Below are 55,777 nucleotides of genomic sequence, written 5' to 3' on the forward strand. Positions count from 1 at the left end.
ACCGCGAAGCAACGCAAGACGGCCTACGTGGTCATGTGCCGGGAGGCGAAGGAGGCCGGGCGTCCGTGCGAGTGGATCGCGCCGGAGAAGGGCACGGCGGAACCGGCGAAGATGATCATCGACCTCGACGCGATCGCGCGCACGCTGCTCACCCGCATCCGGATTCCGAGTCCGGCACCTCAGGTGGGGCCCGACCCGTCCACGAACGAGTGGAAGATGGCGGCTGTGGGATACCCGTTGTGGCTGTGGAACACCGGCCCGACGTCCGTCGTCGACCGGGTCCGTGCCTACGGGGTAACCTTCACCCTCCGCGCACAGTGGACCTCGTCCCGCTTCAGCATGGGCGACGGCCAGAGCGTGACCTGCACCAGCACCCGGGCCTGGTCCCGCGGCGTGAGTCCGGGCGCCTCCTCACCCGTGTGCGGCTACACGTACCAGACCTCGTCGCTGCCCCACGGGCGGTACACCGTCACCTCGACCACCTCCTGGCGGATCTCCTGGAGTGCATTGGGGTTGTCCGGCTCGTTCCCGGCGAGCTTCACCGGGAACCGGTCGCTGGCCGTCGGCGAGCTGGACGCGCTGGTGGTGAAGTGACGGCGACCCGCTGACGCTCGTCCCTCAGAGACCGTTGCGGGGCTCAGGTCTCAAGTGGGGCTCTAGGTGTTTTCTCAGGTGTCACGCGTAGCCGAGGTGGTCCAACTCGTCGTCGTCGATGCCGAAGAAGTGAGCGATCTCGTGCCACACCGTGATCCGCACTTCCTCGACCAGCTCCGCCTCGCTGGAGACCAGTCGCAGCAACGGTCCGCGGAAGATCAGGATCCGGTCGGGCAGCACTCCCGAGTACTGCGAAGTTCGCTCTGACAAGGGAGTTCCGTCATAGAAGCCGAGGACGTCGCCCATCTCCGGCTCGGGCTCCTCCGCCACGATCAGCGCACAGTTCTCGACCAGGTCGAACAGCTGGTCGGGGATCTCCGACAGCGCCTCGTCGACCAATTCATCGAACCGCTCCTGGGTGACCTGCAGCGCCATGCTCCCACCCTAGCCACACCCTCAACACGGGAATCACACCCATGTAGTTATTCAGCATCCCCTCCCGAAAGACGGCACGCATCAATACAGTCCTGTTTCGCCTGAGGCGGCTGGGGCGGGTGTGACGAGGGTCACGGGGAAGGCCCGTCCACCGCCCGGACGAGACACGACATCGGAAAGGGGCCACGGACCCGTGAAGAGAGCGCTGGTCGCCACTCGCGCCACCCTGGCGTGGGTCGTGCTGACCGCGTCCCTGCTCACCACCGGCCTCGTCGCCGCCACACCGACCGACGCGGCGACCACCGCCACGACCTACACCGCCAACACCTCCGTGAACGTCCGCACCGGCGCGAGCACCACCAAGACCATCCTCTTCCAGCTCCAGAAGGGGCAGTCGGTCGTCGCCGCGGGCAAGGTCTCCGGCGACTGGCTGCCGATCACGTACAACAACACCACCGCCTACGCCTGGGCCGAGTACCTGGACGCGGACAAGACCGCCGCCAGCCTCGTCCTCACCGGGCCGGCCGGACGCAGGAGCGCCCTCACCAACGTCAACGTCCGCGCCACCGCCAGCCTGGACGCCGACATCACGGCGATCCTGGACGCGGGCACCGCCATCACCGTGACCGGCTACTCCTCGGGTGTCTTCGCCCAGGTCACCGTCAACGGCGCCACCGGCTGGATCCACTCCCAGTTCCTGTCCACCGCCACCGACACGACGCCGGCGACGGTCGCCACCTACACCACCACCCTGAAAATGGCGCTGCGCTCCTCCGCCTCCCTGGCTGCCACCAACCAGGCCACGCTCCCGGTCGGCACCACCGTCGCGAGCACCGGCACCCACAGCGGCAGCTACACCCAGGTGGTGACCTCCGGGAAGGTCGGCTGGGTGATCACCGGCTACCTCGCCGCCGTCGACGGCACCGACGACGACGACATCCTCCCCACCGCCGCCGGGCTGCGCTACGTGACGCCCGCCACGCTCGCCGTGCTGGCCACGGCCAGCGCGAGCGCCACCACACTCGCCACCCTCACCTCCGGAATGAAGATCGCCATCACCGGCACCACCAAGAGCACCTACTCCCAGATGATCTGGAACGGCGCTCTCGCCTGGGTGTCCACCGCATCCCTCAGCGCTACGAAGCCGGTGACCGACCTCGGTTCCAGCAGCCTCAACAAGCTCGAGCCGTACGGCAAAGCCGCCGTCCTCGAGGTGCGCGCCAACTTCCCGAAGATCACCACCATCTACGGGTGGCGCGCCTCCAGCGCATACTCCTCCGACCACCCCAACGGCCGCGCGATCGACATCATGATCCCCAGCTACAAGTCCAACAAGGCCCTCGGGGACTCGATCGCCCAGTACTTCATCGACAACGGAAAGCGCCTGCACGTCACCTACATCCTGTGGCGCCAGCGCAGCTACACCCTCAGCCGCGGATCCTGGAAGGCCATGGAGGATCGCGGCAGTGACACCGAGAACCACATGAACCACGTGCACGTGTCGTTCGAACCCAGTTGACGTCCCCCTCCGACCCCCCGGGCGAACGGCCCTCGCCATGCCACCGGCGGGGGCCGTTCGTCGTTCGCCGGGCCCGCCCCGGCGTTTTGAGCGGCCCAGCGCGGTGGCCGTATAGTGGCGCGTCAGGTCCCCATCGTCTAGCGGCCTAGGACACCGCCCTTTCAAGGCGGCAGCGCGGGTTCGAATCCCGTTGGGGATGCCAATGCGGCGGCCTTCCTCCCACCCGGAAACCCTCGCCGTCACCTGCCGGCCGACGCTTCGCCCCTTCCGCCTGCCGGCGGGGACGCCGAGTGGTGGAGTCGTCGGGGCTGCGGTGGCACCATGAGTCATGGCGATCCTGACTCCCCGGCAGTTCGAGCAGGCCGGCGGCACCGGCGACTGGAGGGCCCTGAACGCGGGGGCGGACACGTGGTTCGAGACCGGCTCACACCTCGCGGGCGCCCGGTTCGTCCGGCGGGTGGCCGACCTCGCCGAGACCGCCGGACACCACCCTGACGTCGACCTGCGCTCCACCGGCGTCCACCTGCGGCTGTTCAGCCACGACGTGAACCAGCTCACCGAGCGCGACGTCGCGCTCGCCCGGCAGGTCTCGAACGCCGCCGCCGACCTCGGCCTGCCCGCGGACCCGTCGGCCGTGCAGCGCATGCAGCTCGCCGTCGACGCCATCGACGCCGCGACCCTGGTGCCGTTCTGGCAGACCGCGCTCCGCTACGACCGCGTCGCGGACGACCGGCTGGCCGACCCGCTCGGCCGCCAGCCGCGCCTCTGGTTCCAGGAGATGGACGGGCCCCGCCCACTGCGCAACCGGATCCACATCGACGCGGGCACGCCATGGGAGCTGGTTGCCGACACCACCGCCGCCCTGAAGGCCGCCGGCGGCCGGATCAGCTACGAGAACGCGTGGTGGCGCACCATCGCGGACGCAGAGGGCAACGAGGCCGACGTGTTCCCGCTGGCCGCGGAGAACGGGACCTTCGGCGACCCGGCCGCCGGCGACTGGCGGACGATGCTGACCGCGGCCGTGCACTACCCGACCGGCTCGTTCGGACAGGGCGTGGACCTGGTGGAGGCGGTCGCGGCCGCCGCCGACGAGGCGGGGCTGCCCCTGATGATCGACCTGCGCTACCCCGGCGTGACCGTGGACGGCGGCAAGGACCAGCACGAGGCCGAAGGGTTCGTGGAGCTGGCCGGCGCCGTCCAGTCGGCCGCCCGCGACCTCGGCCTGGTCGCCGACCCGACCGGTGTGCGCGACCTCCAGGTCGGCATCGACGCCCTCGACATCGCAGCGGTCGAGGCGTTCTGGCGGGCGGCACTGGGCTACGTCGCCGACCCGCGGCCCGGCCTGCACGACCTCTACGACCCGCGCAGGCTGAACCCACCGGTGTTCTTCCAGCAGCTGGACGAACCCCGGGAACAGCGCAACCGCCTGCACGTCGACCTCTTCGTGCCCGCCGACCAGGCGGACGCCCGGGTGGCCGCGGCGGTCGCGGCCGGTGGCCGGATCGTCTTCGACGCCGAGGCGCCGGACTGGTGGACGCTGGCCGACCCCGAGGGCAACGAACTCGACATCGCCGTCACCGTCGGCAGGGCGGAGCGGGCCGGGCGGGCCTGAGCCCCGGAACGCCGTTCAGGGCGTCAACAGCCGCTCCCCCGGCGCAAGGACGTCCAGGGTCCGCTCGTCGCGGTGGTCGAGCAGCCAGCGCCCGGTCGAGGCCAGGTCGAAGTTCTCCGGCTGCCAGCGCAGCGCGTTCAGTCGCGTCCCCACCAGCTGCACCGAGCGCGACCACTCACGGACGCCGAGCACCTCCAGTTCGGCCTCGGTGACCAGCGCCACCGACTCCCCCGTCTCGGGGGCACGCAGCGTGCGCAGCCGCCGGTCGCCCTCCGCGTCCAGGGCCGCCACCCCGTCCTCCACCGACTGCATCATCGAGCGCTGGGCGTCCCTGCTGATCCACAGCGGCTCCGGCCCGCACGCCAGCGAGGTCGTCGCGACACGATGGCCGGCGTCCGGGCGACCCACCTGGCGCGCCGCAGCGGCCATCCGCTGCAGCCGCGAGGAGTCGGCCAGCAGCTGGTCGATCTTGTACCCCACGGTGGTCGCATAGTTGCAGCGGACGGCGGCGCCGGACTCCAGCAGGTAGTCGGCGTTGCGCACCTCCTGGCCCGGGATCGGGTTCACGAGCACCATCGGCAGGCCCGCCGCCATGCACTCCGAGGACGACAGCCCGCCCGGCTTGCCGACGAACAGGCTCGAGACCCGCATCAGGTCGGCCATCCGGTCGGTGAACCCGAGCACGACGATGTCGTCCTCGCGCCCCGCCGCGGCCACCAGCAGCTCGATCTCGGCCTTCAGCTCCGCGTTGCGGCCGCACACGATCACGGCCTGGAAGGGGTGGGACATCCGCAACGCCTGGCGCACCACCTGTGTCGTGTACGACCCGCCCGCCGCGCCGGCGGAGATCAGCACGACCGGCACACCGGGGCGCAGCCCGAACTCCGCGCGGACCGCCGCCTCATCCACCGGATCGGCCAGGCCGCTGCGGACCGGGATGCCGGGCGCGCTCACCCGGTCCTCCGGGATTCCGATGCTCGCCAGGTACCGACCGGTCTCCTCGCGGGCGGCGAAGAAGTGGTGGAACGGCGAGGTGAGCCACAATCCCTGGAAGTCGTAGTCGGTCGTGACCACGGTCAGCGTCGCCCGCAGTTGCTTGCGCGCGATCATCAGCGACACCAGCCGCGCGGGCAGGAAGTGCGTGCAGATCACCACGTCGGGGTTGTAGTCGCGCAGTTCGCGGACGAACGTGACGGTGTTGAGCTGCTCCAGCCACTTCAGGGGGGACGCGGCCAGCTTGAACGGCGGATCGGCGTTGTCGTAGCCCCACCCGACCAGCCACGGCACCTGCGCCACCAGCTGGAAGTAGGCGTCGTCGTAGAGCCGGTTGAACAGTTCGTTCGTCGTCTCGAGGATGTCCAGCCGGCGCACCTCGTCGTCGGGCGCGAGCCCGTCCAGCCCCGCCTGCACCGCGCTCGCAGCCATGTTGTGGCCCGAACCCACCCCGGCGGCGAGGATCATCACCCGGCGTCCCATGTCGCAAAGGGTATCCACTCGGCACCGATTTTCCCCCGCGCGACGGGGTACGTTATAGTTTCCGGGCTGGCCGGGGAACACCGGTCGGCGAGGCCCACGAGGCCCCGTAGCGCAGTTGGTTAGCGCGCCGCCCTGTCACGGCGGAGGTCGCGGGTTCGAGTCCCGTCGGGGTCGCTGGAAGCGCAAACGCTTTCTCGGCCAGGTAGCTCAGATGGTAGTAGCGTTCGCCTGAAAAGTGAAAGGTCGCCGGTTCGATCCCGGCCCTGGCCACACGCGCGCGATGGAATCCGATTCCATCGCATTTTCTCTTTCGGCGAATGCCGCCTGCTCCCCTGCCGCCGTCCCCCGCGAAGCCCGGCGTGTCCGTCCACAGCGGACGGCAAGAGGGGCCGGGCGTTTCGGCCCGACCCCTCCGTGCTGCCCTGATCAGCTCACTTCGTGAAGCCGACGTTCTCCCACTTCGGGGTCCGGGCCATGCCCATGGCTCCGATGTTGGCCAGCTTGTCCCGGACGCCGATCAGCATCGGGCGCTGGTACAGCGGAAGGGTGTGCACGGCCTCCCAGATCGCCTGCGCGGCCTGGTTGCCGAGCTCGGCGCGCTTGGTCGCGTCCATCTCGGTGTCGATCTGCGGGATCAGCTCGTTCACCTTCGGGATGTCGAGCTGGGCGTAGTTCGCCTCGTTCGGCTTGAAGCTGTCACCGGTGCCGGTGCCACCGTAGATCTGGCCGATGTTGCGCAGCGGGTACGGCGTGCCGATCCACGAGAACGCGATGATGTCGAAGTCGTGCTTGGTGAGCACGCCCGGCCAGTCCTTGTTGGTGTCGACCGTCTTCAGCTTCAGGTTGACGCCGATCTCCTTCAGGCTCTTCTGGGCCTGCAGCGCCTCGTTCTCCGAGGCGGCCACGCCGCCCAGAACGGCGAAGGTCAGATCGAGTTCCTTGCCGTCCTTCTCCCGGTAGCCGGTCGAGTCGTTCATCGTCCAGCCGGCCGCGTCGAGCGTCGACTTGGCCTTGTCCGGGTTGTAGTCGATGCCGGTGGCCTTGGCCTGGTCGACGTAGCCGGGCTGGTTCGACACGTACAGGTTGTTGTTCAGCGGCACCTTGTCGCCCGGCAGGCCGGCGAGGTCGGACTGCGCGATGACGGTCCGGTCGATGCCCATCACGATCGCCTGACGAACGCTCTGGTCGGAGAGGATCGGCGACTTGGAGTTGAAGGTGAAGTGCCGGAAGTTTGGCCCGGCCGCAACCCGCACCACCGAATCGGGAGCGTTCTTCGCCTGCGCGTAGCCGTCAGCGTCCGCGCCGATGTCGTAGTAGTCCAGCTCCTTGTTCGCGAAGGCGGAGGCCAGCGCGTCCGCGGTGATGTTCTTCCAGGTCAGCTTGGTCAGCAGCGGCTTGTTGCCCCACCACTTCGGATTCGGCTCCATCGTCACCGTGCCGCTGGTCTTGTCCCAGTTGGTCACCCTGAACGGACCGGAGAACCAGGCATCCTTGTACTCGGGCCAGCCGTCGTTGAACAGCTTCGGGGTCGCGACGCTCTCGGCGCGCAGCGGACCGTCGCCCACGATCGCGATCCAGTCGGGATAGGTGGACTTGAACGTGATCACGACCTGCTGGGGGCCCGTGCCGGCAGCCACCGAGGTGACCTGGTTCCAGCCGTCGGTCGACGCGGCGGCGAAGTCCTTGTTGGAGCCGTTCTGCGCCTTCCAGGTGGCGACCCAGTCGTCGGCGCTGATCACGGTGCCGTCGTTCCAGGTGGCCTTCGGGTTCAGGTCCAGCGTGATCACCAGGTGGCCGTCGGTGACGGTCTCGTTCGCCGCGGTGAGGTAGTCCGGGTTGATCACCGGGGTGCCGTCACCCTGGTAGTCGTAGTAGGTCGGCCGGATCGGCGCCTCCAGGAACTGCAGTTCCGCGTCGTTGCCGGTCACGTTGAACTGGTTCCAGGTGGTGATCTGGCTGCTCATCGAGCCAATGAACTCACCACCCTCGGCAAGCTGGTCACGCGGTGTCTCGTTGATGTCCCACCCGCTTGCGGCGGGGGTCGCCGCCGTCCCTGCGGTCGAGCCCGGCGTCGCGGTCTGCGACGGCCCACCGCAGGCGGCCATGGTCAGGGCCAGGCCTCCGGCGAGGATGGGCATCAGGATTCTTGAAGCCTTCACATTTCCTCCATGTGCGTGATGGCGGGCCCACGACATGGTGGCGGCGGGGGCCAAGGCCATACGGATAGCTCCTGACCATACCCTTTGGTGCGCCGTCACCCACAATGAGCCGTGTAACGACCTGCTAACGAAACCGCGAGAGGCCGCCCCGGGGCGGTGTTGTCGGGGCGGGATCAGGACCGGAGCGGGGCGACGAGTTCCTTCTCGCCCGGTACCTCCGCGGGGAAGTGGCACGCCGCGTCGTGGTCGGCCCCGTGCGCAGCCAGCAGCGGGACCACCTCGCGGCAGCGGACGCGGTCAGCCTCGCCCAGCGCGGCGTAGCGGAAGCAGCGGGTCCGGAACTTGCACCCCGACGGCGGGTCGGCGGGGCTGGGCAGGTCGCCGGACAACACGATGCGCTGGCGCGTCCGCTCGGTCTGCGGGTCGGGAATCGGGATCGCCGACAACAACGCCTGCGTGTAGGGATGGACGGGGTTGGTGTACACCTCGTCGACCTGGCCGATCTCGACGATCGAACCGAGGTACATCACCGCCACCCGGTTCGCGATGTGCCGGATCACGGCCAGGTCGTGCGCGACGAACAGGTACGACAGGCCCAGCTTGCCCTGCAGGTCCTCGAGCAGATTGATCACTCCGGCCTGGATCGACACGTCCAGCGCCGACACCGGCTCGTCGAGGACCATCACCTTCGGCTCCAGCGACAGGGCCCTGGCGATGCCGATCCGCTGCCGCTGCCCCCCGGAGAAGTGCTGCGGGTACCGGTCGGCGTGGGCCGGCTCCAGGCCGACCAGCCGCAGCAGGTCGTGGACGCGGGTCTCGATCTCGGCCCTGGGGTAGCCGAACACGCCCATCGGCTCGGCGATGATGTCGAAGATCGGCATCCGCGGGTCGAGCGAGGCCATCGGGTCCTGGAACACCACCTGCAGGTTGCGGCGCAACTGCTTGCGCGACCGCCGGTTCAGCGTGGAGGTGTCGTTACCGAGCACGTTCACCGTCCCGGCGGTGGGCGTGCCCATGTTGAGGATCTCCAGCAGCGTGGTGGTCTTGCCGCACCCTGACTCCCCCACCAGCCCGAGCGTCTCGCCCGAGCGGATGTCGAGGTCGATCCCGTCCACCGCGTGCACCGTGCCGATCCGACGCCGGTAGATCGCACCCTTCATCAGCGGGTAGTGCCGCTTCAGCCCGGCGAGTTGCAGCACGACGTCGCGTTCCTCGCGCGGGGTGCCGGCCAGCTCCGAGGTGGTCAGCTCCGGCGCGGGGTACAGCATGTCGTGGCTCGCGCCCTCCAGCTCGTCGAGCCGGTGGCAGGCCGCCAGGTGGTCCATCGAGTCGGTCGGCTCCAGCTCGGGCTCGACCTGCGAGCACTTCGCCACCGCCATCGGGCACCGCGGCACGAACGGGCAACCCGGCGGCAGGTCCACCACCGAGGGCGGGTTCCCCTCCAGCACCGGCAGGGCGCCGCTCGCCGTCTGGTCCAGACGCGGCACCGTGCCCAGCAGACCGATCGTGTACGGCATCCGCGGGGCGTAGAAGATGTCGTCGACGCCGCCCTGCTCGACCGGACGCCCCGCGTACATCACCACCACCCGCTCGGCGGTGCCGGCGACGATCCCCAGGTCGTGGGTGATCATGATGATGGCCGCACCGGTCTCCCGCTGGGCGGTCTTCAGCACCTCCAGCACCTGCGCCTGGATCGTGACGTCCAGCGCGGTGGTCGGCTCGTCGGCGATGATCACGTCGGGGTCGTTGGCGATCGCCATCGCGATCATCACGCGCTGCCGCATGCCGCCGGAGAACTCGAACGGGAACGACTTCACCCGGACCCTGGGGTTCGGGATCCCGACCAGGTCGAGCAGTTCGATCGCCCGCTCCCACGCCTTGGCCCTGGACAGGTCGTAGTGGGCCTGGATCGCCTCGACGATCTGGTCGCCCACCGTGTACACCGGCGTGAGCGCCGACAGCGGGTCCTGGAAGACCATGGCGATGTCGCGTCCGCGGATCTTGCTGAGTGCGTCGTCGCTCTGGCCGAGCAGCTCCTCGCCGTGCAGCGTGATCGAGCCGGTGATGCGGGTGGTCGGCGGGTGCAGGCCCATCACGGCCAGCGAGGTCACCGACTTGCCCGAGCCGGACTCGCCCACGATCGCCATGGTCTCGCCGGCAGCGAGGTCGAAGCTCAGTCCGCGGACGGCCCGGACCGGGCCCGCCTCGCTGGGAAAGGTGACGTGCAGGTCCCGCACGCTGAGGACGGTGTCGCCGGCCTTGGTGCGGCGGTCCTTCACCTGGGTGGTGATGCTCACTGCAGTGCCTCCGTGGGGTGCTCACCGCGGGCTCCCCGCGACCTTGTTCGCGGGCGCGCAGCGGAGGAGAAGAACGTGATCGGGCGGGTCATGCCTGGCCTCCGGACGCCGAGCTGGGGTCGAGGGCGTCGCGCAGGCCGTCACCGACAGCGTTCACGCACATGACCAGGAAGACCAGCAGGAACGCCGGCCCGAGGAACACCCACGGGTAGGTGGTCGCCATCCGCGCACCCTCGCCGATCAGGGTGCCGAGCGACGTGTCGGGCGCCTGGACGCCGAACCCGAAGTACGACAGCCCGGTCTCGGACAGGATCGCGTAGCCGACGTTGAGGGTGGCGTCGATGATCAGCAGCGAGGACGCGTTCGGCAGGATGTGCCGCACGATGATCCGGAAGGCCGACAGACCCATGAACTTCGCGGCCAGCACGTACTCGCGCTCCTTGATCGACAAGGTGAGCGAGCGGACGACCCGCGCCGACAGCGGCCACGCGAAGGCGGCCAGCAGCACGACCAGCAGCATCCAGGCCGCGTCCCCCGACGGTGCGCCCCGCGACGCGACGGCGATCAGGAAGAAGCTCGGCACGACCAGCAGCAGGTCGATCACCCACAGCGCGGCCTTCTCGTACCAGCCGCCGAGGTAGGCGGCGGACGCACCGACCAGCGCGGCGATCGACGTGGACAGGATCGCGACCAGGAAGCCGATCAGCAGCGACTTGCCGAGCCCCCGCACGGTCAGCGCGAGGACGTCGCGTCCGGCCTGGGTGGTGCCGAGGATGTGCGCGGAGTCGGGCGGGTTGAGGAACGCGTTGGTGTCGATGTCGTCGAACTTCCAGTACAGGAAGAAAGAGCCGAAGACCGCGAGGAAGACCAGGAAGAGGATCCCGAACGCCCCGATCACGGCCGCCTTGTTGCGCAGGAAGCGACGGAAGACCAGTTGGCCGCGGGACAGCCGCCTGGCCGGCTTCGCTGCCGCGATCTCGATCACGACGGGGTCGGTGGCGGCGCTCATCGCGGCGTCCTCGCGGAGCTGGCCCGGGAAGCGCGGCGGGGGAAGCGAAGAACGCTGTCGACTTTCTTCATGCCAGCCTCACTCGGGGGTCGAGGATCGCGACCATGATGTCGGAGAGCACCGCGCCGGCGAGGACGCAGACGCCGGCGAACGCCGTCACCGCGACCACGCCGTTCACGTCCCGGTTGGTGATGGTGTCCACGCCGTACTGGCCGATGCCGGGGAAGTTGAAGATGCGCTCGGTGTAGGTGGCGCCCACGAACATCGTGGCGACGCTGAACGCGACGTAGGTGCCGGTCGGGATGAGGGCCGTGCGCAAGGCGTGCTTCATCACCGCCCTGCGCTGGGGCAGGCCCTTCGCGCGGGCCGTGCGGACGTAGTCGGCACCCAGCGAGTCGAGCATCAGGTTGCGCTGGATCCGGCTCATCGAGGCGGCCCCGATCACGATCAGCACCAGCGTGGGCAGGAACAGGTGCTGCAACCTGTCGACGAGGTCGGCGCCCGGGTAGTCGCCGACCGTCCCGGTCTCCCCGATGAACTCGAAGATCCGCGTCCCCGTGACGTTGTTGAACCAGGTCGCGCTGATCTGGGTGACGTGACCGATCACGAACGCGGGCGTGGAGATGATCAGCAGCGACAGCGCGGTGACCGTCCGGTCGCTCACCTTGTACTGGCGCGTGGCCGTCCACGCCCCGGCGGCGACGCCGATCACGATGCCGGCGATCGTGCCGATCAGCAGCAGGCGCAGGCTCACCCACATGCGGGTACTGATCTGCTCGGCGACGTTCACGCCCGTCGGCGAGTATCCCCAGTCGCCGCGCAGCACCCCGCTCAGCCAGACCCAGTAGCGCTCCAGCAGCGGCACCTGGTCGCTGAGGTTGTACTGACGCAACTGCGCCTCGACGATTGCTGGGTCCACCGGCGGCTGGCGAACGGCCCACAGGGCCTTCGGGTTCAGCTGGGTGGCAGCCAGCAGGAAGGTGAGCGACACTGCGACGTACAGCAGCACGACGTAGTTCAGCAGCCGCTTCCCGATGTAGCGAACCATGCAGGGAACGTAGCGCAGGGACCGGACTTCCCCAAACGCCTCAGCGCGACCTCGCCCTGCGATTGACCACCACTGTGCCCAGGACCAGGTCGTTGAGCGCCCTGCGTTCCGCCCCGATCACCACGGTCGGCAGGACCAGGCAGATCATCGCCGCACGGGCCAGCGCGCGCAGCCAGCCGAGGCGCTCCCCGTCCAGCCGGGCGATGCCGATGCCGGCGATCAGCTGTCCGAAACTGCCGCCGGCGAGGGCCCCCAGCACGGCGCTCTCGACGAAGAAGACCGTCAGCACCATCCAGGCCCGCCAGCCGCCACCGGTGAGGACGCCCGTCCCGAACAGGAACACCGCCACGACCATGCACACCCCCCAGTCCAGGATGAGGGCCGCGATCCGGGAGAACCAGGACGCCAGCGACCCCGCCCCGGCCTCGGGCAGGCCGATGCTCGAGCCCGGGTACTCCTCGGTCTGCGCACTCGCCACGAACCGAGCTTAGGGGACGAGCGGTGGACGGATCCCGGGCTCGGGCGCGCCGCTGGCATGCTCGTGCCACGACACCGGACGTAGCCCGTGACAGCACCCTGCTCAGCGCGTTACGCCGCTGAAACATGGACGCAACTCCATGGTTACGGCTGGTGCCTAGCGTGTGCTTCGTTCGATTCCCTTACGTGTGGAGGACCCAATGTTCCAAGGCGCCGACGACCTGTTGGCCTACATCAAGGACGAAGGCGTCGAGACCGTCGACGTCCGGTTCTGCGATCTCCCGGGCGTGATGCAGCACTTCACCGTGCCCGCCCAGTTCTTCGGTCCCGAGGTGTTCGAGGACGGCCTGTCCTTCGACGGCTCCTCGATCCGCGGGTTCCAGAAGATCCACGAGTCCGACATGACCCTCATGCCCGACCCGTCCACCGCGTTCGTGGACCCCTTCCGCCGGTCGAAGACCCTGGCGGTGAGCTTCTTCGTGCACGACCCGCTGACCAAGGAGCCCTACAGCCGCGACCCGCGCAACATCGCGCGCAAGGCCGAGAACTACCTCGCCTCCACCGGTATCGGCGACACCGCGTTCATGGGCCCGGAGGCCGAGTTCTACGTCTTCGACTCGGTCCGCTTCGAGACGAAGTCGAACGCCAGCTTCTACTACATCGACTCCGAGGCCGGCGCCTGGAACACCGGTGCCGAGTCCGACACCGACGGGCGCGGCAACCGCGGCTACAAGGTGAAGTACAAGGGCGGCTACTTCCCCGTCCCGCCGGTCGACCACTTCGCCGACCTGCGCGACGACATGGTGCGCAACCTGATCGACGTCGGCCTGACCATCGAGCGGGCGCACCACGAGGTGGGCACCGCCGGCCAGGGCGAGATCGCGACCAAGTTCGACACCATGCTGACCGCGGCCGACAACCTGATGAAGTACAAGTACATCGTCAAGAACACGGCGTGGGCCGCGGGCAAGACCGCCACCTTCATGCCGAAGCCGATCTTCGGCGACAACGGCTCGGGTATGCACGTGCACCAGTCGATCTGGAAGGGCGGCGAGCCGCTGTTCTACGACGAGGCCGGCTACGCGAACCTGTCCGACCTGGCCCGCTGGTACATCGGCGGCCTGCTCAAGCACGCCCCGGCCGTGCTGGCCTTCACCAACCCGACGGTGAACAGCTACCACCGCCTGGTCCCCGGCTTCGAGGCCCCGGTCAACCTCGTCTACAGCAGCCGCAACCGCTCGGCGTCCATCCGGATCCCGATCACGGGCTCCAACCCGAAGGCCAAGCGCCTCGAGTTCCGCTGCCCCGACCCGTCGTCCAACCCGTTCCTGGCGTTCCCCGCCATGCTGCTGGCCGGCCTCGACGGCATCCAGAACAAGATCGAGCCGCCGGCTCCGGTCGACAAGGACCTCTACGAGCTGCCTCCTGAGGAGCACGCACAGGTCGCCACCGTTCCCGACTCGCTCGGCGCGGTGCTGGACGCGCTGGAGGCCGACCACGACTTCCTGCTCGCCGGCGACGTGTTCACCCCGGACCTGATCGAGACCTGGGTAGACATGAAGCGCTCGGACATCGACGCGATCCGGCTCCGTCCGCACCCGCACGAGTTCGAGATGTACTACGACATGTGATCGTTCCGCGATCGCGTGCGCTGTCCGCGACCAGTGGCCCGGGGTTCCGCCCCGGGCCACTGGCCTCTTCCGGGGAGTCGGCGGTACGCCGTCAGGGCCGCCTCACCCGTGCCTCGGCCGCGACGGCCGTCCTCACCGAACCCACAGGAACGGCCTGAGGTCAGCACAGCCCGCGGGAGTTGAGTAGTGGTCACGAACGAACCACCGAACTCCTGGAGGCAGATGACGAGAGCCAACCTGATTTCCCCTTCATGTGTCACGGCCCCGTCGATCCCTCGGCGGGGCCGTGGGCCGTCCGGGCACGGGTGGCGCCGACGCGTCCGGGATGGCCATAGCCTTGGGGCATGCCGACCAGGGACGCCGTCTGATGGAGGTGCTGCTGCTGGGCACCGGCGCCGCCGACGGGATCCCCAACCTGTTCTGCCGGTGCGCGACCTGCACGGACTACCGCCGGCGGGGCGAACTCCGGACGCCGACATCGGTGCTGGTCGACGGACGGCTGCTGGTCGACCCGGGCCCGGAGGCGCCGCGGCAGGTCGCGAGGCTGGGCCGCGACCTGGTCGGGCTGGCGGCGATCCTCGCCGGACACGCGCACGACGACCACCTCGACCCCGCCGTCCTGCTGCACCGGTCCTGGGTGAGCCAGGCTCCGCTCGACGTCGTCGGACCCGCGCCGGTGATCGAGTCGTCGCGTCCATGGCTCGACCCGGAGCAGGCCGCGGTCACCTTCACCACGGTCGCCGCGGGCCAGGAGTTCGAGGTCGCCGGCTATCGCGTGACAGCACTTCCGGCCAACCACGAAGCCTTCGGCGAGGCGCTGTGCTACCTGATCGACGACGGCGCGTCCACACTGCTGTACGCGAGCGACACCGGACTCCTGCCCGAGGCGGCCTGGGCACTCCTTGAGGGCCGTCGGGCGGACCTTGTGCTGCTCGAGGAGACCTTCGGTGACCGCACCGAGAAGGGAGATCACCACCTCCACCTGAAGACGTTCGCCGCCACGGTCGAGCGGCTGCGGTCACAGGGGGTGGTGGACGCGACGACCCGTGTGGTCGCCGTCCACCTCGCTCACGACAATCCTCCGCTCGCCGCGCTGCGGGCCGACCTGGCCCGGTGCGGCGCGGAGGCGCTGCCCGATGGGACCGTCATCCGGCTGTGAGGCGGGCTCCCCCGTTCCCGCTCAGGAACCATTCCGGGCGCGGGCGGGGGGACGGGTTCGCCGCCGGTTCGGCTTCTCTCGGGTCAGGAACCGTCCCGCCCGGTCAGGTCGTGGCCAGGTGCCGCGCGGGGGTGCGTTCGAGCCGAGCGGCGAGACGGAGCTGGATCTCTGCCGTCCGTCGGAGCACGCGGGCGGCCACCGAACGCGTGCGGGGCGTCGGAACCCCGGCCTCCGGCAGGGCCGGCCCGGCCAGGGCGTTGTCGCGGGCCGTGCGCTCGATGATCGGGGCAAGGCTCAGGTATCCGGACATGAGTGTTCCTCTTCTCAGGGTTGTGGCCGCGATCAGGCCACGGGAGTGGTGCTGCTCCGCACGACCAACTCGTGGGGCAGGATGATCCGGCGTTCGCTGCGTTCCGGATCGAGCAGGAGTTCTGCGGCGAGCCGGCCCTTCTCGCGGATCGGCTGGCGGATCGTGGTCAGGCCGGCGGCCGCCGACTCGGGCAGGTCGTCGAAACCCACCACGGAGACGTCCCGACCGGGCTGCACGCCACGCTGGCGGCAGGAGTCCATGAACCCCAGCGCGAGCACGTCGCTGACGGCCACCACCGCGGTCGGCCGGTTCAGGCGGTCCAGGACGAGTGCCCCCGCTTCACGGCCCGAGGCACGGGAGTTGACGCCGGTGACCACCACGGACACCGTCGCGTCGCCGAGACCGTCGATGACCCCACGGATCCGGTGGAAGGTGTCGAAGTAGCCGACTCCGGCGTAGTCGTCCACCAGGCGGCTGAGCTCCGCCGGCTGGTGCTCGGTGAGCGCGGGCTGGCCCGGATGCGCGGTTTCGATCAGCAGGCTGACCCTGGTGTGGCCGAGCCGCGCGATGTACCGGCCCGCCTCGAGCGCAGCGGCGTAGTCGTCGATGGCGACGTAGTCTCCGGCCAGGGGTGCCGCCCCGACGGGCTGGCCCATCGTGCAGTAGACCGTCGGGAGTCCCCGCTCCCGCGCCCGGGCCATTGCCGGCTGGTCACCGCAGAGCCCTGCGATGCCGTCGATCGCCGCGTCCTGGACGGCCGCGAGGGCCTCCGCGTCGCGGGCGGGAACGCTGAGGAGCATGATCCCTGCCCGCCGACGTTCCATCACCTCGCTGAAGGCCGTCAGCCATGCGACGGAGAAGGGATCGGAGAAGGCGTAGGACAGCCGCTCCTCGAAGACCACGGCGAAGGTGTTCGTGCGGCCGGAGCGCAGCTGCCGCGCGACCGCGTCGGGGCCGGTGTACCCCATCTTGGCCGCCCGCTCGAGCACCCGCCGCCGGAGGTCGGCGGAGAGTTGGTCCGGGTGGTTGAAGGCGTTCGACACCGTCATCACCGACACCCCCATCACCGTGGCGATGTCCTGCTGGGTCACCTTGACCATGCCCACCTCCTTCCTGCGATGTGTTGCCTCCATGGTGATCTTTATCGTTAAAGTTATCAAGGAGTCGAGCGTCTGTATCGTTAAAGAACCGGTGCCGCGCCGATCGGCCGGCCCGTCGGCCGGACCGGCGTCCTTCTGGCCCGGCTCCGCAGGGCATGGGAGGATCGGGCATGACCAGCCGGATCTCGCACACCACGATCGACTGCTCGGAGCCGTACCAGCTCTCGCTGTGGTGGGAGCAGGTGATCGACTACCACGCGGATCCCGCCGACCCGAACGAGCCCGACCACGAGGAGTGCCTGCTCCTGCCGGCCGGCGGCGGCCAGGGGGTGTTGTTCATCAAGGTCCCCGAGCCGAAGTCGGTGAAGAACCGGCTGCACTTCGACCTGCGTCCGACCGACCGCACCCGCGACGAGGAAGTCGAGCGCGTGCTCGGCCTCGGCGCCACCTTCATCGCCGATCACCGCGGTATCCACGGCCCGGGCAGCGGCTGGGTCGTCCTGGCCGATCCGGAGGGCAACGAGTTCTGCATCCTGCGTTCTGACGCCGAACTGACCGCCTGACCCGCTGAACGGCAAAGGGGACAGACCTGCGAACGGGAAAGGAACCGTCCCCGATCTCGTTCGGGGGACGGTTCCTTTCCCGTTCGATGGTCTGTCCCCGATCTCGTTCGTCGTTCGGGGGACGGTTCCTTTCCCGTTCAGCGGTCCGTCCCCGATCTCGTTCGGGGGACGGTTCCTTTCCCGTTCGATGGTCCGTCCCCGATCCCGTTCGGGGGACGGTTCCTTTCCCGTTCGATGGTCCGTCCCCGATCTCGTTCGGGGGACGGTTCCTTTCCCGTTCAGCGGCTACTCGGCGTTCCACAGGCGGGTGTAGAAGTCCTGCCTGACCGGATCGGGGCCGATGCCGTAGCCGGCCAGGAACGCTGGCTCCCAGCCCGCCCCGAAGTTCCAGCCGAGGCTGAGCAGGGCAGGCGCCAGGTCGGCCCAGCGGTCGCCGACGCCGAGCCGGCCCAGGTCGACGTAGCCGACGCAGCGCCCGTCCGTATCCAGCAGGAAGTTGGGGTTGCAGGCGTCGCCGTGGCACACCACCGGATCGAGGTCGGGCCAGGGCCCGAGCGCACCGGCGCGCAGCCCGCGGTACGCCAGCCGGCCGGTGATCGACCAGCCCCAGCGGCAGGCGTCCACCGGCACCGTGTCGTGAAAACGGCGCAGCGCGCGACCCAGTTCGGGCACCACCCGTTCGGGGTGCGACCGCCACCCCCCGAGGACGGCGGAGGTCGCCGGGATGCCCTCGGTGCGGAACCAGAGGTTGCCCGCCGCGTCCGCACCGTGCCCGAGCGGACGCGGGACCGTGACGAACGCACCAACCCACGCCAGCCGCTCGGACTCCGTCAGCGGATCGAACTCCGCGTGCGGGGGTCCGTACTTCACGTACTCCGCGCCGTCGCCGATGCTGAACGTGACACCGCCGAGCTCGTTGCGCCATACCGGCGAGACCGGGCGGCCGGCGGCGAGGGCGCGCACGACGTCCGGGACGGCGACGCCGTCCAGACGGGTGTTGGGGTTGTCGGTCATCGCCGGTTCGGGGACGGTGGACCGGAAAGGGAACCGTCCCCGCGGTCCATCCATCGCCGGTTCGGGGCCAGTGGACCGGAAAGGGAACCGTCCCCGCGGTCCATCCGCAGGGTTCAGATCGGGAGCAGGCGGAACAGCGGCGCAGGGACGTGCTTCAGCACCCACATCACGAACTGGAAGGGCGCCGGCACCCAGATCAGGGTCCTGCCGTTGCGAGCGGCGTCGACGACCTGGGTGGCGAGCTGGTCGGGATCGACGGTGAGCGGGGCCTCCTTCACGTGGGCCGACATCCGTGTCCGCACCTGGCCGGGACGCACCACCAGCACCTTCGGCCCGAACGGCGCGAGCGCCTCGCCCAGCAACCGGTAGAACCCGTCCAGTCCCGCCTTCGTCGAGCCGTAGACGAAGTTCGAGCGGCGGACGAGCTCGCCGGCGACCGTCGACATCGCGATGATCTGGCCGTAGCCCTGCGCCTTCATCCGCTGGCCCAGCAGGACGCCGACGCTGACCGCGCCGGTGTAGTTCACCTCGGCGATCTGGACGGCCTTCGCCTGGTCCTGCCACAGCTCCTCGGCGTCGCCGAGCAGGCCGAAGGCGACGATGGCGACGTCCACGTCGGCGATCGCCCAGGCCGCCTCGATCACACCGGCGTGGGTGTCGAAGGCCGTCGCGTCGAACTCGAGCACGTCCACGTCGGTGGCGCCGGCGGCCCTGAGGTCGGCGATCGTGGCGTCCCGGCGTTCGTCCCCGGGCTGGACGCCCAGCACGACCCGTAGCGGCTGCTTGGCCAGATACTCCTTCACGATGGCCAGGCCGATCTCGGACGTGCCGCCGAGCAGCAGCACGGTCTGGGGATTGCCGGTGGCGTCGATCACTTGATTCTCCTCGTGGGTGTTCAGACGAGCTCGAGGCGGCGGCCGAGATCGGACACGAACACCCCGTGCGGGTCGATCCGGCGCCGGGTGGCGATCCATTCCTCGATCCGCGGGTACATCGCGTGGAAGGTCTCGGCCGTCGTGCGGGAGTCCTTCGCCGTGTACAGCCGCCCGCCGAAGGAGAGGATCCGCGCGTCCAGGCCGTGCAGGAACTCGTGGAGTCCGGCCTTGATCGGGAAGTCCACGCAGACGTTCCAGCCGGCCATCGGGTAGCTCAGCGGCGCGCGGTTTCCCGGCCCGAACAGCTTGAACACGTTCAGGAACGAGTAGTGCCCGGAGGCCTGGATGTCGGCGATGATCTTCGTGAACTCGTCCACGGCAGCGGGCGGCACCACGAACTGGTACTGCAGGAACCCGTGCGACCCGTACGCGCGGTTCCACTCCCCGAACATGTCCAGCGGATGGTAGAAGCCGGTGAGGCTCTGGATCTTTCCGGTGTAGGTGCCGCTCTTGGCGTACCAGAGGTTGCCGAGCAGGGTGAAGGTGTACTTGTTGGCCAGCCCGTTCGGGAACACGTCCGGCAGCTCGAACAGTGGCTTGGCGTTGAAGGCGAGCGGGTCGGCAGCGAGCTTCGGCGAGATCTGGCGAAGCTGGTCGAGCGTGGCGAGCGAACCGCGGGACAGGGCGGCGCGGCCCAGTTTCGGGGCCGGGCTGATCGCGTCGAACCAGGCACTGGAGTAGTCGTAGCGCGACTCCGAGCCGTCGGAATGAACGGCGATCGTCTCCTGCAGGGTCTTCGTGACCACGCCGTCGGCGATGAAGTAGGCCGTCTCGGTGCGGGTCATGTTGAGCACCACCCGCAGGATGATGCCGGTCAGGCCGACACCGCCGACGGTGGCCCAGAAGATGCTCGCGTCCGGGTCGTCGGGCGAGCCCTCCGGGGTGAGGCTGAGGACGCGCCCGTCGGCGACCAGCAACTGCAGGGACGCGACGTGGTTGCCGAAGGAGCCTGCGCTGTGGTGGTTCTTGCCGTGCACGTCGCAGCCGATGGCACCGCCGATCGTGACCTGCCGGGTGCCGGGCAGCACCGGGATCCACAGCCCGTACGGCAGCGCGGCGCGCATCAGGTCGTCAAGGCTCACGCCCGCGTCGACGTCGACCGTCGCCGAGGTCGGGTCGATCGAGTGGATCGTGGCCAGCGCCGTCATGTCGACGACGATCCCGCCGGCGTTCTGGGCGACGTCGCCGTACGAGCGACCCAGGCCGCGGGCGACGATGCCGCGCGTGAGGTGGGACGGGGAGTCGGCGTTGTGGTCGGCGACAGCTGCGACTGCGGACGCGATCACCTCCGGGTCAGAGGTGGACAGCACCTGCGCGGTGGTGGGGGCCGTGCGACCCCAGCCGGAGAGGCTGGCGGTGGCGGTGGGCAGGTCCGGAGTCTGGGTGGCGCTCATCGACGTTCAGCCTACTCTGCGGCCACCCGTCCCGCGGCCGGCGGCCGGCGTTACCATCTGCTGCAATGAGCGCGAACTCGACCCTGATGCGCGTCTGCGACGCCGCCCTGTTCGACCTCGACGGCGTCCTGACGCCGACCGCTGAGGTGCACATGCGGGCGTGGTCGCGGATGTTCAACGACTTCCTGCCCACCCGCGGCGACCGGAGGCCCTACACCGACGCCGACTACTTCGCCTTCGTCGACGGCAAGCCCCGCTACGACGGGGTGCGCGATCTCCTCGCCTCGCGCGGAATCGACCTGCCGCCGGGTGAGGCCACCGACCCGCCGGAGGCGGACACGGTGTGTGGTCTCGGCAACCGCAAGAACGAGGCGTTCGCTGCCGTGCTGGCCAGTGAGGGGGTGCGGCCCTACCCCGGCTCGGTGCAGTTGCTCGACTACCTCGCCGGCCACGGGGTCGCCGTCGCGGTGGTCTCGTCCTCGGCCAATGCCAGGGACGTGCTGGCGGCCGCCGGCCTCCGCGACCGGTTCGAGGTGGTCGTGGACGGGCTGCTGGCCAGGGCGGAGTCGATCGCGGGCAAGCCGGCGCCGGACACCTACCTGCGGGCAGCCGGGGCCCTCGGCGTGCCGCGGGAGCGGGCGGTCGTGTTCGAGGACGCCATCTCCGGGGTGCAGGCCGGGCGCGCCGGCGGCTTCGGCCTCGTCGTCGGCGTCGAACGCGGCGTCGGGCAGCACAGCCTGCTCGCCGAGGGTGCCGACCTCGTGGTCGCCGATCTGGCCGAGCTGCTTCCCTGAGCGGCGCCGCCGTCGGAGTCCCGGATCGCCGCTAGTCGGCGCTGTCCCAGAAGACGCGATCCATCACCTGCCGGGCGAGGCGGGCGCCGCGGCGGAAGTCCTCGGTGAACTGCGAGGAGTCGCCCTTGGCGTAACCGAGGATCTGGGCGACGGCGGAGAGCTCGCGCACGTCGGTCGGCAGGCTGTCGGTCGCGCGGCCGCGGAGCAGCATGATCGCGTTGCGGATCCGGCTGGCCAGCAACCACGCCGCACGCAACGCCTCGGCGTCCGCGTCGTCGAGGAGACCGGCGAGCACCGTCGCGTCCAGCGCCTCCAGGGTGCCGGTGGTGCGCAGCCGGCTGTCGCCGCCGGCGTGGTGGAGCTGCAGCAGCTGCACCACCCACTCCACGTCGGTCAGCCCGCCAGGGCCGAGCTTCACATGGCGTCCCGGGTCGGCGGCCCGCGGCAGCCGCTCCGCCTCCATCCGCGCCTTCAGCTTTCGGATCTCCTGCACCTGCGCGTGGCTGAGGCCGCCCTTGGGGTAGCGGACGCGGTCGATGTCGGCCAGCAGCGTCGCGCCCAGCTCCCAGTCGCCGGCGCCCGCGGACGCCCGCAGCAGCGCCTGCGCCTCCCACGTCGACGACCACCGCTGGTAGTAGGCGCGGTAGGAGGCCAGGCTGCGCACCATCGCGCCGCCCTTGCCCTCGGGCCGCAGGTCGATGTCGACCTCGAGCGCGGGGTCCGGGCCCGGCTTGGCCAGCAACGCGCGCAGCCGGCTCACCACCGTCGTCGCCGCAGACGTCGCGTCCGGATCCTCGCTGTCGGCCACCACGAACATCGCATCCGCGTCGGAGGCGTAGGACAGCTCGCACCCTCCCCACCGGCCCATGGCGATCACGGCGATCGGCGGCACCCGGACACCACGCGCCGCGACCTCGAGCGCGGCGTCGATCGTGGCGCCGGCCAGCTCGCTCAGGGCTCTGCCCAGGGTGGGGACGTCGAGGTCGCCCAGCAGGTCGGCCATCGCCAGCCGCAACAGCTCCCTGCGCCTGGTCGCGCGGACAGCACCGATCGCGCCGTCCGGCGACTCGTGTCGGCGGGACGCGGTGAGCATCTCGGCGAGGATCTCCGCACCCGGCCGCGGGCGCAGGCCCTCGGGATCGCCGAGCAGGGCGGCGTTCTGCGGCGCACGCATCAGCAGGTCCACCGCGTAGCGCGACGAGGCGAGGATCCTGGCCAGGTGCTCGGCCATCACGTCGCCGTCGCGGAGCGCGCGCAGGTACCACGGTGTCGTACCGAGCTCCTCCGACACCTGGCGGAAGGCCAGCAGGCCGTGGTCGGGGTTGGGGCCCGCAGCGAACCAGGTGAGCATCGCAGGCAGCAGCTGCCGCTGGATCTCCGCCTGCCGGGTCATGCCGTGGCTGAGCGCCTCGATGTGCCGCAGCGCCGCCTTCGGGTCCCCGTAGCCGAGCGCCCGCAGGCGCACCTGCGCGGCTTCCGGCGTCAGCCCCACCTGGGAGGAGGGGATCCGCGCGACCGTCTCCAGCAGCGGGGAGTAGAACAGCCGCTGGTGCAGGGTGAGGACGCGGCGCGCGGTCGAGCGCCACAGGTGCATCAGCTCCTTCGGCTCGGGCAGGCCGATCGCCCGGGCCAGCCAGCGCTGGTTGGCCTCGTCGTCGGGCATCAGGTGGGTGCGGCGCAGCCGGTAGAGCTGGATCCGGTGCTCGAGGAGCCGCTGCAACTGATAGGCGGTGGCGAGGTCGTACCCGTCCGCTCTTCCGACGTAGCCGTGGTCGACGAGCGCGGACAGGGCGTCGAAGGTGCCGCGCAGCCGCAGCCGTTCGTCGGATCGTCCGTGGACGAGCTGGAGCAGCTGGACGCTGAACTCCACGTCCCGCAGCCCGCCCGCCCCGAGCTTGATCTCGGTGTTGGCCTCGCGCGCGGGCAGCAGCGAGATCACCCGCCGGCGCATCGCCTGCACCTCGCCGACGAACTGGTCGTTGTCGGCGACCCGCCAGACCATCGGCCACACCATGTCGACGAAAGCACCGGCCAGGGCGAGGTCGCCGGCCATCGGCCGCGCCTTCAGCATCGCCTGGAACTCCCAGTTCTTGGCCCACTTCTCGTAGTACGCGCGATGCGAGGCCAGCGTCCGGACCAGCGGGCCCGCCTTCCCCTCCGGACGCAATGCCGCGTCGATCTGCCAGATCGTGCCCGCACCGGTGTGCGCGGAGCAGACCCGGGTCAGCGCGCTGGCGAGCCGGGTGGCCACGGCGACCGCCGTCCCCGAGTCGCAGACCGGCTCGCCGGCCTCGTCGAGCGCGGGCTCGGCGAGATAGAGCACGTCCACGTCGCTGACGTAGTTGAGCTCCCGCGCGCCGGTCTTGCCCAGGGCGACGATCCCGATCCGGCACTTCTCCCAGCCGGGCACCTCTCCCCTGGCGAGGGCCAGGGCCGCCTCCACCGTGCCGTCGGCCAGATCGGCGAGCTCGCCGGCGATGTCCTGCAGCGCCAGCAGCGGATCCGGGGCGGTGAGGTCCCTGGCCGCGATCCTCAGCAGCGCCCTGCGGTAGGCGCGACGCAGATCGTCCGAGCGGGATCTCTCCGCGACCGGGACAGGGCTGGCCGGGTCCGCGCCGACGGCGAGGAGCAGCTCGGCGCGCAGCGCCTCGGGCGGGCGCCGCTCCACGCTGCCCATCACGGCGGTCACATCGTCGGCGTGGGTGCCCAGGTGCTGGTTCAGCGCGACGCTCGCCCCGAGGACCGCGATCAGCCGGCGCGCGAACGCCGCGTCCGCCCCCAACTCGGCGAACAGGGCCGGACGGGCCGCGACGAGGCGGTTGAAGCCGGCCAGGGCGAGGTCGGGGTCGGCAGTGCCCGGCAGCTCCGCCAGGGCCAGCTCGATCTGCTCCCGCGTGCCGTGCTGCTCCCAGGCCTCGACCATCGCCGCGGCGGCCACGGCGTCGGCGAAACCGAGCCGGGCGAGTCGCGCGGACGGGCTCTCGATGCGGCTCACGAGGGCGATGCTAGCGTCTGGAGCGTGGCGAGAACCCCGACGCAGGCCCAGGTCGACGAGCTTCGCCATGCCGTCCGCGCCCTCGGCGGCGAGCCTTCGGCTGAACTCCCCCGGGCCACTCTCGCCGCCGCGTCCCGGACGGTCTGCGGGCTGCTCGGTGCGCGTTTCCCCGGCGGGTCGGTCGAACTGCGGGTGCCGCCGTTCGCGGCGGTCCAGCTCGGCATCGGCGAGCGGGGGCGGCACACCCGCGGCACCCCGCCCAACGTCGTCCAGACCGACGCGATCACGCTCCTGCTGCTCGCCTCGGGGAGCCTGGCCTGGGCCGAGGCGGTGTCGACCCACCAGGTGCGCGCGTCCGGGATCCACAGCGACCTGACCGAGCTGTGGCCGCTGCCCGAACTGCGCTGATCCGCCGGGCCCGAGACCCGCACAGCTGAACCACAGGTTGGCACAGGAACGCCCACAGGTCGGCCTCATAGCGTCGTCATCGTGGTAAAGCGCCCAGAGGAGATTCACAACCTATGACAACCGATGAAGCCGGTTTCCCGGCGGACCCGCCGGATGCGCCCAAGAAGCGGCGCCGCATGACGTGGAAGAAGTGGCTGGCCGTCGGCGTGGCGGCCGTGGTCGTGCTCGGCGGAGTCGGGGTGGGGACGTTCCTGTTGCTGCGGCAGTCGCACAGCAACACCGCACGGTCCTTCAGCCAGGACGTCACCGTCACGAAGGCCGACCAGACGCTGACCGTGAGCCTGGACGGGACGCTGAGCCCCAGCAAGCAGTCCGACGTCAACTTCAGCGTCGCCGGCACCGTGACCAAGGTGTACGTGAAGGCCGGTGACACGGTGAAGAAGGGCCAGAAGCTGGCCCGGATCGACGACACCAGCCTGCAGAACGCGCTCGACCTGGCCGAGGCCAACCTGACCAGCGCGAAGGCCAATCTCACCGAGGTCGAGGACAACGACGGCAGCAGCGCGGCGATCACGTCGGCGAAGGCGCAGGTCACCTCTGCGGCGGCCGCGGTCACCAGCGCCGAGGACGACCTGTCCGACGCCGTGCTCCGGGCCACCATCGCCGGCACCGTCGCGAGCGTCGACCTCACCGTCGGCGACACCGTGAGCGCCGGCTCCAGCTCGTCCTCCAGCTCGAGCAGCTCGAGTTCCAGTTCGACATCGTCCAGCAGTTCCAGCTCGGCGCAGGTCACGATCATCGCCACCTCCCGATGGAAGGTCGAAGGCACCATCGGCGCGTCCGACCTGGCCAGCGTGAAGGCCGGCCAGAAGGTGTCCGTCACCACCGATGCCACCACCGACGAGCTCACCGGCACGGTGACCTCCGTCGGCATCGTCGCCACCTCCACCAGCGACGACGGCACCGCCACCTTCCCGGTGGTGATCAGCCTCAGCGGCACGCACACCGACCTGTTCTCCGGCACCACCGCGACCGCGGTGATCACCACCGGCAGTTACGACGACGTGCTCACCGTCCCGACCGCCGCCATCAAGACCGAGGACGGCAACACCGTCGTGACCAAGGTCGACGGCACCACGACCAGCACGGTCGAGGTCAAGGTCGGCAAGGTCTTCGGAAGCTACACCGAGGTCACCAGCGGGGTGAGCGAGGGCGACACCGTGCGCATCTCCTTCACCGCACCGACGTCGACCTCGACCTCGTCCAGCAGCAACCAGGGCGGCTTCACCGGTGGCGGTCTCGGCGGTGGCTTCGGCGGCGGCGGACTCACCGGTGGCGGCGGCGCCCCGCCCGGTGGCGGCACGGGCGGTCGGTGACCGGGATGAGCATGCTGTACATGAACGGAGTCCGGAAGACCTACTCCACGGGTGTGGTCGAGGTCGAGGCGCTCCGCGGGATCGATCTGGCCATCGAGGCGGGTGAGTACCTGGCGATCATGGGCCCCTCCGGCTCCGGCAAGTCCACGCTGATGCACATCATCGGCTGCCTGGACGTGCCGACCGCGGGCACCTACGAACTCGACGGCACCGACGTGAGCAAGATGAGCGAGAAGCAGCTGGCCGAGATCCGCAACCGCAAGATCGGTTTCGTGTTCCAGCAGTTCAACCTGCTGCCGGCCCTGACCGCGCTGCGGAACGTCGAGCTGCCGCTGGTGTACGCCGGGGTTCCGGCGCCCGAACGCAGGGAACGCGCACTGGCGGCGCTGGCGAGGGTTGGCCTGGCCCAGCGCGTCCAGCACCGCCCCGGCGAACTCTCCGGCGGTCAGCAGCAGCGCGTGTCCGTGGCCAGGGCGCTGGTCACCGACCCGGCCCTGATCCTCGCCGACGAGCCGACCGGCGCGCTCGACTCCCGGTCCACCAGCGAGATCCTGGAGCTGTTCGAGGAACTCAACGACTCGGGCCGCACGATCGTGGTGATCACCCACGAGCCGGACGTCGGCGAGCGGGCCAAGCACCTGGTGCACATCTACGACGGGCTCCTCCGCGAGTCCGTCCCGGTCGAGGCAGCGGGAGCACGGCGATGATGGGCTGGACCGAGACGCTGAAGACCGCCATCTCGGCGCTGAACGCGCGCCGGATGCGGTCGGCGCTGACCATGCTGGGCATCCTGATCGGTATCGCGGCGGTCATGCTGACCGTCGGCCTGGGCCAGGGCGCCTCCCAGCAGATCACCGACAAGATCAACTCGCTCGGCTCGAACCTGCTGGTGGTCTCGCCGTCCTCCTCGTCCTCGGGCGGCTTCCGGGGTGGTGGCAGCACGGTGTCCACGCTGACCATGCAGGACGCCGAGATGCTCGCCGACCCGTCGGTCGCACCGGACGTGCTGGCGGTGGCGCCCACCTCGTCCACGAACGGTTCGCTGCAGTCATCGGAGACGACCTGGACCTCGACCGTGGTCGGCACCGTGCCGGACTGGCTGACGGTCAGGGCCCGGGAGGTGGAGACCGGCCGGTTCTTCACCCAGGACGAGGTCGACTCCTCGGCCAACGTCGCAGTGATCGGCTCGGAGACGGCCAGCGAGCTGTTCAGCACGGGTTCCGCCGTGGGCCAGTCGATCAGCGTCAACGGCGAGTCGTTCACGATCATCGGCGTCCTGACCTCCGAAGGCAGTTCCGGGACGTCGAACGAGGACGACACCGTCCTGGTGCCGATCACCACATTCGCCTCGCGCCTGTCCACCTCGAGCAGCGCGAACAGCGTCTCCTCGATCTACCTCTCCGGCAAGGACGCGGACAGCCTGTCGGCGGCCTACCAGCAGGTGAAGACGGCGCTGCTGGCCTCGCACCAGGTGACCTCCGACGACGCCGACTTCACGGTCGCGTCCCAGGCATCGCTGGTCGAGACGGCCACCTCGGTGACCGGCATCCTGACCGTGCTGCTGGGTGGCGTGGCGGGGATCTCCCTGCTCGTCGGCGGCATCGGCGTGATGAACATCATGCTGGTGAGCGTGAGCGAGCGGGTCAGGGAGATCGGCCTGCGCAAGGCCCTCGGAGCGACCCCGGGGGTGATCCGGCGCCAGTTCCTGGTGGAGGCGGGCATCCTCGGCATTCTCGGCGGGCTGGTCGGCGTGGGGCTCGGCTTCGCCGGAGCGGCGATCCTGACCCCGATCCTGAGCATGACGGTGCTCATCTCCATCCCGGCGACGCTGCTCGCCCTGGTGGTCTCGCTGGGCATCGGCCTCGTGGCCGGCGTCTATCCGGCCACTCGCGCGGCCAAGCTCGCCCCGATCGACGCACTGAGGAGTGAATGATGAAGGTCAACAAGCGGCTCAGGGGCGTCCTCGGCGCCGGCGCGGCCCTCGCCCTGGTGGCGGGGGTCGGGATCGGTGTCGCGCAGACGTCCACCGCGGCGAGCGCGCGGTTCGTCACCACGACAGCGGGGACGGGCGACGTCACGCAGACCTACACCGCCACCGGCACCGTGACGCGGAAGAACACCTCCGAGGCGTCCTTCTCGGTCAGCGGCACGGTGAAGAAGGTCTCTGTCTCCGTCGGCGACGAGGTGGAGGCGGGCGACACCCTCGCCACGCTGAACAAGGGCGAGCTCCGGCTCGCCGTGCTGAACGCGACCACCACCCTCGCCCAGGCCGAGGCCTCGCTGTACTCGGCCCGGCACCCGTCCAGTTCCTCCTCCTCGAGCAGCAGCAAGAGCTCCGCGAGCTCCCGTTCTGCGTCGAAGAGCGCCGGCGGGGCGACCGCGGCCAGCATCGTGATCGATCCGACCCTGCTCCTCGAGGCGACCTCACGGGTCAACCTGGCCGTGCTCGACGAGTCGGACAAGTGCGACGCGATCTTCGCCTCGATCCTTCCGGCAGCCGACGACGGCGGGGACGACAGCGGCGCGACCAGCACCGCGACGGCCACGCCTTCCGCCTCGGCGAGCGCGACCAGCACGCCGACCCCGACCAGTTCCGGCGAGTCATCCTCCGGTGACGACGGGTCGGGGGACGTGGCCACGGCCACGGCGACCGCCTCGGCGTCCCCGCTGGCCAAGACGCTGGACAGCGACGACTTCACCGACGACCAGTTGCAGGCCTGTGCCGACGCTCGCGCCGAGGTGATCCTCGCCAACACCAACCTCCAGACGGTGGTCACCCAGCTCACCTCCACGACCGGCACCGGTTCGACCGGCTCGGGCTCGGGCTCGGGCTCCAAGAAGAGCGGCTCGTCCAGCTCGACGACCACGGTCAGCAAGTCCGCGGTCGCGAAGGCGAAGGCGACCGTGCTCTCCGCCCAGCAGGACCTCGCCTCGGCGCAGCAGGACCTCGCCGACGCGACGCTGGTCGCCCCGATCTCCGGGACCGTCGGCCTGGTCGGCCTGACCGCGGGCGACAGCTCGTCCGGTTCGGTCACGATCGTCGGCTCCGGCAGCGCCGTGGTGACCTTCGAGCTCCCGCTCACAACCAGGGAGCAGGTCAAGGTCGGCCAGTCCGTCACCGTGACCCCGGCCGGCTCGTCCAAGGAGCTGACCGGCAGGATCACCGCGATCTCGTCGGTCGAGACCAGCGGCACCAGCGGTGACTCCCCGACGTACACCACGACCGTCTCGGTCGGCGACGCCTCCGGGCTGCTGGCCAGCGGCGCGAAGGCGTCGGTGACGATCCCGGTCAACGCGGCCACCGGCGTGGTCCGGGTGCCGGCCTCCGCGGTGACCCCGACCGGCACCGGGACGGCGACCGTCCAGGTGGTCGACAACGCCAACGCCACGACGGCCTCGACCGTCGAGGTGAAGACCGGAGCGGTCGGCGGCGGCTGGGTACAGGTCACGTCCGGGCTGGACGCCGGCACCATCGTGGTGCTGGCCGACAACACCGCCGAGATCCCGTCGAACACGACGAATCAGCGATCCAGCGGTTCGTCCAGCCGGTCGGTGGCCTCGGCGTCCGCCGTGGCCACCGCGGCCCCGACGGCCGCGAGCAGCGGTGCGGCCGGCGGTGCCCCGACCGCGACAGCGAGTTCCTCGACTCGCTGAGGACCACGCGGCGCCGCCGCCCGGGAGCCCGGGTGGCGGCGCTGTCGTGTTCACCGGGACGGGGTGGGCGGTGGAAGGCGGCGAGAGCGCCGCGGGCCCGCCGGCACGTCCTCCCTCCGGATGATGCCGACGGACCCGCTCACCGACGCGGACCGCGCCCGTCCCCGAACGGGCGTCCGCGATCCGGGACCCCTGTGCCCGGTTCGGTGGTACCACCATTCAACCGCGTGGTGTCGACAATATTGGGCATCCGGACAGACCCGTACACCCCGAGTGGTCCGCCCCGATCGTGGGGGCGCGTCGCGTCAGAGCGTGGGCAGGGACTTGGTGAGCTCCCACTCCGAGACCTGGCTGCGGTAGGAGTCGTACTCGGACTTCTTGTTGCGCAGGAAGAAGTCGAACACGTGCTCGCCGAGGGTGTCGGCGACCAGCTGGGAGTTCTCCATCAGGTCGATCGCGTTGCCGAGGCTGCGCGGCAGCGGCGAGATGCCCAGCGCCTGCCGCTGGCGGTCGGTCAGCGACCACACGTCGTCCTCCGCGCCCTCCGGCAGTTCGTACTCGTTCTCGATGCCCGCCAGGCCGGCCGCCAGCACCATCGCGTAGGCGAGGTAGGGGTTGGCCGCGGAGTCGATCGAACGCAACTCCACCCGGGCGGACGCCCCCTTGTTCGGCTTGTACATCGGTACCCGCACGAGCGCTGAGCGGTTGTTCTGGCCCCAGCAGATGTAGCTCGGCGCCTCCGCGCCGGAGATCAGGCGCTTGTAGGAGTTCACCCACGGGTTGGTGACCGCGGTGATCTCGCCGGCGTGCCTGAGCAGGCCGGCGATGAACTGCCGCCCGGTCTTCGACAGGTGGTACTCGGCGGTGGCGTCGTAGAAGGCGTTGTTATCGCCCTCGAACAGCGAGACGTGGGTGTGCATGCCGGAGCCCGGGTGGTCGCTCAGCGGCTTGGGCATGAAGGACGCGAACATGTTCTGCATCACCGCGACCTCCTTGATCACCACCCGGAAGGTCATGATGTTGTCGGCCATGGTGAGCGCGTCGGCGTAGCGCAGGTCGATCTCCTGCTGACCGGGGCCGCCCTCGTGGTGGCTGAACTCGACCGAGATCCCCATCTGCTCGAGCAGCGTGATCGCCTGGCGACGGAAGTCGGCGCCGGGACTGGTCGTGGTGTGGTCGAAGTAGCCGGACTGGTCGGCAGGGGTCGGCGGCTGGCCGGGGACGATCGGCTGCTTGAACAGGTAGAACTCGATCTCGGGGTGCGTGTAGTAGGTGAACCCCATGTCGGAGGCCTTCTTCAGGGTCCGCTTCAGCACGTAGCGCGGGTCGGCGAAGGACGGTGAGCCGTCCGGGAGCCGGATGTCGCAGAACATCCGGGCCGTTCCCTGCGTCTGGCCGCGCCAGGGCAGCAGCTGGAAGGTGGAGGGGTCGGGGTGTGCCACCATGTCGGACTCGTACACGCGAGCGAAGCCCTGAATGGCCGAGCCGTCGAAACCGATCCCCTCGCTGAAGGCGCCTTCGAGTTCGGCGGGAGCGATCGCGACGGACTTCAGGAAGCCCAGGACGTCGGTGAACCAGAGCCGGACGAAGCGGACGTCCCGCTCCTCCATGGTGCGGAGCACGAACTCGGTCTGCTTATCCATGCGGCCAAGTCTGCCGCCGGAAGTGTTTCAGTCTGGTTACATCGTGATGTCGGACGCGCTGGGTACGGTGAGACACATGGCTGCGACTTTCACTGCGATCGGGATCACGGTGGCCGACATGGCCGCATCCCTGGAGTTCTACCGCCTGCTCGGCCTGTCCTTCGCCCCGGAGGATGACGCGGAGGGCCACGTCGAGTGGGAGGGCCCCGGTGGCGTCCGGGTCATGTTCGACACGGTCTCCGTGGTGCACAGCTTCGACCCGGGCTGGGAGCCCCCGGTGGGCGGACCGGCGATGAGCCTCGCCTTCGAGTGCGCCACGCCCGCGGAGGTGGACGCGACCGTCGCCGAGATCGCCCAGGCCGGGTTCACCGTCCACCGCGAGCCGTGGGACGCCTTCTGGGGCCAGCGCTATGCGACCGTCCTCGATCCCGACGGCAACCGCGTGGATCTCTTCGCCTGGGCCTGACCCCGGCTCAACCGGCTAACGGGTTGCGATCGGCCCTGTCCTCCCGGTCCTGGGCGCTCTCGTCCGCGTCGTCGTTGAAGCGCGGGTCGTTCTCCCAATCCTCGTTGCGCTCCTGTGCCCTCGCCAGCGCGTTCGCAGCGTCCGCGGCGGTCGCGTACGGTCCGAGCCTGGTCGCGCTCCGGCATCCCTCGTAGGGCTCCACCGCGTGGTGGTCGAGGCAGTAGTACCACTCACCCTGCGCCATGGCCCCTGCCTCCGATCCTCTGGTGTGAGCCCACTATGATCCCGGGCGTGACCGCGATCAAGCCCTACCCGACCTCGCCGATGCGCCCGGTCCCCGCGCACATCGCGCGTCCGGCGTACGTCGGCCACCCGCGCCCGGAGCGCTACGACGGCCCCCACGTGCAGACGCCGGACGTGATCGAGCGGATGCGGGTGGCGGGCCGGATCGCGGCCCAGGCCATGCACGCGGGCGCGGCCGTCGTCGCCCCCGGCGTCACCACCGACGAGATCGACGAGGTGGTGCACGACTTCATCGTCGCGCACGACGCCTACCCGTCCACGCTCGGCTACCGGGCTTTCCCGAAGGCGTGCTGCACCTCGGTCAACGAGGTGATCTGCCACGGCATCCCCGACGCCCGCCCGCTCGAGGACGGCGACATCGTCAAGATCGACGTGACCGCCTTCCACGACGGCGTGCACGGCGACAACTGTGCGACCTTCGCCTGCGGCGAGGTGGACGAGGCGTCCCGGCTGCTCACCGAGCGCACCGAGGAGGCGATGAACCGGGCGATCCGCGCAGTCCGGCCCGGCCGGCAGATCAACGTGGTCGGGCGCGTGATCGAGTCCTACGCCCGCCGCTTCGGCTACGGCGTGGTCCGCGACTACACCGGCCACGGCGTTCATACCGCCTTTCACTCCGGGCTCGTGGTTCCGCACTACGACGAGCCCCTGCTGGACACCGTGATGGAGGTCGGGATGACCTTCACGATCGAGCCGATGCTGGCCATCGGCAGCCAGCAGTCCCACGTCTGGGACGATGGCTGGACGGTCGTGACCGACGACCGCAGCAGGGTCGCGCAGTTCGAACAGACGCTCGTGGTGACCCCGGACGGCGCGGAGATCCTCACCGTCCCCTGAGCGGGGCGGCCGGGCCGGACGCCACCCGGCCGGCGGGCGGAAATCGACGCCTGTCGACCGCCACCGAATGTCCCGTGAACCCGCCGGGCGGCATTCTGCGTTTCCTGCGCAGGAGGGATAGCGTTGCCGCAGCCGCCCAGCTCCACTCCCCCTTTGAAGTTCCACCGGAGCCGGCGGTCAGGCCCCGCCAGGCCACCAACCCCCCGGTCTACCTGGTGGGGCCGCCCGAACCCCTCAGGCCAGGCAGCCCAGGGTCTTCCGGGCGGCCCTGTCGGAGGCGTGCGGCCGGATCGGGAACGCCACCACCGCGGCGCCTGAGCGCGCGCTCGGGGCGTTGGTGACGAACAGTGCTGTCGGTGCGACGTCGTCGCTGGTGTAGCCGAGGCTGTTCGGGTTCACGCTGGTCTCCACCGCGACCGTCCACCAGGCACCATTTGCGTGCACCATCCGCCCGCGCGGATAGGTGATGGCGCCGCCCACCCCGCCGACCGCCTGCAGGCGGTCCAGCAGGCTCGTGGTCACGGAGTGGCAGCCGGCTCCCTTCGCGAGCCGGCCCGTGTAACTGTCCGGCGAGCCGGGGTCGGGACGCGGCCTGGGCACCGGCAGCTTCTTCACGCACGCGAGCGCTTTCCTCGCCGCCCGGTCCCCGGCGGCCGAGGCCAGCTGCCAGGCGAACGGTTCGTGGTCGGGGTCGTCGGCGTAGGTCGGGTAGCTGGTGACGAAGAACGCGTAGGGCTCCACGGAGCCGGCGCCCCCGGTGGCCCTCGTCGCGACGGCAGCCGTCCACCAGCCCGCGTTCGACCGGACCAGGACCCCGACCGGGTAGGTGACCGAGCCACCGACGCCGCCGATGTCCTCCAGGGCCGCGAGTTGCCGCTTCGTCGCCTGCGCGCAGGTCGCGCCCGCGGCCAGTTCCCCCGTGTAGGGGTGCAGCGCCCGGTCGTCCAGCTCGGACGGGGTCGGCACCGGTGTGGTGGCGACCGGCGCCACCGACGGGGCTCGGTGGACCGGTTCGTTCCACAGCCACTGCAGGCCGCAGCCCGACAGCAGGACCGCCGCGAGGACGGCCCCCACCGCGCGGACGGGTGCGCTCACCCCGCCAGCGTAGGCCCGGCCGCCACGCGGCACCTCCGGACGGCCGGGTCTCGTACACCCTGCCCGCGCCGGTGCGTGTGAGAATGCGTCATGACCACCGTCACGATCGACACCCGGACGCTCACGCAGCACCCCGCGTGGCTGAAGGTGAAGCAGGCCGCCACCGCGCTGGCATCGCTCCAGTCCCCCCACGGCGCCATCGACGACGCCGCCTACCATGCCGACGCCCGAGCACACGTCGCCGAGCTCACCGAGGGGATCGGCGAGCTGGCTCCGTTGTTCCCGCACGACGCGGCCTACCTCGACGCCACGATCCGGGACCTCCAGCGCTGGCGCGACGGCTACTTCAAGGAACCCGACTTCTACGACTCCCTGGTCCTGTTCCACCCCGAGCGGACGCGGGTCGACGGCCTCGTCCATCTGGTCGTCTTTCCCATGTACACCCAGAACGGGTCCCGGGACCGGCACGTCGAGGCCCTCCTGATCCAGGTGGTCTGGCCCGACTTCGTCGCGGAGTTGGAGGCCGGCGCGTACTCCAACGCCGCCTTCGTCCCGATCCAGTTCCTCGACTTCACCGCCGGCTACGACACCAACTCCGCCGTGCTGTTCCCCGAGACCGTCGCGATGCGGGAGGTCCCTCCGTTCACCTGGGGCGGCATCTTCTGCGACCGCGAGGCGGCCCGGTTCCGCCGTGTCCTCCGCGCGGCCGTGGAGGTGACCAAGCTGGACCTGCCCGAGCTCGCGGCCGAGCTTCTGGAGGACCAGCGGCTCACCCAGGAGACGTTCGTGATGTGGGACCTGATCCACGACCGGACCCACATGCGGGGCGACCTGCCGTTCGATCCGTTCATGATCAAGCAGCGGATGCCGTTCTTCCTGTACTCGCTGGAGGAACTGCGCTGCGACCTGACCGCGTTCCGCGAGGCCGTCCGGATCGAGCGGGAACTCGCGGCCCTGCCGCAGCGGACACCCGAACAGGACCAGCTCGCCAGGCACGCCGGGCTCGTGCAGTACGCGGTGATCTTCGACCGGATCTTCCGGTTCGCCGTCACCGGGACGCGGGTGCGCAACTACGACGGTCTGGGCGGCCAGCTGCTGTTCGCATGGCTGCACCGCAAGCACGTCCTGCACTGGACGGACACCCGGCTCACCTTCGACTGGGACGAGGTCCCCGACTGCGTGAACGCGCTCGGGCAGGAGATCGAGCAGCTGTACTGGCTCTCCATCGACCGGCCCAAGGTGTCGCACTGGCTGGCCGCGTATGAGCTGGTCAGCGGGGTCGTCGAACCGCATCCCGCCTCGGTGTGGAAGAGCGGCGACCTGCCGTTGAAGGGCATGCCCAAGGAACTGACCGATCTGGTGATGGACGACGAGTTCCCGCTGTCGATGTTCTACGAGGCGTTCGAGAAGAAGATGCGGGACGTGGTCGCGTCCACCTCGGGGATCACCGGCGCCGACGCCTGAGCGGCGCCGGCGGCGGGTGCCACAATCGTCGCGTGCAGATCCACGACACCGCAGCGCGCGGCTTCGCGTCCGACAACTACTCCGGCGTCCACCCCGAGGTGCTGGCCGCGATCGGCGAGGCGAACCTCGGCCACCAGTCCTCCTACGGCAACGACGACTACACCCGGCGGCTGCAGGAGGTCGTCCGGGAGCACTTCGGGGAGGCCGCGCAGGCCTGGCCGGTGTTCAACGGGACCGGCGCGAACGTGATCGGGCTGCAGTCGGTGCTTCCGCGTTGGGGAGCCGTGGTGTGTGCACGGACCGCGCACATCAACGTGGACGAGGGGGGTGCTCCCGAGCGGGTCGGCGGCGTCAAGCTGTACGCCGTCCCCACCCCGGACGGCAAGCTCACCCCCGACCTGGTCGACACCGAGGCGTGGGGGTTCGGCGACGAGCACAGGGCCCAGCCGCTGGCGCTGTCGATCACGCAGTCGACCGAGCTGGGCACGCTCTACACCGCAGCCGAGATCGCGGCGCTGGCGGACCATGCGCACGCACTCGGGATGGCCGTGCACCTGGACGGCGCCCGGCTGTCGAACGCTGCTGCCAGCCTCGGGCTGCCGCTGCGGGCGTTCACCAGCGACGTGGGCGTGGACGTCCTCACCCTCGGTGGTACCAAGAACGGCGCGCTCGGCGCGGAGGCGGTCGTGGTGCTGAACCCCGAGGTCGTCCACGGGCTGGTCTACGCGCGCAAGTTCACCATGCAGCTCGCCAGCAAGATGCGGTTCACCTCCGCCCAGCTGGTGGCCCTCTACGAGGCAGACCTGTGGCTGCGCAGCGCGACCCACGCCAACGCCATGGCGAGCCGGCTCCGCGCCGCCCTGGAGGAGGTGCCGGGGATCACGTTCACCCAGCCCACCCAGGCCAACGGCGTGTTCGCCCGGCTGCCCGACGGGGTGGCCGACGCGGTCCGGCAGCGGTTCTTCTTCTACGACTGGGACGCCTCGGTCAACGAGGTCCGCTGGATGTGCTCCTTCGACACCACCGCCGAGGACGTCGACACCTTCGCCGGCCTCGTCCGTGAGGCCGTCGCATCACGACTCACCTGACGAGACCCTCCAGCGCCCGCAGGTCGGCCTCGATCCGGGGCAGATCACCCGGGAGGCAGTCGAGAAGATGCTGGACGGTGCGGGCGAGATCGTCCAGGGCGTCCAGGTAGTCCGCCACGCTCCGGTCCAGGGCCTCCTGCGCGCGGGCCAGGACCTGATAGCCGACCCGGACCAGGTTCTTCTCGACCTGCCAGGGGACCATCCCCCGGAAGTGCCGGTGGACGGCCGGTCGTGCCAGGACCATCGGAATCGCCCAGGACAGGAGCTCGAGGTGGCTGTCGAACACGGGGTTGAGGGTGACGTCGACCGGGTTCGGGGCGGGCGCGGGAAGGGGCGGTGCGGGAAGCTCCAGGTCGGTGGACGTGGCGTCGCGGACGAGGCCGCCGAGCCGTTGCGCGAAGGCCTCGCCGAGGTGCCGGATCGGGACCCCACCCTGCGCCAGGATCGGCGAGCACTGCGCTCTGGCCGTCTCGGACAACGTGGTCGCGACGGGCAGCAGCGACGCCGCGAGCCATCGCTGGAAGTCGCGCGTCTCGCTGGCCAGGCTTCCGCGCCAGCAGGACTGTTCCCCGGCCAGACCGGTGAGGAGTTGGGCGACGGCCCCGGGGAGAGTCCGCTTCACCAGGGCGTCCACGCTCGCCGCCGCCCGCTGGCGCACCGGGAGCAGCTGGGCGCGGGCCGAACGCCGCAGGGCAGGGAGGCGCTGCGCCTCGTCGCGCAGCGCGCTGCGGAGCGACTCAACGGCCTGCGCCTGCGCGGAGGCGGCGGCCCTGGCCAGCTCGAGGTACGCACAGGTGTCGTTGGCCAGCCGCCCGACCCGGTGCTCGGCGAGCTGGTCGACCTGCGCCGCGTGCGCACTGTCGAGCTGCTGCAGCTGGGCGCGCAGGCGCGCTCTCTGGGTCCGGTGTCGTGGCGCTCGCGACACCGCGATCAGCGGCGGTACGCAGGCGCACTGCCGTCCGAGCTGGTCCCGGACGTGCGCCATGACGTCCTCCTCGTCGCGCACGTCGAGCAGGTCCATCCTGGTCAGCACCACCAGCAGCGTCGGGGTGTGCCGCTGGATCTCCCCGACCAGCTGCAGGTCCTCGGCCGCGAGCGGTTCGGTCGCACTGATCGCAACCACGGCGGCACCGACGCGCGGAAGCCAGTCGAGGCTCGTCCGGGTGTTGTGATGCCAGGAGCTGCCCGTCCCCGGGGTGTCGACGAGGACCAGGTGCGGCAGGTCGGCGAGCGCGGGCGAGGTGATCTCCACGGCCTCGACGCCCCTGCGGTTGTCCGGGTTCCCTGCCTCGGTCACCCAGTCCGCGAGCTCCTCGGGACGGATCGCCCTCTCCCCGCCGTGCGCCAACTGGACCGTCAGGCTGCGCCCCGGTCCATAGCGCAGGCGGGTGATCACCGCGGTGGCGGGAATCGCCCGGACCGGCAGGAGGTCCTCGCCGAGGAGCTGGTTGAGCAGGGTGGATTTCCCCGCCTTGAACCGACCCAGCACCGCGACGGCGAGTTCGCCGTGGGCGACCTGGGAGGTGGCGGTGCGACAGCGATGCTCGATCTCACCCAACTGGTAGCGGCCGGCGACCTCGAGGATGGCGTCGAGGGCGGCGCGATGATCGAGCCGGCTGCTGGTCCGGCTGACCGGCGCACTGGGAAAGGGCATGGAGCCGCCTGACCTCTCGTCCGCAGGGACCGTCAGCCGTTCCAGCACTCAAAGGCGAGCCCCATCGCCTGCGTTTCAGGATAGTCCGCCGCCGCGCCGGTGCGATGGATCCGGCGATGGACTCGGCTATAGTCGCGGTCGGGCGGTGGGGCTCGCCCTGGAGCAGAAAACCGTCGCGTCAGCGACCAACGGTCCCTACCTTGTGTGCAGCCGGGCTGGACACGGAGGTGGGGATTTCTCTCACTTTCCCCCCAGCCTTCACGGCCAGCCCGGTTGCACACTCCCTCCGATTCCACCGTGGAGTCGCGACGTGAGAGGAGCACGGACATGACTGTGACAATCGCCCGGGTGCAGGCACTGGAGGTGCTGGACTCCCGCGGGCGCCCGACACTGACCGTGACCGTCGGGCTGGCCGACGGCACGATCGCCGAGGCCGGGGTCCCCTCGGGCGCCTCCACCGGATCGCGCGAGGCGGTGGAACTGCGTGACGGTGACCCGGCGCGGTTCGCCGGCGCCGGCGTGACGCGGGCGGTCGCACACGTGAACGGCGAGATCAACGAGCTCCTCACCGCCGGGTCGTGGGACGGCCTCGCCGCCGTCGACCAGGCCATGTGTGACCTCGACGGCACACCGAACAAGGCCCGGCTCGGCGCCAACGCGATCATCGGCACGTCGATGGCCCTCGCCCGCGCCCTGGCCGCCTCGGCCGGCACTCCGCTCTACGAGTGGCTGCCCGGCTTCGGCCAGCCCGCCCGGCTGCCCGTCCCGTGCTTCAACGTGCTCAACGGGGGCGCCCACGCGCCCAACCCGCTCGACTTCCAGGAGTTCATGGTCTGTCCGCTGGGCGCGCCGTCGATGGCCGAGGCCGTCCGCGCCGGCGCCGAGGTGTACCAGGCGCTGAAGAAGCGCCTGGCGGCCGGCGGACACTCGACCGGCCTCGGTGACGAGGGCGGCTTCGCGCCCAACCTCGCCGAGCCCGAGGAGGTCCTCGAGCTGATCGTCGCCGCCATCACCGATGCCGGCTACCCGACCGGCAGCCAGGGCGTCGGCATCGCGCTCGACCCTGCGGCGTCCGAGTTCTGGACGGCGGAGGGCTACCGCGTCAACGGACGCCTGTTCTCCAGCGCGGAGATGATCGCCCGCTACGCCGAGATGATCGACCGCTTCGGAATCTGGAGCATCGAGGACGGCCTCGGCGAGCAGGACTCCGAAGGCTGGAAGCGGCTCACCGCGGAACTCGGCGGGCGCATCCAGCTGGTCGGCGACGACAACTTCTGCACCAACCCCGCGATCATCGCCGCGGCGATCGACGACGGCATCGCCAACGCGGCCCTGATCAAGGTGAACCAGATCGGAACGGTGACCGAGACCCTCGAGGCGATGCGGATCTGCCACGACGCCGGCTACGGACAGATGGTCTCCCACCGGTCCGGCGAGACCCCGGACACGTTCATCGCCGACCTCGCCGTCGCCACCGGGTGCGGTCAGCTCAAGACCGGCGCACCTGCCCGCGGCGAGCGCATCGCCAAGTACAACCGGCTCATCCAGATCGCCGCCCAGCGCCCCGACCTGCCCTACGGCCTGAACCGCTGAGACCCGGGCGGATCTGCGCGGCTCACGCGCAGATCCGCACCGCTGGTGAGCCGCGCAGTGGGCCCGGGCCCGTGGTCGGCGGTTCGGTCGCGGTCCCGGACCCGAAGACCTGCCGGTAGATGTCCAGGGCATGGCTGGCCGAGGTCGCGGCGCCGGGCAGCAGCCGGTGAGTCCGGGTGCCGTCGGCGCGGCGTTCGGCGACCAGGAAGGTGACCCTGGGCCGCTCGGCGTAGTGCCGGGCGAGCCGGTGGAAATGCGTGACCAGCAGCACCCGGAGCCCGCGGTCGAGGAGGGCGTCGATGACCTCGACGGCGAGGTAGCTGCCCTCGACCTCATCGGTCGAAGCGAATGACTCGTTCATCAGCAGCAGATCACCGGGACGGCACCGGTCGACGATACGGCTCATCCGGACCAGTTCCTCCTCCAGCTTTCCGCTGGCCAGGTCATCGTCCTCGGCACGCCGGAAGTGGGTGTGGACAGCGGGGGCGATCGCCGCCCGATAGGCGGTGGCCGGGACGAACACCCCTGCCTGGAAGAGCAGTTGGGCACAGCCGACGCTGCGCAGGAAGGTCGTCTTGCCGCCCTGGTTCGCCCCGATCACGACGGCGAGGTCCAGGCACGGTCCGGGCAGATCGCTCGGGACCGGCGCCGTCCCGGTCCGAATCGCATGGCTCAGGCAGGACAGGCCCGTCGCCGTCATCGCATCGGGCGGGCTCTCCGGCACCGGCCAGCACATCGGCACCCCCAGCTGGGCGAGGCGGTCGTGCAGCTGCAGGCAGCCCACGTAGAACCCGCTCTCCCCCTGCAGCTGCCGGAAGAAGCCGACGACGTGGTCGCACGCCCGGGCGAGGGTGGCGGCGACATCGTGGATGGCGTCCCCGCGCAGGTCCTCGAGGGCTCGGGCGCCTGCCTCGTCCCGTTCGGCGATGGTGAAGCGGAACCGGCCGGGCCCGGAGACCCCGAGCGTCTGCCACCACCGGCGCCGGCCCTCACCGGGCGCGAGCAGCTCGAGTTCGGCGAGCATCCCCGACGCATCCAGACGGGCCCGGGTGACCACGCCCTGCGGGAACTCCAGCTGCGCGAGCAGTGTCGACAGCTGGTCCAGGTAGGAGTCGGGGAGCTCGGCGACCAGACGCGCGTACAACTGGCCCAGACCGTCCGAGCCGACGCTGCCGACTCGGCGGCGGGCGAAGGCGACGAGTTCGCGCAGCAGCGGCAGCAGCGCCCGGAGACCGTGGACCGACCGGGACAGCAGGGAGTCGGCGGTCCGCCCTCCGTACATCCAGATCGAGTGCTGGCTCTCCGGTGCGCGGCCGGCCAGCGCGAACAGCGCCCGCATCCCGTCCTGGTCGGCCAGGACGTCGGCGAGCACGCGCTGTCGCCAGCCGATCTGGGCCGGATCGACCAGCGGGTTCAGCAGGACCGCGGGGCAGATCCCCTCGAGGGTGCGTCCGGGCAGCATCACGGCCAGCACGGGCTCGAGGTCGAGATCGGCGATCAGGTCATCGGCACCGTCGATCGGGGCGGCGAGGTCGGCGTTCCGGTCGGGGAACAGCAGATGCACCTTCATGCGAGCCTCCCGGCGAGATCATCGGCGGACAGTCCGTGCCGGGCGGCGAGGGCCGCGGCGTGGGAGCGGCCCGCGGGTGGTTCGGCCCGGAAGCGGAAGGTGGGTCGGGTCGGGTCGTCGGGAGCCAGCTGCCCGACCAGGCTGGCGGCACCCTCCACCGAGGTCACGAGCTCCTCCAGGAAGGTCACCCACAGTGCCCGGCAGCCCAACTCGTCGAGCCGGATCAGCACGTGCCTGGACAGGTCGAGCGCGTCCTGGGCCGAGGTCGCCGAGAACAGCTCGTTCAGCACCAGCAGCGCCGAGGCGTCCGCTGCGTCCAGGATCCCCCGCAACCGCACCAGTTCGTCGGCCAGCCCACCACGCTGGTGCTCGGGATCGTCGGGCTGGGGGAAGTGGGTGAGCACAGGGTTGAGCAGCGGGAGGGTCGCGGATCGCGCGGGCACGGCGAGCCCGAGCGACGCCAGGTAGGCCAGCTGGCCGATCGTCCGGGCGTAGGTCGTCTTGCCGCCCTGGTTCGGACCCGTGACGAAGGCGATCCGCTCCCCCGCACCGAGGCAGAGGTCGTTGGGGACCAGTCGCGCGCCGCCGCTGTGGGTGCGCAGGGCGAGAGCGAGATCGGTCGTCCCGGCCAGCAGAAGTGGCGTGCCCGGGTTCTCGATGACACGGGGACGGCACCAGGCCACGCCCTCACCGCCGAGTTGGTCGGCCACCTTCTGAAAGCCGAGGAAGAACCGCAGTTCCTCGCCCAGCCGCGCCAGGTCGTCGGGCAGGAAGTCCTGGTGCGCGGCGGCGAAGGCGTGCAGCCGGCCGAAGACCGCCGGTCTGAGCTCGGCGACCAGGCCGATCGCCTGGGCCTCCACGTGGTTCAGGTACCGCCGGGGACGTGCCGGAACCCCGGTCGCGCTGGAGGCGGCGGAGTCGAAGCGGGCGAAGAAGGCCGCGATCTGCGCGGTCCACCCGGGCCGGCCGCTGTCCTCGTCCACCCAGACCGTGCCGGCCCGCATGCCCAGTTCGACGGTGCGCGCCCGCAGCTCCTCCAGCCGCGACGCGCACCCCTCGGACAGCGTCCGGAACTCCTCACCGCCGGTGTACGCCGCCAGGTGGGCCCGGACGGCGAGCAGCCCCTCCGAGGTGGGCCCGGACTCCGCCAGGGCGCCGCTGAACCGGGTCACGGCCTCGGTGAACTGCCGGATCGACTCCAGCAGGTTCAGTTCGGCGGGAATGGCGTCGTGGGCGCTGCGCCAGGCCAGGATCGCGTTCCGGGCCGCGGCGAGCGCGGCATCGATCGCCTCGGCGGCCGGGCGGATGTCCGCCCGGGCCAGGTCGGCGGCGACATCCTGCCGATAGCCGACCACGCCCGCATCCGTCAGCGGCTCGCGCCACACCTGACGCTGGAAGTCGCCGGGCGCGGCCGCAGAGATGACCTCGTCCAGATGCAGGTCGACGAGCGTCTGTGGCGCGACCGGCCGCGGCGGGCGCCCGGCGGGCCCGAGCAGGCGCGGACAACCCGGCCCGAGAGCTGTGCTCCCTGCCCGGACCGCGAGCCCGCCCGGAGCGGTGGTAGACCCGGCTGCACACATGACGGCTCCCTGGAGTTCCCGTAGGGACCGTCAGCGTTCGCGGTTGCGGCGAGCCCCATCGCCGTGACGTCGAGTCTACGCGGCGGGCCGTGGGTCTCTGCCTAGGGCGGTTGTTGGTTGGCGTCGTCCCCGGGGCGGTCTCGTGGGAGGCGTCGCGTGCCGCCGGGCCCGACTTGGTAGCGATGGCCCCACGGCGACGTCCACAAGAACACGCCAGGACGGGGTTGTTCGAGCTGCCAGCCGCAGTGGGTCTTGGCTCGGTGCGCCCGCCGCGACAGCGGGCCGAGGTTCGAAGGCCGGGTCTGCCCGGGCATGCCTCCGGTATAGGGGATGGTGTGGTCCAGGTCGCAGTGGCGGGCTTCCCGGGCCGACCAGGGAAACATCTCGTACCGGTCCCGGCCCCACACCTGTTCGCGCATCGGCTCGGGTATCTCGTAGGCGTCTACCGGCTGCTCGGCGCCACCCACCTGAACCACGGGGGTGAGCCTGATCTGGTGGTGCCCGACCAGGTGGGCGAGTTGGTCGACCATGACCGGGCCCACGCCCTCCACCCTCGCTGGGCCACCCTTGGTGAGCATGTCTGGGTTCAGGTGGATGTACACCTGGGCGGTCGGGGCATGCCGACGCCGACTGCGCTTCTGGTTCGTCGGGGCTTCCTGAAGACTGTTCTCGACCCCGTCCAACAACGCGAGGACACCTTCGGGATCGGCGAGCCGGCCGAGCGCTTTGGAACGGACCACCTCTGCCGGGTCGGTGTCACCATGCTCAATGAGTGTCCTGGTGACCAGCCCGAGCAGATGCTCGACCGCCTGGATGTCCCCGGCATCGGCCAAGGCACTCATCCAGCCCACCGCAGGATCATCGGCGGAAACCCCGCTGTGGACGTGCCGGCCCGAGCGAGCTCGCTCGGCCCGGGCAGCGACTTTGCCCGGCGCAACCTGGATGATCGAGGCCCGGAATCGGTTCACCACCCGTGGCCAGCCGACCACCCCGACACAGGCCGCGATCCGGGCATCAACCCGCAGGCACTCGTCGCGGTCCAGGTCGAAGCCCTCTGCGATCCCGGAGAGTTGCTGGGCCCGCCACAACGGCACCCGGCCCTCCAGCACCGCCGCCCACACTGCCGGGTGGCGGCTGTTCAGGTTCACCACGTCACGGATCAGCCAGATGGCCGCGGTCACCGACATCCCGGCCAGCGCCGCCACCTCCAGGGGCAACGCCTCATCCACCAAAGCCGTACCGTCCGCACCGAGCCGCACCGCCCGGCGCCCATTCAGGTCGAACCGGTCGGCTGGCGACCAACCCGCCTCCAGCGCCAGTTCCAGGATCGCCCTGGCCTTCACCACCTGCATCGCCGACTCCCCCACGAGCGCGGCCTCAAGCCGCTGTATCGCCGGCGCCCCCGGATCGATCCACGTGTGGTCCATGAGATCTATCCAAACATCCCGCACTGACACTTCATCCATCAATTCGACTGATATCCGACCTTGCCATGAGGGGAATATGTGCATCTATTAGAACATTCGTCCATCAGACCCCGGGCCTGCCCGGCGCAGGGTCCCGGCGGTGGTGGCCACGTCGCCGTCCCACCATAGCCCGGCAGGCGGTGGCCCGGTCAGCCCCGGCCCGTAGCATGTGCGGTGATGATCGCTGAGCAGGTGCAACCTCACCGTCCGGTGCGCGGCCACCGAAGCCGCAGCCTCGGTGGCATCGTCGTGCGCTCCGCGGTCGGACTGCTCGCCGTGGCCGGGCTGGTCGTGCTGCGGGTGGTTGCGGTGCCGTCATGGACGGCGGGGTTGTCGACGGCAGCAAGGGACTTCGTCACCTTGTCGGTGAGCGTGATGGTGGAGTCACTGCCGTTCGTGTTCCTGGGGATCGCGATCTCGGTGCTGGTCCAGGTCTGGCTCCCGGACCGGGTCTGGGACGTGCTGCCTCGCCGGCCGGTGCTGCGCCGCCTGGTGCTGTCGCTGCTGGGGGTGCTGTTCCCGGTCTGCGAGTGCGGCAACGTCCCGCTGGCGCGAGGCCTGATGCTGCGCGGGCTGGGAGTGGCCGAGTCGCTGACCTTCCTGATGGCCGCACCGATCCTGAACCCGGTGACGATCGTGACCACCTACCAGGCATTCGGGTTCGACGACGGCATCCTGGCCGGCCGGGTCGCCGGCGCGTTCGTGATCGCGAACCTGGTCGGCTGGATCTTCTCCCGGCACCCTGCGCCCGACCGGCTGCTCACCCCCGGGTTCATCGCCGCCTGTGCCGCCGACCACCACGGCGGCGGGGGCCGGTGGCGCCGCAGTGCGGACGCGTTCGCGACCGAGACCACCACCATGCTGCCCGCCCTGGTGGCAGGCTCGCTGCTGGCCGGCGCGATCCAGGTCGGCATCCCGCGGGACTGGCTGCTCGGGCTGGGCAGCAACCCGACCATCTCGGTGGCGATGCTGATGGCGTTGGCGTTCGCGGTGTCGATGTGCTCGAACGTCGACGCGTTCTTCGCGTTGTCGCTGGGCGCCACCTTCGCGCCGGGGGCGATCATCGCCTTTCTCGTGTTCGGCGCGATGATCGACATCAAGATGCTCACCCTGCTCCGCACCACGTTCACGACCCGCGCCCTGGCGCTGCTCACCGCCCTGGTGCTGTTCGCCACCCTCGTGATCGGTCTGGGGGTGAACCTTGCCCTCTGAACCCGGACGCCGTTTCCTGCCGCCGGAGAACGCCACCCTCGCGCCGACGTCCCCGCCCACGCCGCCGGCTCCCCGCGGCGGCCACGACCACAGCGACGTCCACGGCCACGAGTCCGGCTCGAGCGGCCGAGCCCGGCCGTGGGGCCTGCTGGTCGCCCTCGTCGGGGCCGTGGGGATCTGCTGGCTGGGGGTCAGCGGACAGCTGGCCCTGTACGTGCACCCGCGCTACACGGTGTTCACGGTGGTCATGGCCGTTCTCGGCGGACTGGCCGCGCTCGCGTCGTTCGCCGTGCGCGCCCACAGCGACGGCTCCGCACGGGGCTGGGCGGCGTTGGCCGCAGCGGCGGTCCTGATCGGGACGCTGCTGATCGTCCCGCCGTCCGCGCTCTCCTCGGACGCCGCCCAGCAACGTTCGGTGAACTCCGGCAGCACCGGCGCCGACACGCCGCAGCTCGCCGGCGCCGATCCGGCCTCGTTCTCGCTGCGGGACTGGGCCGCCCTGATCAGCACCCCGGACGCGGCCGCCAGCTACGCCGGCCAGCAGGTCACGCTGGTCGGTTTCATCACCGCCAGCGAGGGGTCGCCCGACACCTTCTACCTGACCCGGTTCGTGATCACCTGCTGCACCGTCGACGCGCAGCCGGTCGGCGTCCCGGTCACCGTCCCGGCGTGGGCCGGAAGCTACCGGGCCGGCCAGTGGCTGGAGGTGGCCGGGCGGCTGAAGCCCGCCGACCACGCCCCCCACGGCGAGGCCCTGGTCGTGGAACCGTCCTCGATCCGGGTCGTCCCCCAGCCCGCGCAGCCCTATGAGTACTGACCATGAGTGCTGACGTAGGACGCAGATCGCATCACGACCCGGGTCGGTTCTGGCGGCTGGCGCTCGCCGTGTGCGCGGCCCTCGCCCTGGCCGCGGCAGCCCTCGGGACGATGGGCGCCCTGCGCGGGCCCACCCTGGCTGGTGCGACCGTGGCCGTCGAGCGCACCGTGAGCAGTGCCGGCACCCAGCTGACCCTCCGGTCCCGCCAGCCCATCGACGAGGTCAGTGCCGGCCAGGTCAGCGTGACGCCGGCCTCCGCCGTCACCGTGGCCAGCCGCGACAACACCGTCACGGTCCGGTTCGCCACCACCCTGGCCTACGCGACCGGCTACACGGTCAGGGTCACCGGCGTTCGCAGCCCCTACACCGGACGCACCGCCGACTGGCGGTACTCCTTCACCACCCCTGCGGCGGACGTCTACTCCCTGCTCGCGCATCGCGGCGCGGGCGACCAGCCCGATGACGAGATCGTCACCGAGGCGGCGGGCGCCCGCCGCACCGTGCTGACCGCCGCCGGCATCGACGAGTACACCGTGACCCCCACGCACGTGGTGGCGATCAGCCATCCCGACGACCAGACCTCCCGGCTGGTCGTCACCGATCGCGACAGCGGCGCACCGGTTGCCGACGTCCGGGCGCCGGAGGTGCCCGCTCTCGCCCTGCTGCAGATGTCCTCGGACGGCACCCGCTTCGGCTACACCGCCACCGGCACGGACGCCGCGACCGGCGCCCAGGACGACAACACCCTCTACATCCAGGACGCCACGCAGCTCGAGCAGGCGCCCACCGCGATCACCAACGCGGGTCAGGCCCTCGCGGTCCAGGACTGGCGGTTCGTCCCCGGGGTGTCCGCGGTGGTCGTGCTCGCCCTCGACGGTCAGGCCTACCTGATCTACCTCGACTCCGACACCAGGCCGGTCCCGCTCGGCAGCCTCGCCCAGCTCGTCGGGTTCACCCCGGGCAACCCCAGCCTCGTCGCCGAAGCCGGCGGGAAGCCGGTCCTGCTCGACCTCACCGCCGGCAGCACCACCCCCATCCAGCGCGCCGCCGACACCGAGGACAGCTTCACCGGCCGCACCTCGCTGATCGGCCCGGACGACTACGTGGCCCAGAACGACAAGGTCGTGACCTCGGGGGGGTCCAGCCGCGTGGTCAGCCGCCTGATCCGCGTCACCGGCGGACACCGGACCATCCTGACCAGCTTTCCCCCCGCGAAGGGCCAGGTGATCGACAGCGGTATCTCCCCCAACGGCCAGTTCGCCTGGGCGACGGTGCTCTCCCCCGACGCTCCCGCCGACGAACTCACCTCCGGCGCCTCCAGCCACGCCATCACGACCATCGTCGACGCGACCACCGGCCGGCTGGTCGGCACCGTCCCCGGTTCGACCCCGGTGTGGGCCGTTCGCTGACCCCGGCCGATGCCCCGGCGCCCTGGGGGCGGCCCGGTGAGGACCACCTACCGGGTTGTCCCGCGGTGTCGTGGGTCGGCGGTGCTCCTCACCTCGGTTCGACGGACGCGCCCGCGTCCGCCGGGAGGTTGACGGCCGCCCGCAGTCTCGAGGCGGGCCGGAACGCACAGGTTCGGCTGGCCGGGATGTCCATCGGCTCGCCGGTCTGCGGGTTTCGGCCGGTGCGGGCACCGCGTTCGCGGACCTCGAACGTGCCGAACCCGGCGAGGGCCACCTTCTCCCCGGCGGCGACGTCGGCGGTGATGGTGTCGAGGACCGCCCGGACGGCGTCCTCGGCGCCGGTGAGCGGAAGTCCGGTGCGGGTGGCGATGGCGGCGACCAGTTCTTTCGTGTTCACGGATGTCTCCTTGTTGTTGGCCAGGTCGTGGCGGGTTCAGCGGGGTGGGTCGATGAGTCCGCGCTGCAGGGCGCGGACGAGGCTGCGGGGGACGTGGTGGACGATGCCGTCGATCCGCACCGGGACGAGGTCGGGCTGTGCTGCCCTCCACTGCGAGCGCCGGTGCCGGGTGCGGCTGCGGGACGTACGGCGCTTGGGGACGGCCATCAGTTCTCCATGCTCAGCGAGCGGATCGGGCCCAACCATGGCTCCAGGCCGTCGGAGCTGACCTCCCAGAAGCGACCGCGGTCGGCCAGCTCGGCGTCGGTGAGCAGGCAGGAGCCGAACGCTTCCGCGACGGTGTCGCGATCGTTCCCGACGCCGACGATCACGATCCGGGTGAACGGATCGGCCTCCTCCCAGTGGTCGTCGGGGCCGATGCTGACCATGCCGCCGGCTCCGTCCCACTGGCAGACCTGGGTGGGCCGGCTGGGCAACCAGAAGCACCCTCGGGAGCGGTGGCCGCCCCGGCCCAGCAGTTCGATCCGTTCCTGCAGCCGGTCGGGGTGGAAGGGACGCTCGGAGGTGAAGTCGATCACCCAGGTCGACGGTTCGGGGTTGGCGGGCAGTGGAGTGCGCCGGACCACCTGGACCCAGTCCTCGCTGTGCTCGTGGGAGTGGATGCCGGCAGCCAGCGTCTCCGCATCCAGCGCGCCGGCCGAGTCGGCGAGCACCGCACCCGGGCGGGCGAGGTTGCCGATCAGCCCGCGTGCGGACGCGTCGGCGCCGCCCGCGGCGAGGACCACGTCCGCGTACTCGACCATGGCCGCGGCCGTCTCGGCGACGCCGCGCGGATCGTCGCTGCGGACCGGGAGCTCCCGTTCGACGAGCAGGTCGTCGCTGGTCAGGTCTGTGGTGGCACTGGCTCCCTCCAGCGCCACGATCGCGGCCGCCACCCGGACGTGCGGCGCCGCCTGCGGGTGGTAGCCGATCACCCGGCAGACCTGGCTGGCGTCCGCGGTGACCGGCAACTGCGCGATCAGCGACTGCCACTGCCCACTCGCCGCCAGCCGCTCCAGGGTCGGCACGACGTCCTCGCGGATGGCGCAGTTCACGCAGGCGTGCTCGACGCCGATCTCCACCCGCTCGATGATGCCGCGCGGGTCGGACACCGTCCGGACCAGCACCTCGCGGGACGCGTCCACCTCGTGCCGCACCACGGCGGCCTGCGGCAGGTCCCACTGCAGCCCGATGGTGGCCGCCGCCATCGGCTCCTCGGCAATCCCGCTGATCAGGATCACCGGGACCTGCCCTGCCTTCGGCCTTGAGATCCGCTTCTTCACCCCTGCCTCGCCTTCATCCTCGGGTTCCGCTTGTTGATCACGAACACCCGGCCGCGACGACGCACGATCTGGGCGCCGGGAAGCCGCTTCAACGCCCGCAGCGAGTTGCGCACCTTCATCGGTCGCCGCCCTGCCCGTAGCGGCGGCGGAACCGTTCGACCCGGCCCTCGGTGTCGACGATGCGCTCGCGCCCGCTCCAGAACGGATGCGAGGCGCTGGAGATCTCCACGTCGAGCACCGGGTAGGTGGCGCCCTCGAACTCGATGGTCCGGGTCGAGTCCAGGGTTGAGCCGGTCCGGAAGACCAGGCCCGCGGAGCGGTCCCGGAACACGACCTGGCGGTACGGGGGATGGATGTTCTTCTTCATGTCTCCTGCTACTCTAGTTGAGAACGAGTCGCAGTATACATAGGAGTCTGAATGTCGAGCACCTGCCGCGTCACCGGGGCCCGCCCCGGTTTCGGCAACAACGTGTCCCACTCGCACCGACGCACCCGGCGCCGCTGGGATCCGAACCTGCAGCGCAAGCGCTACTGGGTGCCCAGCCTGGGCAGGAACCTCACCCTGCGGGTGAGCGCCCGCGGGATCAAGGAGATTGACCGCAACGGCATCGACGTGGTGGTGGCCCGGCTGGCGCGGGAAGGGGTGCGATTCTGATGGCGAACAGGGCGAAGGACCTGCGTCCGCTCGTGAAGCTGCGCTCCAGCGCAGGCACGGGCTACACCTACGTGACCCGGAAGAACCGGCGCAACGACCCCGAGCGGATGCGACTGCGCAAGTTCGACCCGGTGGTGCGTCGCCACGTCGAGTTCGTGGAGACCCGCTGATGGCCAAGACCTCGAAGATCGCAGCCAACGAACGCCGCAGGCGGACGGTGGCCCGCTACGCCTCCCGGCGGAGCGAACTGAAGGAGCGCGCGCGCACCGCGTCCACCCTGGCAGAGCGGATGGCCGCGCAGTCCGCGCTCGCCGGGCTGCCCCGGGACGCCAGCCCGGTGCGGGTGCGGAATCGCGACGCCGTGGACGGACGTCCTCGCGGCTACCTGCGGGTGGCCGGCATCTCCCGGATCCGTCTCCGTGAACTGGCCCACAACGGCGAGCTGCCCGGCATCAGAAAGTCCTCATGGTGAGGGTGGCATGAGCGTTCCGGTGGTGATCCTGTCCGGCTACCTCGGCGCGGGCAAGACCACGCTGCTCAACCACCTGTTGAGCCGTCGCGAAGCCCGCGTCGGCGTGGTCGTCAACGACTTCGGCGACGTCGACGTCGACGCCGGGCTGATCACCGGCCAGATCGACGAACCGGTCTCGATCGCCGGCGGCTGCCTGTGCTGCCTGTCCGACACCGCCGGCCTGGACGAGGCGTTGCGCACGCTGGCCAGCCCGGCGCTCGCACTGGACGCCATCGTCATCGAGGCCAGTGGAGTGGCTGAGCCGGGCCAGCTCAGCTGGCTGGTGTGGCTGTGCGACGTTCCGCAGGTCCGTCCCGGCGGCGTGGTCGAGGTGGTCGACTCCGTGGAGTACTTCGACACCCTCGACACCGAACCGGACCGTCCGGCACCCCGCCGTTTCGCGGCCGCCTCGCTGGCCGTGCTCAACAAGACCGACCTGCTCGGCGACCCGGCCGCCGCCGGGGAACGCCTGTCCCGGATCGCAGCGCGCATCCGCTCGGTCAATCCCGACCTGACCCTCGTCACCGCGGCCGGCGGCGCCATCGATCCGGCGCTGGTCTTCGACGTCGCCGACCGCGAGCCGGTGCGTCAGCCGAGCCTGCCAGGGCTGGGGCACCGCCACCACCACGACCATCCCCGCGCCCAGCAGGTGACCGGGCGGTTCAGCGGGCCGGTCTCCCCCGGCAGGCTGATCGACCTGCTCGAGCAGCCCCCGGCCGGGGTCTACCGGGCCAAGGGACGGGTCGCGGTGCGGGTCGGCCAGCACCAGCGCGGCTATGACGTGAACCTGGTCGGACGCCGCATCCACATCGCCAGCGCGCCCACGCCCCCCCGCCGGCAGCGTGGTCCTGATCGGGCCCGGCTTCGACCACGACGTGGTCGCCCGTCGACTGGATGCGCTCGCCGGCGGCGACGCGAGCGACACCGGCGGGCTCCGACGTCTCCAGCGCCACCGCCGCCACGACCTGTGATCGGGAGGAGTTCGTCATGCTGACACCGCTGCGCTTTGTAGGGTCGCGTCCATGAGCATCCCCGCGACTCACGCCGGCCACGAACACCGCTCCCGGCCGCCGACGATGGAGCGGTCCTGCGACGTGGCCGTGATCGGTGGCTCGGCTGCGGGCCTGGCCGCGGCGCTGCAACTCGCGCGACAACGGCGCAGCGTCCTGGTGGTGGACGACGGCAGCCCGCGCAACGCCCCGGCCGCGCACATGCACGGCTATCCCGGATACGACGGGGCGCCGCCCACCGCTCTTCCGGCCGCGGGGCGCGAGGAGGTTCGCCGCTACGGCGGCGAGGTGCTCACCGGGAGAGTGTCGGCCGTGCGCCGCGGCGAGGGCGGCCGGTTCCGGCTCGACCTCACCGGTGGACACTCGCTGTCGGCGCGTCGCGTCCTGGCCGCGACCGGCCTGACCGATGACCTCCCCCCGATCGAGGGCCTCCTCGATCAGTGGGGAAGAGCTGTCGTCCACTGCCCGTTCTGCCACGGGTTCGAGCTCCGGGACCGCAGCGTCGTCCAGATCGTGAGCCAGCCGCTCGGGCTCCATTCGACGCCGCTGTGGCGGCATCTGACCGGCCGGCTGACCGTGGTGCTGCACGATCCCACCGGGATCGATGACGTGGCGCTGGCCGGTCTGCGCGCGGCCGGGGTGCCGGTCGAGAATACCGAGGTCTCGCGGATCGTTTCCGGGGCGGACGGGCACCTGCGCGGCGTCGAACTCGTCGACGGTCGGCTGCTGCCCGCCGATGCCGTCGCCGTCGGCCCCCGGTTCCGGGCTCGCGCCGAGACGCTGGCGGGAGTGGGGCTGCGGACGACGGCCCACCCGTCCGGCGCCGGGGACTTCCTCGAGGTCGACCAGGTCGGCGCCACCGCCGTTCCAGGCATCTACGCGGCCGGAAACCTCACCGACCCCTCGCTGCAGGTGTTGCCTTCCGCCGCCCAGGGTAGCCAGGTGGGTGCGATGATCGCGTTCAGCCTCGCCGCGGAGGATCTGGACGACACCGTCCGGCGTTCGGGCGAACGGGCCGACTGGGAGCACCGGTACTCCGGTCCGGACCGGGCCTGGAGCACGAACCCCAACGGTTCCCTGGTGATCGAGGCCGGCGACCTCCCGCCGGGCCGGGCGCTGGACGTCGGCACGGGCGAAGGAGCGGACGCGCTCTGGCTGGCCGAACGGGGTTGGTCGGTCACCGCCACCGACATCTCTGGCAACGCCCTGGCCAGGGTGCGAACCGCAGCGTCCGAACGGGGGCTCGACATCACCCTCCTTCGGGTGGACGCCAACGACCCCGATCCCTACGGCGGTGAGGTCTTCGACCTGGTCTCGCTGCAGTACGGCTCCTTCACCCGGACGCCCGACCAGCGTGGGCTACGGAGCCTGCTGGCGGCCGTGGCGCCCGGCGGGACGTTGCTGGTCGTCCACCACGATCTCTCCCCTTCGCGGGAGCCGGTGGACGTCGCGACCCAGACCCGGATGTTCGACCCGCAGGCGTACGTCGGCGTGGACGAGATCGCGGCGGCGCTGGCCGCCCGGCCGGGCACCTGGCAGATCGAGTGTCACCAGACCCGACCGCGCCCGGTGGGGGCGGTCAGCACCCATCACATCGACGATGTCGTGCTGCGCGCTCGGCGACGCGGGTAACCCTCGGCGCACACCTGCCTGTTCGGCCGTGCCCGCCTCCGCAGCGCGGCGTCGGCCGTTCGGCGTGGGCGCCCCGGTCGGGGCGACGCTCAGCCGACCTCGTTCGCGACGACGGGCGTCCGGCCCGCCTCGGGAGCCGGCTGGTCGGCGGCTCGCACCGCGCGTCTCTGCCGCGCGGACCGCTGCCGGATCGCGCCGACGGCGGTGGCGACCAGATAGATGGCGAACGAGATCGTGGTCACGTAGGGGCTGATCGGGATCGAGGCGCCCAGGGCGAGCAGGATCCCACCGACCATGGCGAGGAACCCGAAGGCCATGGACAGCAGGGCCACCCGGGTCGGCGAGTGGGTCAGCCGCACCGCCGCAGCCGCGGGAGTGATCAGGATCGACAGCACCAGCAGCGAGCCGACGACCTGGACACTGACCGCGACGGCGAGCCCGAGCAGCAGCATGAAGGCGAGCGACAGTCCGGCTGTGGGCACCCCCCTGGCCTCGGCGACGTCGGGATCGAGGCTGGCGAAGGTGAGCGGACGCCAGATGGCCAGCAGGCCGACCACCACCACCGCGCAGATCGCGATTAGCACGCCCAGTTGGGGGTCGTCGACCGCCACGATCTGGCCGGTGAGCAGGCCGAACTTGTTCGCCGTCCGCCCCGGGTACAGCGAGAGGAACAGAATGCCGAGGCCCAGGCCGAACGGCATCAGGACGCCGATCACCGAGTTGCGCCGGCGCGCGCGCGTTCCGAGGACGCCGATCAGGGCGGCGGCCGACACCGACCCGAGCAGTGCGCCGGGTACCACCCCGATGCCGAAGAGCAGCCCGGCCGCGCCACCGGCGAAGGACAGCTCGCTGATCCCGTGGACGGCGAACGCGAGGTCGCGCTGCATCACGAAGGTGGCCACCAGTCCGCCGACCAGGCCCAGGACGGCGCCCGCGATCACGGAGTTCGCCAGCAGGGCGAGCAGCTGGCCGTAGTCGGCGAAGTCGAACAGCCGGGTCATCCAGTCCATCACGCCTGCACCTCTGCGTGGTGCCGCTCGCCGACGTGGTGGGACTGGTCGGGAGTGCCGGCGACCAGGATCCGCCCGGCGGCGTGGACGACCTCGACCGGCGCCTGGTAGAGGTCGCTGAGCACCTCGCTGCGCAGCACCTGGTCAGGGGTGCCGATCCGGAACCGCTCGTTGCCGAGGTACAGCACGCGATCGACCACCTCCAGCACCGGGTTCACGTCATGGGTGACGAAGAGCACCGCGAAACCATGTCCCCGCCGCTGCTGGTCGATCAGGTCGACCACCTCCGCCTGGCGGCGCAGGTCGAGCGACGCGAGTGGCTCGTCGCACAGCAGCAGCCGCGGCTCTCCTGCCATCGCCTGGGCGATCCGCAACCGCTGCTGCTCTCCTCCGGACAACTCGCCGAGCGGGGCGTCGGCATACTCCGACGCCCCCACCTCGGCGATCAGGCGGTCCACGGCGGCCCGGCGCCGCCGGCTGGGCAGGCCCGGGCCCCACTGGTGACCGGTCAGGCCGAGCGCGACCAGGTCGCGTCCCCGCAGCATCGCCCCCGCCTCGGAGAGCCGCTGCTGCGGCACGTAGCCGATCCGGTGATCGCCGCGGTGCAGCGGCTCGCCGAGGAAGGTGGCCTCCCCGGCGTCGAGCCGGTACTCCCCCAGGACGGCCCGCAACAGGCTGGTCTTGCCCGAACCGTTCGCACCGAGCACGGCCACGAACTCACCCGCCCCGATCGCCAGGTCGAGGTCGCGCCACAGCACCCGGCCGCCCAGGCTGAGCGCTGCACCCGACAGGGCCAGCACCGTTGAGGTGAGGTCGCTCACTGAGCCAGCGCCTGCCCCAGTGCGTCGACGATCCCGCCCTGCCACTCCAGGTAGCTCGTGCCGGCCGGCAGGGTCTCCTGAACCGGAACCACCGGGACGTTGGCCGCCTTCGCGGCGGCCAGCACCTTTTCGGTCTGCGGGCCGGTGGTCTGCGAGTTGTAGGCCAGCACCGCGACGTCATGGTCGCTGAACAGCGCCAGGGTCTCGGCCAACACCTTCGCCGGCACGTCGGTGTCGTTCTCGATCGCCTCGCTGAACTCGTC

The 55,777-nt window shown here is 70.7% G+C and carries 53 protein-coding genes, 3 tRNA genes and 1 riboswitch (1 of these 57 cut by a window edge); of the genes, 28 read left to right on the top strand and 28 right to left on the bottom strand.

Going from position 1 to position 55,777, the window contains the following annotated elements; all coding sequences use genetic code 11:
• Positions 1 to 594, top strand: a 594-nt coding sequence (locus QM633_RS02450) for a hypothetical protein (protein WP_415152136.1), incomplete at its 5' end; no start/stop codon positions are given.
• Between the two features lie 81 nt (positions 595 to 675).
• Here the strand turns inward: QM633_RS02450 and QM633_RS02455 are convergent.
• Complete coding sequence (locus tag QM633_RS02455; protein WP_415152137.1) at positions 676 to 1,029, bottom strand: metallopeptidase family protein; 354 nt, start codon at positions 1,027 to 1,029, stop codon at positions 676 to 678.
• Between the two features lie 193 nt (positions 1,030 to 1,222).
• Here QM633_RS02455 and QM633_RS02460 point away from each other — a divergent pair, with 193 nt between their 5' ends.
• The 3 genes from QM633_RS02460 (at position 1,223) to QM633_RS02470 (ending at position 4,160) form a co-directional block, all read left to right on the top strand.
• Positions 1,223 to 2,548 carry an SH3 domain-containing protein gene (locus QM633_RS02460; RefSeq protein ID WP_415152138.1) on the top strand — a complete coding sequence of 442 codons (1,326 nt, stop codon included), beginning with the start codon at positions 1,223 to 1,225 and terminating at the stop codon, positions 2,546 to 2,548.
• A gap of 126 nt (positions 2,549 to 2,674) precedes the next feature.
• Positions 2,675 to 2,750, top strand: a tRNA-Glu gene (locus QM633_RS02465).
• Between the two features lie 126 nt (positions 2,751 to 2,876).
• Positions 2,877 to 4,160, top strand: a complete 1,284-nt coding sequence (locus QM633_RS02470; RefSeq protein ID WP_415152139.1) for a VOC family protein — start codon at positions 2,877 to 2,879, stop codon at positions 4,158 to 4,160.
• A gap of 15 nt (positions 4,161 to 4,175) precedes the next feature.
• On the opposite strand, the gene QM633_RS02475 is transcribed toward QM633_RS02470, so the two are convergent.
• Complete coding sequence (locus QM633_RS02475; RefSeq protein WP_415152140.1) at positions 4,176 to 5,636, bottom strand: MGDG synthase family glycosyltransferase; 1,461 nt, start codon at positions 5,634 to 5,636, stop codon at positions 4,176 to 4,178.
• A 100-nt stretch (positions 5,637 to 5,736) separates the two neighbouring features.
• Between QM633_RS02475 and QM633_RS02480 the strand changes: the two genes are divergently transcribed.
• Positions 5,737 to 5,810, top strand: a tRNA-Asp gene (locus tag QM633_RS02480).
• Positions 5,811 to 5,832: 22 nt separating this feature from the next.
• Positions 5,833 to 5,906: transfer RNA gene (locus QM633_RS02485), tRNA-Phe, on the top strand.
• 161 nt (positions 5,907 to 6,067) lie between these two features.
• Here the strand turns inward: QM633_RS02485 and QM633_RS02490 are convergent.
• The 5 genes from QM633_RS02490 to QM633_RS02510 form a co-directional block, all read right to left on the bottom strand.
• The gene (locus tag QM633_RS02490) at positions 6,068 to 7,774 is read right to left on the bottom strand and encodes an ABC transporter family substrate-binding protein (protein ID WP_415152141.1); all 1,707 of its coding nucleotides are present in this window, start codon (positions 7,772 to 7,774) and stop codon (positions 6,068 to 6,070) included.
• A gap of 194 nt (positions 7,775 to 7,968) precedes the next feature.
• Entirely contained in the window at positions 7,969 to 10,092 is a 2,124-nt protein-coding gene (locus QM633_RS02495) for a dipeptide ABC transporter ATP-binding protein (RefSeq protein WP_415152142.1), read from the bottom strand.
• A gap of 88 nt (positions 10,093 to 10,180) precedes the next feature.
• Positions 10,181 to 11,101, bottom strand: a complete 921-nt coding sequence (locus tag QM633_RS02500) for an ABC transporter permease (RefSeq protein WP_415152143.1) — start codon at positions 11,099 to 11,101, stop codon at positions 10,181 to 10,183.
• Between the two features lie 67 nt (positions 11,102 to 11,168).
• Positions 11,169 to 12,149 carry an ABC transporter permease gene (locus QM633_RS02505; RefSeq protein WP_415152144.1) on the bottom strand — a complete coding sequence of 327 codons (981 nt, stop codon included), beginning with the start codon at positions 12,147 to 12,149 and terminating at the stop codon, positions 11,169 to 11,171.
• Positions 12,150 to 12,189: 40 nt separating this feature from the next.
• A complete protein-coding gene (locus tag QM633_RS02510; protein WP_415152145.1) occupies positions 12,190 to 12,627 on the bottom strand; it encodes an RDD family protein in 438 nt (145 codons plus the stop codon).
• Positions 12,628 to 12,826: 199 nt separating this feature from the next.
• Between QM633_RS02510 and glnA the strand changes: the two genes are divergently transcribed.
• Complete coding sequence (gene glnA / locus QM633_RS02515; protein WP_415152146.1) at positions 12,827 to 14,257, top strand: type I glutamate--ammonia ligase; 1,431 nt, start codon at positions 12,827 to 12,829, stop codon at positions 14,255 to 14,257.
• Positions 14,258 to 14,582: 325 nt separating this feature from the next.
• Positions 14,583 to 15,416, top strand: a complete 834-nt coding sequence (locus tag QM633_RS02520) for an MBL fold metallo-hydrolase (protein WP_415152147.1) — start codon at positions 14,583 to 14,585, stop codon at positions 15,414 to 15,416.
• A gap of 103 nt (positions 15,417 to 15,519) precedes the next feature.
• Here QM633_RS02520 and QM633_RS02525 read toward each other — a convergent pair whose 3' ends face one another.
• Both QM633_RS02525 and QM633_RS02530 read right to left on the bottom strand, forming a co-directional pair.
• On the bottom strand, positions 15,520 to 15,726 hold the full coding sequence (locus QM633_RS02525) for a hypothetical protein (protein ID WP_415152148.1): 207 nt from the start codon (positions 15,724 to 15,726) through the stop codon (positions 15,520 to 15,522).
• A 32-nt stretch (positions 15,727 to 15,758) separates the two neighbouring features.
• Positions 15,759 to 16,826 carry a LacI family DNA-binding transcriptional regulator gene (locus QM633_RS02530; protein ID WP_415152149.1) on the bottom strand — a complete coding sequence of 356 codons (1,068 nt, stop codon included), beginning with the start codon at positions 16,824 to 16,826 and terminating at the stop codon, positions 15,759 to 15,761.
• A gap of 170 nt (positions 16,827 to 16,996) precedes the next feature.
• On the opposite strand from QM633_RS02530, the gene QM633_RS02535 reads away from it, so the two are divergent.
• A complete protein-coding gene (locus QM633_RS02535) occupies positions 16,997 to 17,389 on the top strand; it encodes a VOC family protein (RefSeq protein WP_415152150.1) in 393 nt (130 codons plus the stop codon).
• 285 nt (positions 17,390 to 17,674) lie between these two features.
• On the opposite strand, the gene QM633_RS02540 is transcribed toward QM633_RS02535, so the two are convergent.
• The 3 genes from QM633_RS02540 to QM633_RS02550 form a co-directional block, all read right to left on the bottom strand.
• Entirely contained in the window at positions 17,675 to 18,403 is a 729-nt protein-coding gene (locus QM633_RS02540) for a phosphotransferase (protein ID WP_415152151.1), read from the bottom strand.
• A 113-nt stretch (positions 18,404 to 18,516) separates the two neighbouring features.
• Entirely contained in the window at positions 18,517 to 19,278 is a 762-nt protein-coding gene (locus QM633_RS02545) for a decaprenylphospho-beta-D-erythro-pentofuranosid-2-ulose 2-reductase (RefSeq protein WP_415152152.1), read from the bottom strand.
• 20 nt (positions 19,279 to 19,298) lie between these two features.
• Positions 19,299 to 20,732, bottom strand: coding sequence for an FAD-binding protein (locus tag QM633_RS02550; RefSeq protein WP_415152153.1), 1,434 nt, complete (start codon positions 20,730 to 20,732; stop codon positions 19,299 to 19,301).
• A 65-nt stretch (positions 20,733 to 20,797) separates the two neighbouring features.
• Here QM633_RS02550 and QM633_RS02555 point away from each other — a divergent pair, with 65 nt between their 5' ends.
• On the top strand, positions 20,798 to 21,526 hold the full coding sequence (locus QM633_RS02555) for an HAD family hydrolase (protein WP_415152154.1): 729 nt from the start codon (positions 20,798 to 20,800) through the stop codon (positions 21,524 to 21,526).
• A 31-nt stretch (positions 21,527 to 21,557) separates the two neighbouring features.
• Here the strand turns inward: QM633_RS02555 and QM633_RS02560 are convergent, their stop codons facing one another.
• The gene (locus tag QM633_RS02560) at positions 21,558 to 24,521 is read right to left on the bottom strand and encodes a bifunctional [glutamine synthetase] adenylyltransferase/[glutamine synthetase]-adenylyl-L-tyrosine phosphorylase (protein ID WP_415152155.1); all 2,964 of its coding nucleotides are present in this window, start codon (positions 24,519 to 24,521) and stop codon (positions 21,558 to 21,560) included.
• Positions 24,522 to 24,545: 24 nt separating this feature from the next.
• Here QM633_RS02560 and QM633_RS02565 point away from each other — a divergent pair, with 24 nt between their 5' ends.
• The 5 genes from QM633_RS02565 to QM633_RS02585 all read left to right on the top strand — a co-directional run bounded on the left by QM633_RS02565 (position 24,546) and on the right by QM633_RS02585 (position 29,959).
• Positions 24,546 to 24,929: a sterol carrier family protein gene (locus QM633_RS02565; RefSeq protein WP_415152156.1), complete on the top strand. Its 384-nt coding sequence runs from the start codon at positions 24,546 to 24,548 to the stop codon at positions 24,927 to 24,929.
• A 113-nt stretch (positions 24,930 to 25,042) separates the two neighbouring features.
• Positions 25,043 to 26,305, top strand: a complete 1,263-nt coding sequence (locus tag QM633_RS02570; RefSeq protein ID WP_415152157.1) for an efflux RND transporter periplasmic adaptor subunit — start codon at positions 25,043 to 25,045, stop codon at positions 26,303 to 26,305.
• Between the two features lie 20 nt (positions 26,306 to 26,325).
• A complete protein-coding gene (locus tag QM633_RS02575; RefSeq protein WP_415152158.1) occupies positions 26,326 to 27,012 on the top strand; it encodes an ABC transporter ATP-binding protein in 687 nt (228 codons plus the stop codon).
• A complete protein-coding gene (locus QM633_RS02580) occupies positions 27,009 to 28,238 on the top strand; it encodes an ABC transporter permease (protein WP_415152159.1) in 1,230 nt (409 codons plus the stop codon). Before QM633_RS02575 ends, QM633_RS02580 begins: the two co-directional genes overlap by 4 nt.
• Entirely contained in the window at positions 28,238 to 29,959 is a 1,722-nt protein-coding gene (locus QM633_RS02585) for a biotin/lipoyl-binding protein (RefSeq protein WP_415152160.1), read from the top strand. The genes QM633_RS02580 and QM633_RS02585 overlap by 1 nt, the downstream gene beginning before the upstream one ends.
• Positions 29,960 to 30,264: 305 nt before the next feature.
• On the opposite strand, the gene QM633_RS02590 is transcribed toward QM633_RS02585, so the two are convergent.
• Positions 30,265 to 31,602, bottom strand: a complete 1,338-nt coding sequence (locus tag QM633_RS02590; RefSeq protein WP_415152161.1) for a glutamine synthetase family protein — start codon at positions 31,600 to 31,602, stop codon at positions 30,265 to 30,267.
• 76 nt (positions 31,603 to 31,678) lie between these two features.
• Between QM633_RS02590 and QM633_RS02595 the strand changes: the two genes are divergently transcribed.
• Positions 31,679 to 32,068: a VOC family protein gene (locus tag QM633_RS02595; protein ID WP_415152162.1), complete on the top strand. Its 390-nt coding sequence runs from the start codon at positions 31,679 to 31,681 to the stop codon at positions 32,066 to 32,068.
• 7 nt (positions 32,069 to 32,075) lie between these two features.
• Here QM633_RS02595 and QM633_RS02600 read toward each other — a convergent pair whose 3' ends face one another.
• Entirely contained in the window at positions 32,076 to 32,312 is a 237-nt protein-coding gene (locus QM633_RS02600) for a hypothetical protein (protein ID WP_415152163.1), read from the bottom strand.
• 47 nt (positions 32,313 to 32,359) lie between these two features.
• Here QM633_RS02600 and map point away from each other — a divergent pair, with 47 nt between their 5' ends.
• Positions 32,360 to 33,208, top strand: a complete 849-nt coding sequence (gene map, locus QM633_RS02605) for a type I methionyl aminopeptidase (RefSeq protein ID WP_415152164.1) — start codon at positions 32,360 to 32,362, stop codon at positions 33,206 to 33,208.
• 234 nt (positions 33,209 to 33,442) lie between these two features.
• On the opposite strand, the gene QM633_RS02610 is transcribed toward map, so the two are convergent.
• The gene (locus QM633_RS02610; protein WP_415152165.1) at positions 33,443 to 34,303 is read right to left on the bottom strand and encodes a hypothetical protein; all 861 of its coding nucleotides are present in this window, start codon (positions 34,301 to 34,303) and stop codon (positions 33,443 to 33,445) included.
• A 90-nt stretch (positions 34,304 to 34,393) separates the two neighbouring features.
• Here QM633_RS02610 and QM633_RS02615 point away from each other — a divergent pair, with 90 nt between their 5' ends.
• The gene (locus QM633_RS02615; protein WP_415152166.1) at positions 34,394 to 35,767 is read left to right on the top strand and encodes a DUF6421 family protein; all 1,374 of its coding nucleotides are present in this window, start codon (positions 34,394 to 34,396) and stop codon (positions 35,765 to 35,767) included.
• A 32-nt stretch (positions 35,768 to 35,799) separates the two neighbouring features.
• Positions 35,800 to 36,855 carry a threonine aldolase family protein gene (locus QM633_RS02620; protein WP_415152167.1) on the top strand — a complete coding sequence of 352 codons (1,056 nt, stop codon included), beginning with the start codon at positions 35,800 to 35,802 and terminating at the stop codon, positions 36,853 to 36,855.
• On the opposite strand, the gene QM633_RS02625 is transcribed toward QM633_RS02620, so the two are convergent.
• Positions 36,848 to 38,509, bottom strand: a complete 1,662-nt coding sequence (locus QM633_RS02625; RefSeq protein WP_415152168.1) for a dynamin family protein — start codon at positions 38,507 to 38,509, stop codon at positions 36,848 to 36,850. The two genes, QM633_RS02620 and QM633_RS02625, sit on opposite strands and share 8 nt — an antisense overlap.
• A 327-nt stretch (positions 38,510 to 38,836) precedes the next feature.
• Here QM633_RS02625 and eno point away from each other — a divergent pair, with 327 nt between their 5' ends.
• Positions 38,837 to 40,102, top strand: coding sequence for a phosphopyruvate hydratase (gene eno, locus QM633_RS02630; protein WP_415152169.1), 1,266 nt, complete (start codon positions 38,837 to 38,839; stop codon positions 40,100 to 40,102).
• Between the two features lie 22 nt (positions 40,103 to 40,124).
• Here eno and QM633_RS02635 read toward each other — a convergent pair whose 3' ends face one another.
• From QM633_RS02635 to QM633_RS02645, 3 genes are all read right to left on the bottom strand, one after another.
• Entirely contained in the window at positions 40,125 to 41,672 is a 1,548-nt protein-coding gene (locus QM633_RS02635) for a MutS-related protein (RefSeq protein WP_415152170.1), read from the bottom strand.
• On the bottom strand, positions 41,669 to 43,252 hold the full coding sequence (locus QM633_RS02640) for a MutS-related protein (protein ID WP_415152171.1): 1,584 nt from the start codon (positions 43,250 to 43,252) through the stop codon (positions 41,669 to 41,671). Before QM633_RS02640 ends, QM633_RS02635 begins: the two co-directional genes overlap by 4 nt.
• A gap of 14 nt (positions 43,253 to 43,266) precedes the next feature.
• Positions 43,267 to 43,324: riboswitch (Fluoride riboswitch) on the bottom strand.
• Between the two features lie 29 nt (positions 43,325 to 43,353).
• Positions 43,354 to 44,718 (bottom strand): hypothetical protein, encoded by a 1,365-nt coding sequence (locus QM633_RS02645; protein ID WP_415152172.1) that lies wholly within the window; start codon positions 44,716 to 44,718, stop codon positions 43,354 to 43,356.
• A 177-nt stretch (positions 44,719 to 44,895) separates the two neighbouring features.
• On the opposite strand from QM633_RS02645, the gene QM633_RS02650 reads away from it, so the two are divergent.
• Genes QM633_RS02650 through QM633_RS02660 form a run of 3 tightly spaced genes read left to right on the top strand, consistent with a single transcriptional unit; the run spans position 44,896 to position 48,156 of the window.
• Positions 44,896 to 45,930, top strand: coding sequence for a permease (locus QM633_RS02650; RefSeq protein WP_415152173.1), 1,035 nt, complete (start codon positions 44,896 to 44,898; stop codon positions 45,928 to 45,930).
• The gene (locus tag QM633_RS02655) at positions 45,920 to 46,747 is read left to right on the top strand and encodes a TIGR03943 family putative permease subunit (protein ID WP_415152174.1); all 828 of its coding nucleotides are present in this window, start codon (positions 45,920 to 45,922) and stop codon (positions 46,745 to 46,747) included. Before QM633_RS02650 ends, QM633_RS02655 begins: the two co-directional genes overlap by 11 nt.
• A 2-nt stretch (positions 46,748 to 46,749) precedes the next feature.
• Positions 46,750 to 48,156 (top strand): hypothetical protein, encoded by a 1,407-nt coding sequence (locus QM633_RS02660; RefSeq protein ID WP_415152175.1) that lies wholly within the window; start codon positions 46,750 to 46,752, stop codon positions 48,154 to 48,156.
• Between the two features lie 88 nt (positions 48,157 to 48,244).
• On the opposite strand, the gene QM633_RS02665 is transcribed toward QM633_RS02660, so the two are convergent.
• The 5 genes from QM633_RS02665 to QM633_RS02685 are packed head-to-tail and all read right to left on the bottom strand — an operon-like array spanning position 48,245 to position 50,242.
• On the bottom strand, positions 48,245 to 48,553 hold the full coding sequence (locus QM633_RS02665; protein WP_415152176.1) for an HU family DNA-binding protein: 309 nt from the start codon (positions 48,551 to 48,553) through the stop codon (positions 48,245 to 48,247).
• A gap of 36 nt (positions 48,554 to 48,589) precedes the next feature.
• On the bottom strand, positions 48,590 to 48,760 hold the full coding sequence (gene rpmF / locus QM633_RS02670; RefSeq protein WP_415152177.1) for a 50S ribosomal protein L32: 171 nt from the start codon (positions 48,758 to 48,760) through the stop codon (positions 48,590 to 48,592).
• Positions 48,760 to 49,875 (bottom strand): CobW family GTP-binding protein, encoded by a 1,116-nt coding sequence (locus tag QM633_RS02675; protein ID WP_415152178.1) that lies wholly within the window; start codon positions 49,873 to 49,875, stop codon positions 48,760 to 48,762. Before QM633_RS02675 ends, rpmF begins: the two co-directional genes overlap by 1 nt.
• Positions 49,872 to 49,994 (bottom strand): type B 50S ribosomal protein L36, encoded by a 123-nt coding sequence (gene ykgO, locus QM633_RS02680; RefSeq protein WP_415152179.1) that lies wholly within the window; start codon positions 49,992 to 49,994, stop codon positions 49,872 to 49,874. Before ykgO ends, QM633_RS02675 begins: the two co-directional genes overlap by 4 nt.
• Entirely contained in the window at positions 49,991 to 50,242 is a 252-nt protein-coding gene (locus tag QM633_RS02685; RefSeq protein ID WP_415152180.1) for a type B 50S ribosomal protein L31, read from the bottom strand. Before QM633_RS02685 ends, ykgO begins: the two co-directional genes overlap by 4 nt.
• Positions 50,243 to 50,293: 51 nt before the next feature.
• On the opposite strand from QM633_RS02685, the gene rpmB reads away from it, so the two are divergent.
• From rpmB to QM633_RS02710, 5 genes are read left to right on the top strand one after another with little or no spacing between them, the layout of a single operon-like run.
• The gene (gene rpmB, locus QM633_RS02690; RefSeq protein WP_415152181.1) at positions 50,294 to 50,530 is read left to right on the top strand and encodes a 50S ribosomal protein L28; all 237 of its coding nucleotides are present in this window, start codon (positions 50,294 to 50,296) and stop codon (positions 50,528 to 50,530) included.
• Entirely contained in the window at positions 50,530 to 50,700 is a 171-nt protein-coding gene (gene rpmG / locus QM633_RS02695) for a 50S ribosomal protein L33 (protein WP_415152182.1), read from the top strand. The genes rpmB and rpmG overlap by 1 nt, the downstream gene beginning before the upstream one ends.
• Positions 50,700 to 51,002: a 30S ribosomal protein S14 gene (gene rpsN, locus QM633_RS02700; RefSeq protein WP_415152183.1), complete on the top strand. Its 303-nt coding sequence runs from the start codon at positions 50,700 to 50,702 to the stop codon at positions 51,000 to 51,002. The genes rpmG and rpsN overlap by 1 nt, the downstream gene beginning before the upstream one ends.
• Before the next feature lie 7 nt (positions 51,003 to 51,009).
• Positions 51,010 to 52,035, top strand: coding sequence for a CobW family GTP-binding protein (locus QM633_RS02705; protein WP_415152184.1), 1,026 nt, complete (start codon positions 51,010 to 51,012; stop codon positions 52,033 to 52,035).
• A 28-nt stretch (positions 52,036 to 52,063) separates the two neighbouring features.
• Entirely contained in the window at positions 52,064 to 53,683 is a 1,620-nt protein-coding gene (locus tag QM633_RS02710) for an FAD-dependent oxidoreductase (RefSeq protein ID WP_415152185.1), read from the top strand.
• 89 nt (positions 53,684 to 53,772) lie between these two features.
• Here QM633_RS02710 and QM633_RS02715 read toward each other — a convergent pair whose 3' ends face one another.
• The 3 genes in view from QM633_RS02715 to QM633_RS02725 are tightly spaced (each overlapping or abutting the next) and all read right to left on the bottom strand, a layout consistent with a single transcriptional unit that may run on beyond the window.
• Positions 53,773 to 54,693 carry a metal ABC transporter permease gene (locus QM633_RS02715; RefSeq protein ID WP_415152189.1) on the bottom strand — a complete coding sequence of 307 codons (921 nt, stop codon included), beginning with the start codon at positions 54,691 to 54,693 and terminating at the stop codon, positions 53,773 to 53,775.
• Entirely contained in the window at positions 54,693 to 55,514 is an 822-nt protein-coding gene (locus QM633_RS02720) for a metal ABC transporter ATP-binding protein (RefSeq protein ID WP_415152186.1), read from the bottom strand. The genes QM633_RS02715 and QM633_RS02720 overlap by 1 nt, the downstream gene beginning before the upstream one ends.
• Positions 55,511 to 55,777, bottom strand: partial view of a metal ABC transporter solute-binding protein, Zn/Mn family gene (locus QM633_RS02725; protein WP_415152187.1) — the 3' end only. Its footprint extends 675 nt past the window's final position; only the last 267 of its 942 coding nucleotides appear in the window; the start codon falls outside the window, past its right edge; it ends in the stop codon at positions 55,511 to 55,513. The genes QM633_RS02720 and QM633_RS02725 overlap by 4 nt, the downstream gene beginning before the upstream one ends.

Origin of the sequence: Propionicimonas sp. (assembly GCF_047606205.1) — a bacterium.
Taxonomy (GTDB): Bacteria; Actinomycetota; Actinomycetes; order Propionibacteriales; family Propionibacteriaceae; genus Propionicimonas.

What these genes read in the sequence shown, in the direction of transcription:
- QM633_RS02645 (WP_415152172.1), bottom strand. Translation starts at nt 44,718, where the DNA reads ATGGATGAAGTGTCAGTGCGGGATGTTTGGATAGATCTCATGGACCAC.
- QM633_RS02575 (WP_415152158.1), top strand. Translation starts at nt 26,326, where the DNA reads ATGAACGGAGTCCGGAAGACCTACTCCACGGGTGTGGTCGAGGTCGAG.
- QM633_RS02625 (WP_415152168.1), bottom strand. Translation starts at nt 38,509, where the DNA reads ATGCCCTTTCCCAGTGCGCCGGTCAGCCGGACCAGCAGCCGGCTCGAT.
- QM633_RS02570 (WP_415152157.1), top strand. Translation starts at nt 25,043, where the DNA reads ATGACAACCGATGAAGCCGGTTTCCCGGCGGACCCGCCGGATGCGCCC.
- QM633_RS02535 (WP_415152150.1), top strand. Translation starts at nt 16,997, where the DNA reads ATGACCAGCCGGATCTCGCACACCACGATCGACTGCTCGGAGCCGTAC.
- QM633_RS02660 (WP_415152175.1), top strand. Translation starts at nt 46,750, where the DNA reads ATGAGTGCTGACGTAGGACGCAGATCGCATCACGACCCGGGTCGGTTC.
- rpmB (WP_415152181.1), top strand. Translation starts at nt 50,294, where the DNA reads ATGTCGAGCACCTGCCGCGTCACCGGGGCCCGCCCCGGTTTCGGCAAC.
- rpmF (WP_415152177.1), bottom strand. Translation starts at nt 48,760, where the DNA reads ATGGCCGTCCCCAAGCGCCGTACGTCCCGCAGCCGCACCCGGCACCGG.
- rpmG (WP_415152182.1), top strand. Translation starts at nt 50,530, where the DNA reads ATGGCGAACAGGGCGAAGGACCTGCGTCCGCTCGTGAAGCTGCGCTCC.
- rpsN (WP_415152183.1), top strand. Translation starts at nt 50,700, where the DNA reads ATGGCCAAGACCTCGAAGATCGCAGCCAACGAACGCCGCAGGCGGACG.
- QM633_RS02500 (WP_415152143.1), bottom strand. Translation starts at nt 11,101, where the DNA reads ATGAGCGCCGCCACCGACCCCGTCGTGATCGAGATCGCGGCAGCGAAG.
- QM633_RS02590 (WP_415152161.1), bottom strand. Translation starts at nt 31,602, where the DNA reads ATGGATAAGCAGACCGAGTTCGTGCTCCGCACCATGGAGGAGCGGGAC.
- QM633_RS02710 (WP_415152185.1), top strand. Translation starts at nt 52,064, where the DNA reads ATGAGCATCCCCGCGACTCACGCCGGCCACGAACACCGCTCCCGGCCG.
- QM633_RS02600 (WP_415152163.1), bottom strand. Translation starts at nt 32,312, where the DNA reads ATGGCGCAGGGTGAGTGGTACTACTGCCTCGACCACCACGCGGTGGAG.
- QM633_RS02505 (WP_415152144.1), bottom strand. Translation starts at nt 12,149, where the DNA reads ATGGTTCGCTACATCGGGAAGCGGCTGCTGAACTACGTCGTGCTGCTG.
- QM633_RS02635 (WP_415152170.1), bottom strand. Translation starts at nt 41,672, where the DNA reads ATGAAGGTGCATCTGCTGTTCCCCGACCGGAACGCCGACCTCGCCGCC.
- QM633_RS02455 (WP_415152137.1), bottom strand. Translation starts at nt 1,029, where the DNA reads ATGGCGCTGCAGGTCACCCAGGAGCGGTTCGATGAATTGGTCGACGAG.
- QM633_RS02555 (WP_415152154.1), top strand. Translation starts at nt 20,798, where the DNA reads ATGAGCGCGAACTCGACCCTGATGCGCGTCTGCGACGCCGCCCTGTTC.
- glnA (WP_415152146.1), top strand. Translation starts at nt 12,827, where the DNA reads ATGTTCCAAGGCGCCGACGACCTGTTGGCCTACATCAAGGACGAAGGC.
- QM633_RS02595 (WP_415152162.1), top strand. Translation starts at nt 31,679, where the DNA reads ATGGCTGCGACTTTCACTGCGATCGGGATCACGGTGGCCGACATGGCC.
- QM633_RS02585 (WP_415152160.1), top strand. Translation starts at nt 28,238, where the DNA reads ATGAAGGTCAACAAGCGGCTCAGGGGCGTCCTCGGCGCCGGCGCGGCC.
- QM633_RS02650 (WP_415152173.1), top strand. Translation starts at nt 44,896, where the DNA reads ATGATCGCTGAGCAGGTGCAACCTCACCGTCCGGTGCGCGGCCACCGA.
- QM633_RS02615 (WP_415152166.1), top strand. Translation starts at nt 34,394, where the DNA reads ATGACCACCGTCACGATCGACACCCGGACGCTCACGCAGCACCCCGCG.
- eno (WP_415152169.1), top strand. Translation starts at nt 38,837, where the DNA reads ATGACTGTGACAATCGCCCGGGTGCAGGCACTGGAGGTGCTGGACTCC.
- QM633_RS02705 (WP_415152184.1), top strand. Translation starts at nt 51,010, where the DNA reads ATGAGCGTTCCGGTGGTGATCCTGTCCGGCTACCTCGGCGCGGGCAAG.
- QM633_RS02540 (WP_415152151.1), bottom strand. Translation starts at nt 18,403, where the DNA reads ATGACCGACAACCCCAACACCCGTCTGGACGGCGTCGCCGTCCCGGAC.
- QM633_RS02550 (WP_415152153.1), bottom strand. Translation starts at nt 20,732, where the DNA reads ATGAGCGCCACCCAGACTCCGGACCTGCCCACCGCCACCGCCAGCCTC.
- ykgO (WP_415152179.1), bottom strand. Translation starts at nt 49,994, where the DNA reads ATGAAGGTGCGCAACTCGCTGCGGGCGTTGAAGCGGCTTCCCGGCGCC.
- QM633_RS02640 (WP_415152171.1), bottom strand. Translation starts at nt 43,252, where the DNA reads ATGTGTGCAGCCGGGTCTACCACCGCTCCGGGCGGGCTCGCGGTCCGG.
- QM633_RS02490 (WP_415152141.1), bottom strand. Translation starts at nt 7,774, where the DNA reads ATGCCCATCCTCGCCGGAGGCCTGGCCCTGACCATGGCCGCCTGCGGT.
- QM633_RS02530 (WP_415152149.1), bottom strand. Translation starts at nt 16,826, where the DNA reads ATGGTCAAGGTGACCCAGCAGGACATCGCCACGGTGATGGGGGTGTCG.
- QM633_RS02520 (WP_415152147.1), top strand. Translation starts at nt 14,583, where the DNA reads ATGGCCATAGCCTTGGGGCATGCCGACCAGGGACGCCGTCTGATGGAG.
- QM633_RS02580 (WP_415152159.1), top strand. Translation starts at nt 27,009, where the DNA reads ATGATGGGCTGGACCGAGACGCTGAAGACCGCCATCTCGGCGCTGAAC.
- QM633_RS02685 (WP_415152180.1), bottom strand. Translation starts at nt 50,242, where the DNA reads ATGAAGAAGAACATCCATCCCCCGTACCGCCAGGTCGTGTTCCGGGAC.
- QM633_RS02525 (WP_415152148.1), bottom strand. Translation starts at nt 15,726, where the DNA reads ATGTCCGGATACCTGAGCCTTGCCCCGATCATCGAGCGCACGGCCCGC.
- QM633_RS02470 (WP_415152139.1), top strand. Translation starts at nt 2,877, where the DNA reads ATGGCGATCCTGACTCCCCGGCAGTTCGAGCAGGCCGGCGGCACCGGC.
- QM633_RS02715 (WP_415152189.1), bottom strand. Translation starts at nt 54,693, where the DNA reads ATGGACTGGATGACCCGGCTGTTCGACTTCGCCGACTACGGCCAGCTG.
- QM633_RS02475 (WP_415152140.1), bottom strand. Translation starts at nt 5,636, where the DNA reads ATGGGACGCCGGGTGATGATCCTCGCCGCCGGGGTGGGTTCGGGCCAC.